Source organism: Stenotrophomonas sp. YJH_SMC_138 (assembly GCF_059369855.1).
In genome coordinates this window covers 112718-168307 of sequence record NZ_JCAFTB010000007.1, presented here as the reverse complement: position 1 = coordinate 168307, position 55590 = coordinate 112718, and the positions used below count along the sequence as shown (strand labels likewise).

Genomic DNA, 55590 nt, shown 5'->3' with positions numbered 1-55590 from the left:
CGGCCTGCCAGGCCACGCCGATGCTGATGGTCACGTGGGCCTGGGCGGCGGGCAGGGCGGCGGCTTCCACGGCGGCGCGCAGGCGCTCGCCCAGGCCCAGGGCGTGGCCGATGTCGGGCGCGGGCAGGGCGGCGATGAACTCCTCGCCGCCGTAGCGGGCCAGCAGATCATCACCGCGTTGCAGGCAGCCGTCGAGGATCGCGGCGACCGCCTGCAGGCGGCGATCACCTTCCGGATGCCCGTAGGTGTCGTTGAGTCGCTTGAAGTGGTCGATATCGATCATCAGCACCGCCAGCCCCACGCCTTGGCGACGGGCGCGGCCGTGCGCGCTGCCGAGCGCTTCATCGAAGTTGCGCCGGTTGCCGAGCCCGGTCAACGGATCGCGCCGGGCCAGCAGCGCCAGCTCGTCGCGCTCACGCTGGATCTGCACCTGGGTGAGCACGCTGCGCAGGGCATGGCCGAGCATGGCACCGATGAACCCCACGGTGGCCAGGGTCGGCTGCAGGCGTGCCACCAGCAGCGCCACCATCATCAGCAGCAACGGCAGCATCAGCGGCACGCCGGCATCGACGATGCGGCGGAGGTTGCGCGGCACAGCCACCGCCGGTGGGCGGTACGTGCTGCCGGCCAGCACTGCCAGCAGCACGAACAGCCCGCTGATCAGCAGGTCGCCCCAGCCACCATCGGGTACCTGCGGCTGCCAGGTATTGATGTAGAGCGCCATCAGGAAGTAGCCCAGCGCGTAGATCGTCAACGTGCGGAAGAAGTCGCGGCGGTCGGCATTGTCCTCGGCCAGGAAGCGGATCAGCGCGAAGCAGAACACCAGGCTGTTCTGCACGTTGCTCAGGGTGTGCAGGCATTGCGTCCACAATGCGGTGTTGAGGTGTGCCATCGCCCGCGTATGCACGAAGTACAGCAACCACAGCAGCGCGATGACCGTCAGGTCCACCGCACGGATACAGCGGTTGCCGCCGCCTGGGCTGGCGGCCACGTAGGTCAGCGGAATCCGGTAGAACACATACAGGATCAGCGACGAGGCGGTCATCTGCGCAGGGCTGAGGCCGGCCACATTGCGATACAGCAGGGCCAGCAGGGCCAGCGAGAACAGGCCGACGGCAGCGCCCAGCGTTCGCCACTTGCAGGCCGCCTGGCTGTCGCGCGCGCGTCGCACGCAGGCCAGAGCGGCCAGAAGGGGGGCGGTGATCAGCATCAGGTAGGAGCCAACCGGGTCCTGCGGGCCGATCAAGGCAATGACGAGCGCGTGCGTGACCATGAAAAACAGTGCCGCACGCAACGTCATGCATTCCCCCGCCCCCAGATCCGGCTGGGATCACGATAGGCAGAAGTAGGTGAGGCTGGCAAGAAAAGTGTGCGCTAGTGCTATTCGCAACCTTGTCGGCTGTCACATTTTCGTTTCAGCGGGGTGACACGACGGCGTTGACGTGGGCGTACGTCCAGACGTCGCGGGGCTGCCCCCGCACGTGGCGATGGGCGCGCAGTATGTCGGCAAGCGTGGGAGGGGCATGCTGGGGCATCCTCGCCAGTGTCGGCGCTCCGGTCCGGGAAATGCAAAAGGCCAGGTCATGGACCTGGCCTTTGATGCAGTGGTGCCGGTGAAAGGACTCGAACCTTCATGGGGTCACCCCCGGCTGATTTTGAGTCAGCTGCGTATACCATTCCGCCACACCGGCAGGCAGCGTGCGAGTGTAACCGAGGTCGGCAGGAGATGCCTAGTAGGAGAGCCTATCAGGGCGGTTCCTGTCGGCATTGGCCCCTTGGTAGCTATACTCCCGACGTGCAATTGCCTCCAGGAGCGGTAGCTGATGACAGTGTTGCAGGACCTGAGGGTGCTGGTGGTCGAGAACGACGAGATGAGTGCGGCCCTGCTGCAGATGCAGCTGGTGCATGCCGGTGCGACTGTGGTCGGGCTTGCCGCGAGTGTGTCCGAGGCCCTGCGGCTGCTGGAGCAGAGCACTCCTGACGTGGCCCTGCTGGATTACCGGCTGGCCCGCAACGAGACCAGTGAGCCAGTGGCTGCAGCGCTTTCGGCGCGTGGCATTCCGTTCGTGCTGGCCACCGGGATGCTGGCCGAGCAGCTGCCTGCGCCGATGCTGGCCGGCCTGTTGCTGGTCAAGCCGTACCTGTCGGCCGATCTGTCGCGGGCGCTGGCGCGTGCGGTGGGACGCTCCAGCGCCAAGGCCTGAGCCGCTCGCCACGCACCGGCAGGGGGAAGCTGCGGGGGCTGAATCCTCACGTCTGCGATGCGCGGCGGCAATCCCTGATCCAGGAGCCCTGCCCACGCGCGGTTTTTCATTCGCGTCCGGCGCTCAGCCCGCTTCCTCGTACACGTAACGGATTTCCTCGCGGTCATCGAGGATGCGGTACTGGCGCGCCAGATCATCCGGTTCGGGGTTGAGCCAGGCGTCCAGGTGTTCCCTGCGGATCGGCACCACGCCGCGGTCATGCCCGGCAGCGGCGACGTCGCTGGGCGGTGTGTCGGTGATCGTGGCAAACGAAAGCAGGCGGCCTTCCGGTCCTTCCCATTCCGCCCAGAGGCAGGCCAGCAGCAGGTCGCGGGGTGGATCGGGGCGGAATTCGAGCACCACGTCCTGCTCCTTTTCGTCGGCACCGAGGCTGCGGCCGGCGATGGCGTGGCGGGGCACGTGCTCGTAGAACGCCTGCACCACCACCACGCCGTGGCGCAGTCCGAACGCACCCCGCCAGTAACCTTCCAGGCTGTCGCGCCGCGCGTTGTAGGTGCCGGGGTACAGCACGTCGTTGCGCGCCGGCTTGTCCGGCAACCGGCACTGGTAGCGCATCGGCTTGATCACGCGCCGGCCGTTCTCGCTGACCATCACCGGCGCGTAGGTGCCGGGGAAAATGCGGTTGTCGCGCGGCAGCAGCTGCACCCGATGCAGGTCGTCCAGCCGGGCCTGCGCGCGCTCGATGCGGTTACCGGCCACGCGCAGGTCATTGTGCGCTTTCTGCGTGGGCCGGGTGGCCAGCGTGGCGTGGGCAATATCGCGTCGTTCGCGCTGCCGGACCAGTTCAGCCTCCAGCGCCTGCTGCTCCTGCGCATGCCATTGCTGGATCTTCGCCACGATGGCCCGGCCCTGTTCGGTACGCGCACCGGCGAACCCGTCATCCATCGCCTTCGGCGTCTTCGGCCGTTTCTTGCCTGGATCGTGTGCGTACAGTTCGGCGAACTCCTCCAGCGACAGGATGGCGCCGAACTCGCGTACCAGCTTGGCGTAGTCAGCGCGGATCAGGGCGGAATAGCACATGGGACTCTGGGGGCCTGGGTCGCAGCGGCTGCGACGTGGATGCGGCAGGATAGCCCGACCCATCTGGAGATGCCGCATGACTGATTCCATCACCTGCCAGTTCCGCGAAGCCGTGCCCACGGTCGAGGACTACTGCCGGTTGCGCGTGCTTGCAGGCCTCAGTGCCAAGGCCCGGGAAGCGGCCGCCCGCGCGCTGCCCAATACGCTGTTCGGCGTGTGTGCCTACCAGGGCACTGAGCTGGTGGCGATGGGCCGTATCGTCGGCGATGGCGGCTGCCACCTGCAGGTCTGTGATATCGCGGTGCTGCCGCGGTTGCAGGGGCAGGGCCTGGGCAAGGAAGTGATGCGGCGCCTGGATGGCTGGATGCAGGCCAACCTGCCGCCATCGGCGTACGTCAGCCTGCTGGCCGATGGCGAGGCGCATCGGTTGTACGCACAGTTTGGTTTCGCGCCCACGGCGCCGGCATCGATCGGGATGTATCGGCGGTTCTGAGCTGTAATCGGGGTGAAGCCATCCACACCATGCGTGGATAGGGCCTTCCCAGGAATCACAGGCAAAGAAAAACCCCGACCGGAGTCGGGGTTTTCAAGAATTGGCGTCCCCACGGGGATTCGAACCCCGGTCGCCACCGTGAAAGGGTGATGTCCTAGGCCTCTAGACGATGGGGACGCACGAAAACTTCAAGTTGTAGATCCTTCGACGGCCTAATGTCGAAGTGGTGGAGCCAAGCGGGATCGAACCGCTGACCTCCTGCATGCCATGCAGGCGCTCTCCCAGCTGAGCTATGGCCCCATGAAACTCCGGATGATCTGCCGGGAGCAGAGTCCGTTTTGAAACTGGCGTCCCCACGGGGATTCGAACCCCGGTCGCCACCGTGAAAGGGTGATGTCCTAGGCCTCTAGACGATGGGGACGCACGAAAAACTTCAAGTTGTAGAACCTTCGACGGCCTAATGTCGAAAGTGGTGGAGCCAAGCGGGATCGAACCGCTGACCTCCTGCATGCCATGCAGGCGCTCTCCCAGCTGAGCTATGGCCCCGTGTTACCGAGCCGCCTATCATACCTGCGTGTTCACGTTTGTGGAAGTTTTTTTTGAACTTTTTTCGTTCCGGTTCGACCATCGCCACGAGGGCAGGGGAACCGCAACGCCACAACCTGAATGCCGGTAGGCGGTGAACAAAAAAGACCCGGTTATCGGCCGGGTCCTCGTTGTTCGTGATGAGTGGCGTCCCCACGGGGATTCGAACCCCGGTCGCCACCGTGAAAGGGTGATGTCCTAGGCCTCTAGACGATGGGGACGCAATTCTCATCAATGTTCTTTAGCGACCTTTCGACGGCCTAATGCCGAAAGATTGGTGGAGCCAAGCGGGATCGAACCGCTGACCTCCTGCATGCCATGCAGGCGCTCTCCCAGCTGAGCTATGGCCCCACGTCGCTGAGGAGCGAAATAATAGCCTTGCCCCCGGGGGTTGGCAAGCATTTGTTGCACTTTTCTTCACGCGCGTTGCTATGCCGCGTCGTCGGTCAGCGCCGCCAGGATCGGGCACTGATCCAGCGTGCCGTGGCCGGGGCAGGCGTCGACCAGCTGAGAAAGCGCGGTGTGCATGCGCTGCAGTTCGGCCATGCGTTGTGCAATGTCCTGCAGTCGGGCCTGCGCCGTGTCGCGCACACTGCCCATGTCCTGTGAGTGGCGGTCACTGAGCGCCAGCAGTTCGGCGATTTCTTCCAGGCTGAAGCCCAGCGTCTTGGCGCGGCGGATGAAGCGCAGCCGGCGCAGGTCCTGCTCACCGAAGATGCGGTAGCCCCCGGCCGAGCGTGCCGCCGTGGGCAGCAACTGCTGGCGTTCGTAGTAGCGCACCGTATCGATCGGCACGCCGGCCTGGCGTGCCAGTTGACCAATGTTCATGGCGGATTCCTGCGGATGCTGCCGCTCATTGTGAAGCCTTGAGTCTGGTCCAGGGTCAAGGTCCCGTCGCTGACGGCGCATTCAGCGCACTTTGCAACTTTCTTCATAGCCCCACCGTCGTGGCAGTTCCTACCCTGCGCCTGAACCGGCCGCTGGACGGCCTGCAACGAACCGAGGAGATGGTCTGTGGAAGGATTCAGGAACGAAGGATTCGTCGAGGTCGCGGTGGTCGAATACCCGGGAGGCGACCCGTCGGCCGCCTCCGTGCTGACCGAGATGGCACATGTCGCCAACCGGCTTGCCCAGCAGCAGCGCCGTCCGTTCAAGCGTGTCCTGGTGACCCGCTGGATCGTGCCGGCCAGCCAGACCGGCGTGCATCGCATTGCCGGCGCGGAGATGCTCGAGGCGGACATCCCCGCCGTGATCGCCGTGCCTGGCCAGATCAGCCAGGGCGTCTGCCTGCGCGCCGATGAGGTGCTGCTGGATTGGCTGCGCGCGCATTACGACGGTGGCAGTCTGCTGGCTGCCGCCAGCGACGGTGTCAGCATGCTGGCACGCGCCGGTCTGCTGGCTGGGCGCACCGTCAGTGGTCCGGACCTCGGGCGCCATCCGGGCCTGCAGGGGCAGTCGGCCAGCTGGGTACCCAGCGAGCGCGCGCTGGTCGATGACGGCGACCTGCTGACGGTGGCCGGTTCCCAGGCCTGGCGCTTCCTCGCCCTGCGCCTGCTGTACCGGCTGCACGGCCAGGGCGTGGCGAGTTCCGTGGCGCAGCAGCTGGGGATCACGGTTCCGGCGGCGATCCAGCAGGATCTCGAGCGTTTCAGTGCCAACTTCGCCCACGGCGATCGCGATGTACTGAAGGCGCAACGCTGGCTGCATACCACCGCTGCGCGCGGCGCCACGCTCGGTGCGATCTGTGAGATTTCCGGGCTGGAGCCGCGCACCCTGCAGCGGCGCTTCCTGAAGGCCACCGGCCTGCGCCCGATCGAGTATTGCCAGCGGTTGCGTATCGCCAAGGCGCAGACGCTGTTGCAGCAGGGGGCGGGCATCGATGAAGTGGCCTGGGGCGTGGGCTATGCCGACCAGAGCGCATTCCGTCGCCTGTTCCTGCGCATTGTTGGAATGACGCCGGCCAACTATCGCCGGCTGGTCAACAACAAGCGGCGCGAGCGGCCGCTGTTGTCATCGGTGGCAGGCAGCCTGCGCGGGCTGCAACCGGCGCCCGGCATGCAGATGCCGCGCAGCGTGGCCTGATGCCTGCAGTCGGCGTCGCGCTTGCAACCTGGGCGCGACGCTTCGACCATGCAGGTAACGGATGATGGGGCAGGTGGGCTGATGTCGAGTGTGGGACCGGTGCCGATGCCGGTGGTGTTGATCCTGATGTGCGTGCTGCTGGCCATGGCGGTAGCACGCCTGTGGCCGCGTCGGAAAGACGGGATGGCAGTGCCTTCCGCGGCCAGCCTGGTTCTGGACATGTTGCTGATCGGCCTGCTGTGCGGACGCATCAGCTTCGTCGCCTTGAACTTCGCGCTTTACCGTGAGGCCCCGTGGAGCATCCTGCAGATCGCCGACGGTGGGTATCACCTTGCAGTCGTGCTGGCTGCGGGCCTGGCGTGGGGCACCTGGCGGCTGCGGCTCTGGCGCGCGTTGCGTGCGCCGGTGCTGGCGGGCGCACTGGTGGGCGTGGTGTCGTGGGTGGTGGGCAGCCACCTGCTGTCAGCCTGGCAGGAGCAGCGGATGCCGCTGCCGGCGGTGCAGGTGGCCGATCTGCAGGGGCGCGTGATCGACCTGCAGCAGTTCCGGGGCAAGCCACTGGTGCTGAATCTCTGGGCCAGCTGGTGTGGGCCCTGCCGGCGCGAGATGCCGGTGCTGGCATCCGCACAGCAGACCCACACCGACGTGCAGTTCGTGTTCCTCAACCAGGGGGAAACCCTGGACGAAGTGAAGGGTTTCATTGCATCCGAACAGCTCCGGCTGGGCAATGTGCTGCTGGACGATACCGCCTCGGCGTCAACCGTGCTGGGTGTGCAGGCCTATCCGTCGACGCTGTTCTTCGACGCCGAAGGTCGCCTGCGTGAACTGCACCTTGGCGAACTGACGGCGGCGGGTCTTGAACACAAACTGCGCCGGCTGCGGTAGCCTGCGCGGGCATCTCATTACGGAGTTCCCATGTTGTCGACTTCCCTGCGCATCGCTCCGGCGGTGCTGTTGCTGCCGGTCATGCTGGCATTGGCCGCCTGCAGCCAGGCCCAGACCCCGCCGGGCAAGACGGCGGCAGCGCCGGCCGCCGGCGCTCCGGCCACCGCGGCCAAGGGTGACCGTCCCGCAGTGCTGAAAGGCATCGAGAAGCACGGCTTCGAAGTCGTTGCCGAGTTTGATGCACCGGGTGGCCTGCGTGGCTTCGCCGGCGTGGTGGGGGGGCAGCAGCCCGCCGCCGCGTACGTGACCGCCGACGGCAAGCATGTGCTGGTGGGCAGCCTGTTCGATGCCGAAGGCAACGATGTGGCCGCCGAGGCGGTGGAGAAGCTGGTCGCTGCACCGATGTCGGCCAAGATGTGGACCAAGCTGGAAGCCAGCGCCTGGGTGCGTGACGGCAAGGCCGATGCACCGCGTGTGGTCTATACCTTCAGCGATGCCAACTGCCCGTACTGCCACAAGTTCTGGGAAGCGGCGCGTCCGTGGGTTGACGCCGGCAAGGTGCAGTTGCGCCACATCATGGTTGGCGTGATCCGCGAGGACAGCCCGGCCAAGGCCGCCGCCATCCTCGCGGCGCGTGATCCGAGCGCGGCGCTGCTGGAGAATGAGCACCAGTTCGACCGTGGCGGCATCAAGGCGCTACCGAGCATCAGCCGCGAGATCGCAGGCAAGCTTGATGCCAACCAGGTCCTGATGATCGAGATGGGCTTCCAGGGCACGCCGGGCATCCTGTTCCAGGATGCACAAGGGCAGGTGCAGCGTCGCGCGGGCCTGCCGCAGGGCGCCGACCTGCAGACGGTGCTGGGTCCGCGCTGATCGCCGCCAACGTCGTGATGTAACCGACAGGCCCGCATGGCAGCATGCGGGCCTGTTGCATTTCGGCGCTCCTGCGGCGGGCGGAGAGGGCAGCAGGGCTGCGCGGCAGCTGTTCGTCGTCACATCTGAATCGTGACTGACATCAAGCATCGCGCCTTGATTCCAATCAAGGTCAAAAACGACAGGCGGATTAGCCTGTTGACGCATGGAATACAGCGTCAACGCGCCATGGATGCCGCGCCAGACATGCCTTGAACCAGGGCGGTCGACACAGCCATTCACGACACTCTCACTCCCCGATTGTTACCCAGACCGCTGCGGTCGCCACCTCTCTGGCAGCGCGGCCTTGATGGGCTCGACACCGGTGCGGGCAGGGCAGTGTCATCGTCCTGTTGCCTGCCGGATGCAGGCTGGCCGGTGTCGTCAACGCAGTATCCGCATTTCCAGCAACGGCGACGCGAGGCCAGGGCACTGTGCGCCTGTATCCGGCCAGCGCGCTGCGAATGTTTGTCCAGGGAGGATGCAATGCGCTTGGCGGTACTGAGTCTGGCCTGTTCGACCGCACTGGCGATCGCGCCAGCGTATGCGCAGCAGCATGGCCAGGAAGATGCGCAGGCGTTGCGGCAGGAAATCGCTGCCATGCGCCAGGCATTGGAAGGCATGCAGCAGCGCCTGGATCGGCTTGAGCAGCGCGAGGGCTCAGCGCCTGCCGCCGTGGCGCAGGCCCCGACCCCGGCAGCAACGGCGGGCGGCAGCGCCAGCATGCTGCACCCGACCCAGGTGCCGGGCGTGGCGCAACCGGTGCTGCCGCAGCGCGAATCGGTGGCCGATCCCTCAACGGCGGCGTCGCGTCCCGACAGTGCAGCCGGTCCGACCGACCCCGATCTGAAAGGCTTCTTCGCCATTCCAGGCACCGATACGGTGATCCGCATCGGCGGCTACGCCAAGCTCGATGCGATTGCCGATTCGCGTGCGGCCGGTGACGAAGATCAGTTCATTCCGTCGTCGATGCCGGTGGGTGGCAGCCATCGCGATGTCTCCAACTTCAACATCCACGCCAAGCAGACCCGCTTCAGCTTCGAGGCGCGGCGCCCGACCACGCACGGCAACCTCCGTTTCTACCTGGAGAACGATTTCTTCGGCAGCAGTGAGGGGTATGAGTTCCGCCTGCGACACGCCTATGGGCAGCTTGGCAACACCTATGCCGGCTATGGCTACTCCAGCTTCATGGACCCGGACAGCCTGCCGGACACACTGGATTTCGCAGGGCCTGGCGGTGCCGGATACCTGCTGGTGGCGGGCATCCACCACAGCTTTGCGATAGGCAAGGGCAACACCCTGACCGTCGCCGCTGAAGACCCGAAGACTGAACTCGCCGGCGCCAGCGATGCTCGCACGGCAGTCAACCGCCTGCCCGATGTGACCGTGGCCGCGCGCCTGGAGCGCGACTGGGGCCACCTGCAGTTGGGCGCGGTGGCACGCAGCCTGGCCTACGACGGCGATGGCGAGCGCGACCGGCGCATGGCCGGTGGCCTGCAGCTGAGCGGCTCGGCGTCAGTGGGCGAGCGCGACCTGCTGCTGTTCGGCGTACTCGGCGGGCGCGGCCTCAGTCGCTACACCGCCGACCTTACCGGCTCCGGACTGGACGCGGTGGTCGGTGCCGATGGCCGCCTCGCCGCGTTGGACCTGCACGGCGGTTTCGTCGGCTACACCCATTACTGGTCCGCGCTGTGGCGCTCCAACCTGATCTTTGGCCAGCTGACCCTGGAGCGCAACGCCGCACTCGCCGCTGATGCATTCCGGCAGAGCCGCTACGGCGTGTTCAACATGATCTGGAGCCCGGCGCCGTCCTGGACGATGGGCATGGAGCTGCTGTACGGCCGGCTGGAACAGCAGGGCGGCGCACGCGGCGACACGGTCCGGGTGCAGGGCAGCCTGCAATACAACTTCATCAAATAGACGCCAGCGGTCGTACGCCAGCGTAACCGTCCCCACGCCCGGTGCTGCCGGGCTCATGCCAGTACCGGAGATCGTCATGGCAGAAGCAAAGAAAATCGGGGTGGTCGGAGCCACCTTCCTCGTCGCCGGCAACATGATGGGCTCAGGCGTGTTCCTGTTGCCGTCCAGCCTGGCCAAGATCGGTACCGCCTCGATCTGGGGCTGGCTGATCACCACCGCCGGTGCGCTGCTGCTGGCCTTCGTGTTCGCCAAGCTGGGCAAGCTCGCACCCAAGGCGGGCGGTCCCTATGCCTACGCGCGCGACTGGTTCGGGCCGTACATGGGCTTCCAGACCAACACCATCTACTGGTTCGCCAACTGGATCGGCAACGTCGCCATTCCGATCGCGGCGGTGGGCTATTTCAGCTATTTCTTCCCGATCCTGTCCGAGCCGCTGGTGCGTTGCATCGCGGTGCTGGTGCTGGTGTGGGCACTGAGCTTTGCCAACGTGATCGGTCCGGCCTTCGTCAGCCGCGTGCAGACGGTCACCACCAGCTTTGCGTTGGTGCCGATCCTGGGCATCGCCATTTTCGGCTGGTTCTTCTTCGATGCCGACATCTTCAAGGGCGCCTACAACGTGTCTGGCGAGTCGAACTTCGGTGCGATCTCGAGCGCTGCGGCACTGACCCTGTGGGCCTTCATCGGCGTCGAGTCTGCATCGGTGACTGCCGGTGTGGTCGAAAATCCGGAGAAGAACGTCGCCCGCGCGACGCTGGCCGGCGTGTTCCTGGCTGCCATCGCCTACATCGCCAGTTCATCGGTGATCATGGGCATGGTGCCGAACGCGGAACTGCAGGTGTCCGACGCACCGTTCGCGCTGGCGGCGGCCAAGGCGGTCGGTGGCTGGGGCGGCGCGCTGGTCAGCCTGTGCGCCTTCATCGGTGCCGCCGGCTCGCTGGGTGGCTGGATCCTGCTGACCGCGCAGAGTGCCAAGGCAGCGTCGGATGACGGCCTGTTCCCGAGCATCTTCAGCAAGACCAACAAGGACGACGTGCCGGTCAAGGGCGTGCTGATCGTGGCGGTGCTGATGACCCTGGCGGTGCTGGTGACCTCCACCTCGGAAACCGCGTCGGCCCAGTTCGACGTGATCACGTCGGCGGCCGTGGTGCTGACCCTGCTGCCCTACATCTACTCGTGCGTGGCGTGCTACTTCGTGGTCGAGCGTTCGCACACCCTGGTCCACACCGGTGCGTTCTGGACGCTGACCAGCCTGACCGTCGTGTACTGCCTGTGGGCGATCTACGGCTCGTCGGGGACCATCGTGCAGTACGCCTTCCTGTTCGTGCTGTTCATCACCGTGTTCTATCCCTTCTTCAGCGAGGAGCGCCGCCAGCAGCGGCAGCGCGCCCGCGAGGCCTCGGCGATCAGCGCCGGCGCCCGGCATTCCTGAGTTCGACAAGGAGAATCAACGTGTACTTCAAGTCCCTGGACTACCCGGTCATTGTCATCGACAACGACTACGAGTCGCCGCGCATCGGTGGCATCCTGATCCGTGCGCTGGTGGAAGAGCTGCGCAGCAACGACCAGCGCGTGCTGTGCGGGCTGAACCTGGATGACGCCCGGGCCGGTGCCCGCACCTACGTGGCGGCCTCGGCGGTGCTGATCTCGATCGATGGCAGCGAAGAGGTGGATGGCGAGTTCCAGCGCCTGACCGCCTTCCTGCGCGAGCAGAGCGCACGCCGTGCCAATCTGCCGGTGTTCCTGTACGGCGAGCGCCGCACCATCGAGAAGGTGCCGAGCAAGCTGCTCAAGTACATCCACGGTTTCATCTTCCTGTTCGAAGACACCAAGAGCTTCATCTCGCGGCAGGTGATGCGCGCGGCCGAAGACTACATGAAGAACCTGCTGCCGCCATTCTTCAAGGCGCTGATCCATCATGCGGCCGAGTCGAACTATTCCTGGCATACGCCGGGCCATGCCGGCGGCGTGGCATTCACCAAGTCGCCGGTCGGCCGCGCATTCCATCAGTTCTATGGCGAGAACACCCTGCGCAGCGATCTGTCGATCTCGGTGCCGGAGCTGGGCTCGCTGCTCGATCACACCGGCCCGATCAAGGATGCCGAGAACGAGGCGGCACGCAACTTCGGTGCCGACCACACCTTCTTCGTCACCAATGGCACCTCCACCGCCAACAAGATCGTCTGGCATGGCACGGTGGCCCGCGGCGACGTGGTGTTCGTTGACCGCAACTGCCACAAGTCGCTGCTGCACGCGCTGATCATGACGGGTGCGGTGCCGGTGTACTTCACGCCCAGCCGCAATGCGCACGGGATCATCGGCCCGATCAGCCTGGACCAGTTCACGCCGGAGTCGCTGCAGCAGCGCATCGCCGCCAATCCGCTGGCCAGCCAGGCCTACAAGGCCGGCTCCAAGCCGCGCATCGCGGTGGTCACCAACTCGACCTATGACGGCCTGTGCTACAACGCCGAGAAGATCGCCGACGAGATCGGCAGCGCAGTTGATTTCCTGCATTTCGACGAAGCCTGGTACGCCTACGCCGCGTTCCACCCGTTCTACGAGAACCACTACGGCATGGCCAAGGGCAAGCCGCGTGAGCAGGATGCGATCATTTTCACCACGCATTCCACCCACAAGCTGCTGGCTGCGTTCTCGCAGGCGTCGATGATCCACGTCCGCAACTCGGCGCAACGCAACCTTGATGCCGAGCGCTTCAATGAGTCGTTCATGATGCACACCTCGACCAGCCCGCACTACGGCGTGATTGCCGCCTGTGACGTGGCCTCGAAGATGATGGAAGGCGATGCCGGGCGCTCGCTGGTGCAGGAAATGCATGACGAGGCAATTGCCTTCCGCCGCGCGATGCTGCACGTCCGCGATGATCTCGATCGCGACGACTGGTGGTTCAGCGTGTGGCAGCCAACCCAGGTCGAGCGCAGCCTGGACAAGGGCGATACGCCGGCACCGCTGGTGGCCAAGCGCGAGGAGTGGTACCTGCGGCCGGACGCGCACTGGCACGGCTTCGAGAACCTGGTTGACGACTATGTGTTGATCGATCCGATCAAGGTGACCCTGCTGACCCCGGGCCTGGCAATGGACGGCAGCATGGGCAGGCTGGGCATCCCGGCGGCGGTGCTGAGCAAGTTCCTGTGGGGCCGCGGCATCACCGTGGAAAAGACCAACCTGTACTCGGTGCTGTTCCTGTTCTCGATGGGCATCACCAAGGGCAAGTGGAGCACCCTGGTCACCGAGCTGATGGCGTTCAAGGAACTGTACGACCGCAATGCGCCGCTGAGCCAGGCACTGCCGACGCTGGCCGCCGATTATCCGAATGCCTACGCCGGCTGGGGCCTGCGTGACCTGTGCGACGCGCTGCATGCGTTCAACCAGGAATTTGCCGTGGCCAAGGTGATGCGCGAGATGTACGTGGACCTGCCGACGCCGGTGATGACCCCGGCCGATGCCTACAACCACCTGGTCAAGGGCGAGATCGAGCGGGTCGACATCGAGCAGATCAGTGGCCGCATCGCGGCGACCATGCTGGTGCCGTACCCGCCGGGCATCCCGACCATCATGCCGGGCGAGCGCTTCGGCGACAGCGACGAGCCGATCATCCAGTCGCTGCGCATCGCCCGCGAGCAGAACGCCCGTTTCCCGGGCTTCGAATCGGACGTGCACGGGCTCATCATCGAGCAGGAGGGTGATGCGGTCTCGTACAAGGTGGAGGTGCTGAAGGCCTGACCCGTAACGGTCGGCTCATCGGCGAACGATGGATACCGCGCGCGAGCAACGCATCCTGACGTTCTCGATCGGTGTCACCCTTGCGGTGAGCGCGGTCGGCTTCGGCGGTGGCCTGCTGGTGGGATCGCAGGCCATCCTGTTCGACGGCGTGTACAGCCTGGTCGACGTCGCCCTGACCCTGGTGTCGTTGTCGGTGCTGCGGCTGGTGGCGCGGGAACAAAGCCCGCGCTTTCAGTACGGCTACTGGCACCTGGAGCCGATGGTCGAAGCGCTGGGTGGTGTGATCCTGTCGCTGGCCTGCGTGTATGCGCTGGCCAACGCGGTGATCGGCCTGACCACGGGCGGGCACGAAGTGAAATTCGGGCCCGCGCTGTGGTGGGCGGCGCTGCTGAGTGCCAGCAACCTGGCGATGGCGGCGTTCGTTGCGCAGCGGGCGCGGCATCTGCGCTCGGCGCTGTTATGGCTGGATGTGCGTGGCTGGCTGCTGGGTGGGTTGATGAGCCTGGCAGTGGTGCTGGCCTTCGTGTTGGCGCTGGTCCTGCACGGTGGTGAGTGGCACCATTGGGTGCCGTACCTGGATTCGATCGTGCTGGCATTGATCAGCCTGGCGATGCTGCCGGTGCCAGCGCGCAGCGCGTGGAAGGCCATGCGCGAAGTGCTGCAGGTGGCGCCGGATGATCTGGACCGGCGCGTGCAGCAGGTGATGCAGGCGTTCGTGGCCGAGCGTGGCTATGCCGGTTTCACCAGCCATGTGGCGAAGATGGGGCGGATGCGCTTCATCGAGATCCATGTATTGGCTGACCCGATCACGCCGCTGGGGTCGGTAGGCGAAGTCGATGCGATGCGCGATGAGATCGCGGTGCGGCTGGATGCGCGGGGCAGTACTTTCTGGTTGACCATCGATTTCACCGCAGACCCGGCGTGGACGTGAGCCGTGAACGGTAGAGCCGAGCCCATGCTCGGCTGCCATTCGCGCTGAGCAGCCGAGCGTGGGCTCGGCTCTACACGTGGGCACGATCGTTGCGCATGGCAGACCGGACTGTTGCAGCGGATCTGTTTGACCTCAACTCTGGTTGAGGTCGCAGACTGCTTCACATTCCCCATGAGGCATGCGGCATGAACCTGCTGACCACCCCGGACCTGGGCCACGGCCTGCTGGAACTGTTCAATCCTGCGGGGCTTTACGACCCCTCGGCCAACGGCTACTCGCACGTGGCGGTGGTGCGCCTTCCCGCCCGGGTGATCCATATCGCCGGGCAGGGCGGTGAGGATGCCGATGGTCATCTCTCCCCCGGCTTCGGGGAACAGGTCGAGCAGGCACTGGACAACCTGCAGATCGCATTGCGTTCGGCGCAGGCCAGCCTGGCCGATGTCGCACGGTTGCGCATCCTGGTGGTCGACCACGACGAGGACCGGCTGGGCATCATCGCCCGGCAGGTACGGCGGCGTTGGCCGAACGGCGCAGCGCCGACCTGCACCCTGATTCCTGTGCCACGGCTGGCGCTGGACGGCATGCTGTTCGAGATCGAGGCGGAGGCCTACGCCGCCTAGCGCAGGTAGTACTCCACCGGCACCACCAGTTCCTGCGGTGCCTTCATTTCCATGGGAATGGGCGGCAGCGGCTGCGCGCGGCGGAACGTCTGCAGTGCGGCGTCGTCGAGCATCGGTTGGCCGCTGGACTGCTCCAGCCGCAGGGCCTGCAGGCGTCCCTCGCGATCGATGCTGGCCCTGACCCAGGCCGTCCCCTGCTGCCGGCGCGAGCGCGCGACGGCGGGGTAGTAGCGATAACGCTCCAGGCGCGCCATCAGGCGGGCTTCCCACTGGTCGCTGGCGGCGCCGGCCTGGAAGTCCGCCGGTGGTGCGTCGGGAGCGGGCGGCGCGGCCGTGATCGATGCCGGTGCGGGACTTGCATCGGTCACGGCCGCAGGCGGGGCGACCGGCAGGGCTTGCCGGCCAGGGCCACCGAGCTCGCTGGCGGCCACCTCGCCCTCGCGCGCGGCGGTGGGCTTTGGCGGAGGGGGCGACTTCGCCGGTTGCGACGCGCGCGCCTGCTGCGCCTGGCTGGGGGTGTCGGCCAGGCGCTCTTCGACCGGCTGGGGAGGCGTAGCTGGTGCCAGCAGGCGCAGGCTGATGCGCACATCCTGCTCAGGCGGCGGCAGCAACGGTGGCGCGGCCATCCAGTGCACCAACAGCAGCAAGGGCAACAGGTGCAGGCCGATGCTGATGGCAATCGCCTGCCAGTGTTGGCCGCGTTCACTCATCGCCCGGCACCCACAGCAGATCGGCGTCGGCCGCATCGACGCCTTCGTCGGGTGACGCAAGCGCGATCACCAGTGCCGGTACCTCCGATGGCAGGTAGCCCGGCACGCCGGTGCCGCGCAGTACATGCCAGCGGCCGGCCACCAGCAGCGCGGGTGCAGGGGCTGCGGTCAGTGCCTGTGCCATGCGGGTGTCGCGGGCCTGTTGCACGGCCAGCATCCCTTCCAGCATCGGTGCGGCGTCTGCGTGCTGGGCCAGCACCACGGCCGACAGGCGTTGCCGGGCGGTGGGCATCGGAAACCGCACCGACGTGTTGGAGGCAAGCAACGCATCGACCTCGGCACGCGACAGGTTGCCGCCGAGCAGGGGGATGCCGGCGGCGGTGGCGTCCTGTACCAGCCCGCCATAGGTGGCCCACGGCCAGCGTGTATCCCAGCCCAGCAGCGCCTGCAGGCGCGCACCATCGGCATGGTTGCCCTTGGCCAGCCAGCGCTGCACCCGCTGCAGGCGCGGTTGGCGTTCACTGGCGATCATCTCCATCACCAGCGCGCCTTGTGGACGCTGCCGTTGCAGCGCGTGCAGCAGCCAGCGCTGGGCGGCGTGGTCACCGGCCAGGTCGTGGCGTTCGCCCAGCAGCAGCCGCGGGGCGTTCGCTGCACGCTTCACGAACGCGGCTTCGTCCAGGCGCTGCCCGCTGGCCAGGTCGATCACCGTGCCGGGCATAGGCTGCGCGCTGGCCGTTGCGGCCAGTGCGAGCAGGCACAGCGGCAGCCAGCGGCGGCTAGAACGCCACATTGACGCCCATCGAGACGGTGCGGCCACGGCCGTTGCCGCGGTCCAGGATCGGGCTGAAGATGCTGTCGATCGAGGCATTGTTGTCATAGGCCTTGTTCTGCAGGTTTTCGATGTTCAGCCACAGCGTGGTGTTGGGCTGGGGCTTGAAGCTGGCGTAGAAGTCGAGCAGTACACCGGTACCGCCGGTCCTGCGGGTCTGGAAGAAGTCGTAGCCTTCTTCGGTGGGCCCGGAGTATTCGGCGCGCAGGCCGGCCTGCACGCGCTGCTGCCACCAGCGGCCGCCGACATCCAACGTCCAGAAGCGGTCGGGCAGGGCGGTGATGTCTTCCAGGTTGACGAATTCGATGGCAGGCGCACTGGTGCGCGAGCGGGTCCAGCTCAGCGTGGCGTGGTAGTGCGCGCTGGCGTAGTGCGCTTCCAGCTCGATACCGCGCATGCGCACCACGCCGGGGTGGTTCATCCAGCGCGTGGTGGTGCTGAAGTCGTCCACGTCCAGCGCATCGGTCCAGGCAGTGAGCTGCTGATCGCTGTCGATCGGTACCACGAAAGGCCCCACCTCCGGCGGGTGCACGATCAGCAGGTACTGCGGCTTGATGTAGTCGCGGATGCGGTTGTCGAAGCGGGTGACGCGCAGCTGCGCCAGGTCACCGTCGGTCAGCAGCGAGGAGGCGCTGAGGTTGGCGCCGAACTGCAGGTTGCGCGAGCGCTCTCGGCGCAGGAACGGGTTGGCACCCACGCCATCGGCATCGCTCATGCCTTCCAGCGGGATCTTCTCGAAGAACATCTCCTGCACGCGCGGCGGGCGGGAAGTACGCGAGGCTTCGGCGAACAGTTGCAGCCAGTCGGTGGCCTGCCACGAGACCGTCAGGCTGGGGCTGAGTGCGCGCTGGGTACGGCGCACGTCGATGCCGCCGCCGTTGATCTCGGCGCACTGGCCAGGCACATCCGAGCACACCGGGACGTGGCCGCGGATGCCATAGCGATCCTGGCGCAGGCCTGCAGTCAGCGCGTAGATGTCGTACTGCAGTTCCAGCGTGCTGAACACGCTGTCCAGCTGGCTGCGGCCCTGGGGGTTGGCGCCGCGCAGGATGGGGGTGTCGGCCACGTAGACGTCCGACTGGTGCTTGATGCCGGTGTTCCAGCGTGCCTGCAGTGCACCGATGTCGAAGCGGCTGGTGTTGTCGAGCGTCCAGCTGCTCAGGCTGCTGTGGGTGCGGCGACCGATGTAGCTGGAATCCTCCACGGGCGGATAGAACAGCCGGGTCTTGTTGCCGGCGAAGGTCGCGCGCAGGTCGATCCACGGCGTGTAGGGCGTGTAGTGGTAGCTGGCGCGCTGGTTGCGTGCGGAAATCTGCCACGGGTAGTTGTGGTAGAAGTCGTTTTCGTAGCGCATGTGGCTCAGGTCCAGCCGATGCTGGTCACTGGGCTGCAGGCGTGCTTTCAACAGCCAGCTGCTGGGCTGCTGGCTGCCGGGGTCGGCATTGTTCTTCTGCCCGCGTGCCGTGGCGTACTCGCCGCTGCGACTGCTGCTGGCAGCGGCCAGCAGGCCGAACTGGCGGTCACCGCCGTCCTCGCTGTGGCGCCATGCGCCGGCGAAGGTGCGGCCGCTGCCATAGCCGTTGTTGCCATGGCGATAGCCCGCACGCAGGCCCCAGTCACGGCCTTCGCCGAGCAGGTCGTCGATGTCCAGCGTGCGGAAATTGGCACTGCCGGCCAGCGTGCCGGCACCATCACCACCGGCGACCGCACCGCGTTGCACGTCCACACCGGCCAGCAGGAACGGGTCGACGTAGGCGAACGGACCACCGGAGCCATGGCCCGCGTTGTTGCGGAAGGTCTGGGTGACACCATCGATCATGGTGTTGACCCGCCCGGCGCCGGTCATGCCGCGGATGTTGACCTGCAGGCCGGGCTGGCTGCGCGAGTGGAAACTGTGGGTGCCGGGCATCGAACGCAGCAGGCTGTTGCCGTCCTGGCGTTCGGCCATCGCCACGCGCTCGCTGCCGACGGCGGGCGCAAAGCCATCGCGGGCCGCCGGGACATACTGGCTGGCGCCTGCACCGGGGGAATGGCCGTGTGCGATATCGCCCTGTACGCGCAGCGGGCCGGTTCGACGGCTGCCATCGGAGGGGGCGGCCGGCGCCGGTTCCAGGGTGGCGCGGCGCGCGTCGATGAAACGGGGGCGCAGGCCGCTACCGGCCAGCAGGCGCGACAGGGCCTGCGCGTCGTCGAACCGTCCGCGTAGTGCCGGCGCCGTCTGGCCGCCTGGCAATGCCGCGCCGATCACCAGATCGACACCGGTCAGCCGGCTGTAGGCATCCAGCGCGCTGGCCAGCGGTTGCGCAGGAAGATCGAAGTGACGGGAGGCGGCCTGCGCGTGTGCGCTGGCAGGTAACAACGGAAGCGGACTGGCGCAGGCCAGTGACAGGGCGAGGACAAGGGGACGGTGAAACAGCATCGGGAGCTCCAGGGGCTGACGCGGCGCGTCGTCATCCTGGGTAGACGCAGTGGCAGGGCCGATGTCAGGGTGCATCGCGATGTTCCCTGCGTGGCGGCAGCCACACCTGCACGCCCGCGCCCAGGCGCAGCACGCGTACATGCAGCTGCGTGGCCAGCTGGTCGCGGCTGCGCGCTGCACCGTCTGCACTGCCGAGCAGGGTGACCGGCTGCTGGCGCAGGTGTGCGCCGATGATCCAGGTGTGGCCGCCATGCCAGCGATCCAGGCCCTGGGTGACCTCGGCCAAGGGCGTGGAGACCCAATGCAGGCGACGCTCGCGCCAGGCCAGGGCACTGTGGCTGGCGGCCAGGCCGATGATCGGTGCCTGTCCATCGAAGCGCAGCTGCTGCCCTTCGATGGCCTGCTCACTGCGGGTGCCGCTGTCCACACGGACGCGATGCTCGGTGACGGTGACCACGCTGTCGTTGTCCTGCACGGCAAGGTCGAAGGCCGTGCCGAGCGCGGTGACCATGCCGTGCGTCGTATGCACCTGGAACGGATGCTGCGCATCGGCGGCTACCTTGAACCAGGCTTGGCCGTGCTGCAGCTGCAGCTGGCGGCGCTGTGCATCGATGCGGACATGGACTTCGCTTCCGGGTGACAGCAGCACGTGCGAGCCGTCCGGCAGTACCTCTTCACGGATCTCGCCTGCCGCCGTGCGCATCACCTGCGCGGCCGGTGGTGCGGCCTGGCGGGTATACAGGCCCAAGGCGCAAAGCAGCAGCACGGCAGTGCCGGCGTCGCGCAGGTGCCGGCGCTGCCGCTTGCGCTGATGCCGCTGCAGGCTGGGCGTGGCATCACCGGCCTGCCAGAGCGCCTGCAGGTGCTGGTACTGCGCGGCGTGGCGGCAATCGGCGTAGTACCACTGGTTGAAGGCACGCTCGTCGCGGCCGCCGTCGTGGCCGTCCAGCCACCAGCGCGCGGCCTCGCGCGCGATCGCCTCCGGGCTCATGCGCCGGGTACCTGCTGCAGCGCCACCAGCGCACGCAGCAGATGGCCGTGCGCGGTCTGCCGGCTGATGCCGAGCCGGCGGCCGATCTCGGCCAGTGCCATCTGCTCCACCCGGGCCAGCAGGAATACCTGGCGCGAGCGCGGTGGCAGCGCGGCGATGATCGCGTCGAGATGGCGCAGCTGTTCGGCGTCCAGCAGGTGCTGCTCCGGCAGCGGTGCAGGGTCGGCGAGGGCGTGCAGTTGGGCGTCATCCAGCGCTTCCTCACGACGGCGCTGGCGTTGCCGGTAGTGATCGGCGATCAGATTGTGGGCGACGCGGTACAGGTAGGCGCGGCCGTTGCTCAGCAGGCCGCTGGCGGCGACCTTGATGACACGCAGCCAGGTTTCCTGGACGACGTCATCGGCGTCGCTGCGTTGCGGGAGTTTACGGCGGACATGGGCGTGCAGCGGCCGGTAATGGGCCGCGCACAGCTGCGCGACATCCGTCGGTTCGACAGGCGTGGACACGGGGCGGGCGACAACTGGGAAAGGGAACAGCCCGCGGCGGCAAGGGCAGCGGCTGCACCTTACAGGAAAAGAGAATCATTTGCATCTATCGATGGGCGTGACACGCCTGCCCGGGACGGGAGATCAGCGCGGGCGATAATCGCAGTGGATCTGCAGGGCTTCGGTGGGGTTGTAATGCAGCTCGAAGCCGCAGCGCTGCAGGCTGCGCTTCACCCGCGCGACCGCTTCGGCATGGCGGGCGACGCGACGATCCTGCCAGCGTGGCGGGGTGAATACGCCCACGGGCAGCAGCCGTAGCCGCTTGCCGTGCAGTACCAGCGAGACATCGATATGACGGCCATCGATGTCGTGGCCGTTGGCGCCGAAGATGGCATCGACCTCATCATGGCGTTGCGGATAGCAGGCCCGGAACAACGCGATACCGAGCCAACGCACGCCACGACGGAAGCTGCCGAGCCGGCTGTGGCCGGGTTCGAAGCCGCGCGTGAGCAGCAGTCGCAGCCCGGCAGGCAGCATTGCCTGCGCATCGAGCAGGCGTTGCAGTACCTCTTCTTCCAGTTGGATATGGGTGGAGGGCCAGCGCGGGGCGACCAGCAGCCCGTGGTGGCTGCCGCGTTGCAGGGTCAGCATGCGTGAAGCTTCGCACGCGGGCGAACAGCCGTGGTAGTGCCGGCCGCTGGCCGGCCAGATTCGGGTGCCGGCCAGCGGCCGGCACTACCGTGACGATCGTCAGATGTCGCGGTACTGGATCTGCGAAGCCAGTACGCGCAGGCCGTCGGCATTGCTGGACAGGATGCGCTCTTCGCCGACACCTTTCTGCCGTTTCAGCTGGAAGCCCTGTTCGGCAGGCAGCTGCGCGGCGATGGTGTCCATGCGTTGCATGGCATCGGGGCCGCTGCAGTCGAAGTGGCCCCAGTAGGCGCCATCGCGGTGGATCTGCAATCGGTAGTTCATTGCGGTGTCTCCGGCAGCTCCTGCAGCCAATGGTCGAACATCGCGGTGGCCGCCGCTGCCAGCGGTGCACCGTAACGGCGTGCCTGGGCGCGAAGATCGTTCGGATCGATGCCGGCCTGCGCCAGCTCCAGGGTGTGGCCGATCAGCCAGCGTTCGAACTGGCGGGAATCCAGTTCCGGGTGGCATTGCAGGGCCAACGCATGGCTGCCCATGGCGAAGGCCTGGTGGCGGCAGGCCGGCGTGCTGGCCAGGCGACGTGCACCGGCCGGGAGTTCGAACGCCTCGCCATGCCAATGCAGTACCGGAATGCCCTGCAGGGCCTGCAGTGGCGAGCGTTGGCCGTCATCGGTGAGCAGCAGCGGCGCAAAGCCGATCTCCTTGCCGCCACTGGCGGCGACGTCGGCACCGAGTGCGCGCGCCATCAGCTGCGCGCCGAGGCAGATGCCCAGCGTGGGCCGTTGCTGCTGCAGCCGACGTTGCAACAACGCGATGCTGTCGTTGAGGAAAGGATAGCGATCAACATCGTTGACGCTGACCGGGCCGCCCAGCACGACCAGCAGGTCGGCGGTTTCGGCGGAGTCGAGCGCGTCGATACCGGCCTGCAGCACCTGCAGCTGCCAGCCCTGTGCCGACAGCAGTGGCTGCAGGGTGCCGAGGTCTTCAAAGGCGACGTGTTGCAGGACGACCGCGTGCTTCATGCGGAGGCTCCATTGCTGGGCCAGTAGAAACTGTCCGGGGTGGCGCGTGCGCCGAAGATGGCCTGCCCGACGCGGACCACGGTGGCACCTTCCTCGATCGCCACTTCGAAGTCTCCGGACATGCCCATCGACAACTGCGAAAGGTCGATGACGGGAGGTGCAGTGCGCTGCAGCTGGTCGCGCAGTTCGCGCAGGCGCACGAAGCAGGCACGCACGCGCTCGACCTCCGGGGTGAAGATGGCCAGCGTCATCAGGCCGCGCACGCGCAGGCGATCGAACGCTGGAAGCTGCTGCACAAAGGCCTCGACGGCAGCGGGTTCCAAGCCGTACTTGCTGGGTTCGGCGGAGGTGTTGACCTGCACGAACACATCCAGCGTGCGGTCTTCCAGCTGCAGGCGCTGCTGCAGTGCTTCGGCCACGCGCAGGCTGTCCAGCGCCTGGAACTCGCTGGCGAAGCGCGCCACGTAGCGCGCCTTGTTGGTCTGCAGATGCCCGATCACCGACCAGTGCACGCCAAGATCGGCCATCGTCTCGGCCTTGCGTTGCGCCTCCTGCACCTTGTTCTCGCCCAGCTCGCGGCAACCGGCGGCCACCGCCATGCGGATGCGGGCGTCATCGACGGTCTTGCTGACCGGCAGCAGGCGCACGCTGGCCGGGTCACGGCCGACGCGGGCGCAAGCATCGGCGATGCGTTGGCGCACCGTGACCAGGTTGGCGGCGATCTGTTCAACGGACTGGGCGACGGGCCAGTCGGCAGCGGCAAGGGGCATGCGGGCACCTCCAATGCAGGGTGGCCAGGGTGGGATACACTGGCACAGGACAAGAGATATTTTGGCATAGGACAAAATGAAAATCACCGGGTACAGCGCCGAGTCGATCTTCGACAGCATCCGCGACGGCATCGGCAAGGGCCGCCTGCCGGCCGGTAGCGTGCTGCCGCCGGTGCGTGAACTGGCCGAGCAGCTGGGCGTGAACCGCAACACCGTGGCTGCTGCCTACAAGCGCCTGGATGCGGCGGGGCTGGCCAGCACGGCGGGCCGCCGCGGCACGGTGGTGCGTGGCCTGCCGCCGCCGCTGGCGCGCGAGGGCAGCACCCCGGGGCTGGCGCTGCAGGACCTAGCCGGTGGCAACCCGGATCCGCGCCTGCTGCCGAACCTGCGCCTGACCCCGGCGGCGCCGCGGCTGTATGGCGTGGGTACGGTCGACACGAGGTTGCAGGCGCTGGCACGCGCCTCGCTGGATGCGGATTGCCCCGAGGGATATGCGCTGGAGCTGACCCATGGCGCCGTCGATGGCATCGAGCGCCTGCTGGCGGCGTGGCTGCTGCCGGGTGATCGCATCGCGGTGGAGGATCCATGCTTCCTCGGCAGCCTCAATGTGCTCAATGCGTCGGGTCATGCGCCGTTGCCGGTGGCGGTGGATGCCCAGGGCATGCAGGTCGAATCGCTGCGGCAGGCGCTGGAGGCTGGTGCACGTGCGGTGCTGCTCACCCCCCGGGCGCACAATCCGACCGGGGCCAGCCTGGATGCGAAGCGGGCGCGGGCGTTGCGGCAGTTGCTGGCGGCGTACCCGCAGGTAGCAGTGCTGATCGACGATCACTATGCGCTGCTCTCGCAGCAGGCCTATCACTCGGTACTGCCGCTTGATGGGCGGCGCTGGGCGCTGCTGCGTTCGTTGTCCAAACCGCTCGGCCCGGACCTGCGGCTGGCCTGGCTGGCCTGCGATGAAGAAACCGCGATGCGGTTGCGGCTGCGATTGGCATCCGGTATCGGCTGGGTCAGTCACCTGCTGCAGGACGCGGCAACCTCGGTGCTGGCGTCGTCAACGCAGCGGGCGAAGATCGCCTCGGCAGGCGAGCGTTACCAGCAGCGCCTGCAGTCGCTGCAGGAACTGCTGCGCGCGCGTGGCGTGCCGACGCCGCTGCCGATGGAGGGATTGAACCTGTGGCTGCCGTTGCCGGGCGACAGCCATCCGCAGGTGCTGGCGCTGGCCGCGCGCGGATGGCATGTGCGCGCTGGCGAGGTGTTCGCGGTGGCGGCGCCGGCACATGGCCTGCGCATCACCTGCGCGGCGCTGGGCGCGGCGCAACTGCGGCCGCTGGCTGACGACCTGGCGGCGGTGTGCGGTCTGTAGCGTCGAGCGATGCTCGACGTTGCTTCGCCTTTGTAGAGCCGAGCCATGCTCGGCTGCTGTTGGTAGAAGCAGTCGAGCATGGCTCGACGCTACAGAAGCAGATCAGGGCGCGGCGTTGGCGCCCGGGCGCACGTAGTAGGACTGGCCGCTGTCATCGACGAACATCAGTTCCGGCTTGCCCTGCCATGAGGTGAGCATGGCGCCGGTGTTGTTCTGGTGCTTGACCATCAGGCTGGCACCACGGTCCGGGTTGGCCACCACCTTGAACACTTCCGTGGTGCCATTGGCATCGTCCAGGGTCAGCACGGCTTCACCGCCGCGATCGCTGGTGCCATAGCCCCCGCGTTCGGAGCCATCCGGGCCGAGCAGGATCAGGCCGGACAGGGCGGTGGCGCGCGGCCCCTGGATACGGCCCCGGCTGAGGGGGTCGGGCACCGGCGCGCCTAGGATCACCCGGGGTTGGCCCGTGCCATCGTGGATGATCAGCCCGCGCGCTTCGATGATGCGCTGTGGCGATTGGCTGCGATGCAGGCTCCAGGCGGTCCAGCCGGAAACCAGCAGGGCGAGTGTGGAGACCACCAGCGTGGTCAGCAGCAGTGCGCGCGGCATCGTGTCGTCCTTCCTTGGATGCAGCGACGATAGCGGATGCGGGCGACCGATGGCCAGTTCATTGTGTGACGCTGTGTATCGTCAATGGAAATCGCGGCTGTGGCTGCGCAACCCCTGCAACAGTTCATCCAGGCAGTGCATGCGCTGCACGATGACATGCTGCACGCCATCGACGCGTTCCAGGCGGCCGTCGATCTGCATCAGCCGGGTATCGACCAGGACCCGGTGCTGGCGATCGGCCAGGTGCCGCCAGACCACGGCATTGACCATGCCGGTCTCGTCTTCAAGGGTGAGGAAGGTAACGCCACTGGCGGTCTGCGGGCGCTGGCGCATGCGGACCAGGCCGGCGATGCGCACGCGACGGCCATGGCCGTGGCCCGCAAGCTGCGCGGCATCCAGGCAGCCGCGGCTGCGCAGCTGCGTGCGCAGGAACGAGATCGGGTGGCGGCCGAGGGTGGTGCCGATGCTGCGGTAATCGGCCTGCATGTCCTCCCAGGCGCTGGGCAGGGGCAGCGGCACGCGTGCTTCAGCGGTGGCGCGGGCCTGGTCGAACAGCGGCAGCCGGTTCTCCACGCCGGAGATATCCCAGCGTGCACGATGGCGATGGCCGCTGAGCCCGCGCAGCGCACCGGCATCGGCCAGCAGGCCCTGCTGGCGGCGATCCAGGGCGGTGCGCTGGCACAGGTCGCCCACATCGTCGAACGGGCGCCGTGCACGTTCGCGCATGATGGCCTGTACAGCCGCTTCATTGCAGCCGTCGACCAGGCGCAGGCCGAGCCGGATCGCGGCCGCGCCCCTGCTGAAATCCAGCGTGCAGTCCCAGTCGCTGTGGCGCACGTCCACGGGAAGCACGCGGATGCCATGCCGGCGCGCGTCCTGCAGCAGCTGGTCAGGACTGTAGAAACCCAGCGGCTGGCTGTTGATCAGGCTGGCAGTGAATGCGGCCGGGTGGTGGCATTTCAGCCAGCAGCTGTTATAGGTCAGCAGGGCGAAGCTGGCGGCGTGGCTTTCCGGGAAACCGTAATCACCGAACCCCTTGATCTGCTCGAACAGGTGCTCACCGTATTCGCGGCTGAAACCGTTTTTCAACATGCCTGCCAGCAGTTTTTCACGATGCGGTTCCAAGCCGCCACGGCGTTTCCAGGCCGCCATCGAACGGCGCAGGGCATCGGCCTGGCCAGGCGTGTAACCGGCTGCTTCGACCGCCAGCTGCATCACCTGTTCCTGGAACAATGGCACGCCCAGCGTGCGTGCGAACACGCGTTCCAGCTGCGGTGGGTAGAGCGGATTGTCCGGGTCGTTCAACGCGTCCGGTCCCTGTTCGCGCAGGATCCGGCGCCGCTCCAGATAGGGGTGCACCATGTCGCCCTGGATCGGGCCCGGGCGCACGATCGCCACCTCGATCACCAGGTCATAGAACGTGCGTGGCTGCATGCGCGGCAGCATCGCCATCTGTGCGCGCGATTCGATCTGGAACACGCCGATGGTGTCGGCGGCGCAGATCATGTCGAAGGTCTTTGCATCCTTGGGCGGGATCGCATCCATGCGTCCTTCATGCAGGCCATGCTGTTTCAGCATGGCCAGGCACTTGCGGATGGCGGTAAGCATGCCCAGCGCCAGGCAGTCGACTTTCATCAGGCCGGTGGCATCCAGATCGTCCTTGTCCCATTGGATGACGGTGCGGTCGGCCATCGCCGCGTTTTCCACCGGCACCAGGGTCGACAGGGGATGTTCGGAAATCACGAAACCGCCGGGGTGCTGCGACAGGTGGCGCGGGAAGTCGATCAGCTCGGCGGTCAGCGCCAGCAGGCGCCGCATCAAGGGCGTGTCCGGATCGAAACCGCGCTCGCGCAGGGTTTCCGGCAATGGGATGTTGCCGCCCCAGTGGTCCATCGCCGCGCCCAGTTCGTTGACCTGGTCCATCGGCAGGCCAAGTGCACGCGCCACGTCGCGGATCGCGCTGCGGCCACGGTAGCTGATTGCCACCGCGGTCAGTGCGGCGCGCTCGCGGCCATAGCGCTTGAACACGTACTGCAGCACTTCCTCGCGGCGCTCGTGCTCGAAATCGATGTCGATATCCGGTGGCTCGTCGCGCTCGGCGGAGATGAAACGCTCGAACAGCAGGTTGCTGCGTGCCGGGTCGATCTCGGTCACGCCCAGCACGAAGCACACCGCGGAGTTGGCCGCCGAGCCGCGGCCCTGGCAGAGGATGTCCTGGCTGCGCGCGAAGCGCACGATGTCCTGCACGGTGAGGAAGTACGAGGCGTAGTTCTTCTGCTTGATCAACGCCAGTTCGTGTTCGATCTGCTCGCGTTGTTTCGGTTCGATGCCGCCTTTCCAGCGCCAGGGGATGCCACGCTCGACCAGCACGCGCAGCCAGCTGTCCGGGTCATGCCCCTCGGGCACCAGCTCGCGTGGGTAGGTGTACTGCAGCTGTTCCAGGGTGAAGTGGCAGCGCTCGGCGATGCGCAGGGTCTCGGCCAGCAATTCGGGCGGATACAGTTGGGCCAGCGCGGTGCGCGGACGCAGATGGCGCTCGCCGTTGGGGAACAGGCGCCAGCCAGCCTCGGCCACGCTGCAGCGGTGGCGGATCGCGGTCAGGGTGTCCTGCAGGGCGCGGCGGCGGCGCACGTGCATGTGCACGTCGCCACTGGCGACCAGCGGCAGGCGGTGGCGTTCGCCGAAGGCCTGCAGCTGCTGCAGGCGGCGTGCGTCGTCGTGTTCGTGGTGCAGCTCCACCGCCAACCACAGCCGATCATTGAAGCCGGCGCGCAGCAGTTCCAGGTCGGTGGCGGCCGGTTGCCGGTCCAGCCACAGGCACAGCAGGCCGTCGGGCAGGCCGAGCAGGTCCTCGCGCAGGCAGCGGTACTCGCCCTTGGCTGCGCGCCGCCGGCAGGTGGTGATCAACTGGCAGAGCCCGGCATAGGCGGCCTGGTCGGTGCACAGCAGGGCCAGCTTCGGCCCGTCCTCGACCTGGAATTCGGCGCCGACGATCAGCGCCACGCCATGCGCCTTCGCCGCCTGCCAGGCGCGCACGATGCCGGCCAGCGAGCATTCGTCGGTGATCGCCAGTGCCCGGTAACCCTGGCCAGCGGCGCGCGCGAACAGTTCTTCGGCGATCGAAGCACCGCGCTGGAAACTGAAGGCCGACAGGCAGTGCAGTTCGGCGTAGCCGGGCAGTTCGCTGTGCATGGCGGCTCAGCCGAACCAGCCGTGCAGCATCCACGGCGCATGCGGATCGTTGCGCTCACGGAAGGCCCAGCCGCGCTGGCCGTGTGCGGTTTCCACCACGTAGTAGTCGCGGCGTGCGTCGGCCTGGTCCCACCAGCCCGATTCGATCCGCTCCGGCCCGGCGACGATGCGCAGGCGCGGGTCACGCAACGGTTGTGGGGTGTCCAGCAACCAGCCGGGGCGCAGTGGCCAGTACGACGGGGGCTTGGCCGGTGGCTGGGTACCACTGGCGCGTTCGGGGCGATGGTCGGCCTGCACCGCCAGCGGCTGCACGGCGTCATCACCCAGCCGCGCACGCAGGCGCTCGCGCAGCTGGTTCCAGGGCATCGCCTGCGCCGGCCGGGTATCGAACAGGTCGCGCGCGGCGGGCACGAATGGTGGCAGCTGCTCGGCCTGCAGGCGCAGTGCGCGGCTGCCGGCCGGCAGGGCGAACGCTTCCATGCGGTTGCGTGCGATCTCGAACAGCAGCGCAGGATCGCGTTCGGGGGCCAGCAGGCCGATGGTCAGCACGCTGGCCGGCAGCAGGTCGTGCTCGAAATGCAGGTCGAAGCGCTGCACGCCGCCATCGCGCGAACACAGGAAGGCGGCCAGGTCCAGCAGCAGGCGGCGCAGCGGGAACAGCAGGGCCTGGCTGGATTCGATCTCGTATTCGAATTCGATGCGCGCATCGAAACGGTCCGGTGGCTGGTAGTAGCGCAGCGGCGCGGTGGGCAGGCCGCGCAGTGCATCCAGCTGCTGCAGTACCTCCGGTGCGAAGCGCCGGGCCAGGCTGTCACGCGGCAGCTCGAGCACCGCACCCAGCGTGCGCAGGCCGGAACGGCCGAGCACGGTCACCGCGTCGCTGGGCAGGCCGCAGCGCGGCAAGGGTAGCTGCGCCAGTGCCGCTGGCAGCTGCTGCGCATCGATGCCGAGGCCGTCGTGGACGTTGGCCAGCACGCGCGCGGCATGCGCCGTGGGCGCGGCCACCAGGCGGTGGCGGAAACCGAGTTCATGCAGTTCGTTGCGCAGGCGCTTTTCGATCGTCAGCCAGTCACCGAACAGGGCACGGCTGGCGCCGATTTCCAGCACCAGTGCATGCGGGAAATCGAGGCTGACCTGCGAGCTGTAGGCGTAGGCCCAGCTGGCCAGCAGCTGCCGGGTGTGCTGTTCCGCGTCAGGGTCGTAGTCGTGCAGGTGCATGTCCTGCACCAGCACCTGCGCGGCCGACAGCAGCATGCCCGGGCGCAGCCCTGCTGCGCGCGCGGCCGGGCTGACCGCACGCAGCACGCGGCGCTGCGCTGGGCCCTGCAGCAGCACCAGTGGCCGCTGGGGGTCCGGCTGCAGGCGCAGCACGCTGTCCAGCGCCAGCTGCGGCAACAACAGGCAGGCCCAGTGCATGGCGCGGCCTCAGTGGGTGATGGCCAGTGGCAACGGCTGCGCGGGTGGCAGGCCGCCACGGCACTTCAGCACCCTTACCTGGCCGTGGTCGAGCTGCAGGCGCAGGCTGGCCGGGGAGGGGTTGCGCGCTGCCTGCGCCTCGCGGAACACGAAGCCCAGGCACTGGCCGCTGTCGGCGGCGACCTGCAGCCGGCGCAGGGCGCGATCGTCGGCCTGGTGCGGCCAGCACAGCACCGCCGCGCAGGCCGCAGAGCGCAGGCATTGTTCGGCCGCCCACAGCGCCTGCTTCGGCGCAGCGTGGATGATCTGCAGCTGGGCCAGATCCAGCCCGGCCGCGGCCCAGGCCGGGGCATGCGGGCGATAGGGTGGGGCGACCAGCACGATCGGGCGGTCGCGCTGGCTCAGCCTGGCCAGCGCCGGCCAGACCAGGGCCAGTTCGCCAACGCCCGGCGCCGCCTGCAGCACCTCGCACAGCCCGCTGGCCGGCCAGCCGCCGCCGGGCAGGCGTGCGTCCAGCGCCGGGTGGCCGCTGGCCAGGTGGTCGCTGGCCGGCCCCTGGCGGGCCGGGCCGCGCCACAACTGGCGGCCGTCCAGCAGCCGGTCGAGGGCGACGACGGCGCCCATCAGCCGGTCCTCCAAGGGAGGCGCCGGGCGGGCTGGAAGCGGCAGGAACGGGCGGAAACGACAGGCATGGAGCGAGTATCGGCGGGCTGGTATCAGGGGCTGAGACCAGACATGCTACTCGCCTTGTGAGTAGAATTACTAATGAAATTGGCGGACCGGGTTTCAGGTTGCTGAAGTGGGAAAGGAGTGCCGAGCCAGGTCGGCACCCACAGGGCCCGGTTACGGGCGGACCGGCAGCGCGACCGGGCGCAGCGGCGCGGCATCGCCGCCGCGGATCTTCAGCGGGCCGCCGATGAAGGCGAACTCGTAGACCTTGTCGCGGGCCAGTTCATCCAGCGCCACCAGTTCGATGATCGGCGCGCCCTGCTGGGCCAGCAGGTAGGTGTGCAGCGGCACGTAGTCGTCGGCCACCTCCGAGGGGAAGGTCTCGAAGCTCAGGTTGTCGGCGCCGACGATCATCGCGCCGCTGTCCTCAACCAGGAAGCGCGCCGCGTCCAGGCCCATGCCCGGCGGGTTGGCCATGTAGGCCTTGGGCTGTTCGAACAGGCGCATGCGGCCGGTACGGATCAGCACCACATCGCCCTGCTGCAGCTTCACCCGCTGGCGTGCCAGCGCATCCTTCAGGTCCTGGCGGGTGACGCGGTAGCTATCCGGCAGCATGTCCACGCCCTTGGCGGCGGCCACGTCGATCAGTACGCCACGCGCGATCAGCGGCGGGAATTTCTCGATGCCGGTGACATTCCAGCCACGATCGCCGAGATGCTTGTCGGCCTCGAAGCCGTTCCAGATCTTTCCGTGGATGCCAAAGTGGTTCAGCGCATCGATGTGGGTGCCGGTGTGGCTGTACATCGAGAACGCGGTGCCGGTGTAGCTGCGGGTGAGGTTCATGCTCTCGCCCACGCCCATCGGGTCGTCCATCACCGTGCCGCGCGGGGTGTGGGTCATCCAGAACTGGTAGTGCGGGTCGCCGGCGTCCTGCCAGCTGGGCATGCCGACGTAGTAGTCGGTGGCCAGGTCATAGGCCTTGCCGCCGCTGACCCGCGACAGGATCGCCGCACGCGAGGCTTCGGTGATCAGGTTGAGCCGGCCGATCTCGTCCTTCGGCCCCCAGGGGCTGGTGCCGACCTGCTGGCCGGAGGGAACGCGTTCGTGCGCGGACACGGTGGTGGACGCCGCGGTGCCGGCCAGCAGCAGGGCCAGCGCGCTGGCCAGGATACGTGGGGTCATGGGGGAATCTCCTTGCAGGGTGGGGGAGGGTGCGGCTCAGGCCGCGACCAGGGGCGCCAGGGCCTGGCGCAGTTGCGGCAGCGGCAGGGTCTGCAGGCGCAGGCCGTTGCCGCCGATCACGGTGGGAATGGAGCGGATGCCGAGGGCAGCGGCGTCGGCACGATCGGCCTGCACGCGCTGGCGTACTGCGTCGCTGCGCATGTGGTCAGCGAAGGCACCACGGGGATGGCCCAGTGATTCGGCGATATCCAGCAGCACTTCGGCGTCGCCGATGTTGCGGTGCTGGTGCAGGTGCGCCCATTGCACCGCGTCGAACATTGCGCCATGGGCATCATTGCCGCCGATCAACCCTGCGGCCTGGCAGGCCAGTGCGCCGAGCCAGCCGGAGGGATATTCGAAGTCCTGTGCGCGCATGCCTTCGATATCGATGCGCGCGCTGTCTTCATGCGCGGCGCAGTCGGTCCAGTGGCGCAGGATGATCGCCTTGGCGCGCTCCATCGAGCCGAACACCTCGACCATCTGCGCGCGCGAGTCCTGCAGCACGAAGCTGCGATGGCGCACCTGGATGCCGAGTTCGGCCGAGACCTGCTGCAGGCGCGGGGCCAGCACGAAGCACCAGCCGCAGACCACGTCGTGGAAGAAGTCGACCACCGGCGCGGCGGTGGCGGGGGAAGGAACGGGAGACATCTGCCTGCCATCGGTGAGAGGGGAGGCGGCAGATTAGGCAGCGCGGCGGGGCCGAAACAGCGCGCCGTGGGCAGCTCAGTTTTCGCTGGCGGTTACGAATCCAGGCCGGCGCAGCGGGGCAGCTCGGCGTGCAGGAAATCGATGAAGGCACGCACCTTGGGTTGCAGGTGGCGCGACGTGGGATAGACCGCATGCACGAAGCGTGGCGGATAGCGGTGGTCGGGCAGCACCTGTTGGAGTTCGCCACGGGCCAGCGCTGGTGCCGCCAGGAACGAGGGCAGGGCGCCGATGCCCATGCCGGCCACCAGCAGGTCGCGCAGCAGCAGGCTGTTGTTGACGGTGACGCGTGCCGGCAGGGTGATGGTCACCTGCCCATCCGGGCCGAGCAGCGGCCAGCTGCCGGGGGAGTCGGACAGGCTGTAGGCCAGCACACTGTGCACCTGCAGATCGTCCACCGACTGCGGTGCTGGACGCTGCCGCAGGTAGGACGGGGCAGCGCACAGCACCTGTTGCAGCGAGGCAAGCCGGCGCGCCACCAGTCGCGAGTCGTCCAGCTCGGCACGCAGCCGCAACGACACATCGAAACCCTCACCGACCGCATCGAGCAGGCGATCTTCCATCACCAGGTCCAGCGACAGCTGTGGATGCTGTTGAAGGAAGCGTGGCAGCAGCGGCGACAGCGTGCTCAGTGCGAACGACTGCGGTGCATTGACACGCAGGCGCCCGGCCACCTCGCCACGCTGTTCGGCGATGCCACGTTCCAATGCGTCCAATTCGTCGAGCAGGCGGCAGCATTCGCGGTAATAGGCGTGGCCGGTCTCGGTCAGGCTCATGCGCCGCGTGGTCCGCTGCAGCAGCACCACGCCCAGGTGCGTTTCCAGCGCGCGCAACTGCTTGCTCAGCCCGGCCGGCGACATGCCCAGGTCTTCGGCAGCGCGGGCCAGCCCGCCGCGTTCGACGATGCGGCGGAAGGCGCGCATCAGGTTGAAGGAATCCATGCCGGTACCGGGCGCGATGAGGGCGCCATTGTAGATCCACGCCATCCGTGGGTGGGGGAAACGCGGTGTCGGCCAAAGGGGGGATATCCACCGAGACGGGGCGGGTTGCGCCGTTTGTTCAAGCGCGCAACCGTCGTGCCGCGCCAGCATGCAGGCCCCTCACGTTCCGGGTTGCCCATGAAACACTGGATCCTCCGCCTGTATGCCCCGTTGTTCCTGCTCGGTTTTGTTGCCGCCGCCGTCGTCTGGGTCGGCCACCTCCATGGCGATCCGCTATGGCTGCTGGCCTTGCTGGCGGTCGCCATCGCGGTTTCGTTCGCTGCCGAACGTGCCTGGCCGTATGACCCCGCGTTCAACCACGACCACGGCGACAGTCTGCGTGACACCCTGCATGCACTGGTCAACGAAAGCCTGAACCTGCTGTCGATCGCTGCGGTGCCGCTGCTGGCAGCGCTCCTTCCGTGGCAGCTGTGGCCGCTGCAGTGGCCGTTCGTTCTGCAGGTACTGCTGGCCATCGTCTGCGCCGACCTTGGCATTACCCTGGTGCACTACGCCAGCCATCGCATCGGCTGGCTGTGGCGGTTGCACGCGGTGCATCACAGCGTCACCCGCATGTACGGCTTCAACGGCTTGATGAAGCATCCGCTGCACCAGGCGGCCGAAGCAGTGGGCGGCGTACTGCCGCTGCTGCTGTTGGGCCTGCCGATGCCGGTGGCTGCGGTGCTGGCCTTCGCCATTGCCATCCAGCTGCTGCTGCAGCACTCCAACGTGGACATGCGCCCGGGCCTGCTGGGCCGGGTGATGGCGTGGGCGCCGCTGCACCGCTTCCACCACATGCGTTACGGCACCGCTGGCGACGTCAACTTCGGCCTGTTCCTGACCGTCTGGGATCACCTGCTGGGGACCGCCTTCGATGCGCCGGGCTATCGGCTGCAGCAGCGCGACCTCGGCATCGGCAGCCAACCGGACTATCCGCGCGATTATCCGGGACAGCTGCTGGCGCCGTTCCGCGAACTGCCGCACGGCGAGGTGCCGGAGCTGCCGGAAGGTCTGCGCAGGCGCGGATGATGGGCCGTGTCAGGCCGCTTGAAGCTGCAGGCCCTGCAGCTGCGCGGCACCGATACCGAACATGCGGCGCAGGCTGCGCGACAGATGGGCCAGATCGGCGAATCCAGCGGCATGCGCACTGTCGGTCAGGGTGTGCCCGCGCAGATGATGCATGAGTGCGCGGCGCAGCCGCTGCCACAGCACCCAGCCGCGCAGGGTCACCGCCAGATCAGACTGGAAACGCCGGTGCAGCTGGCTGGTCGACAGGTGCGCCGCCCCGGCGATATCGGCGGCCGGCACCGGGCCGGGCAGGTGCTGGGCGATACGGGCCAATGCCGCCTGCACGCGGCGGTCCAGCGGTTGCGGGCGGCTCAGCCGTGGCAGCCAGCCGTGCAGTTCCAGCGCGTTGCCCGGCAGTGCGTGCAGGTATTGCTGGATCTGTGCGGGATTGGCATGCGTCGGCTCAAGAAACACCGTGCAGCCTGCTTCTGGCGCTAACAGGATCGCGTGCGGCTGGAATGATGGCAGCCACAGTCGCTGGCCTTGCTGCTGCACGCCATCGACCTCGACCTGCCAGGCTGCGCCGTCGCTGAGCAGCAGTTGATGGGCGTAGTGCGCGTGCGCGGCGCTGTCACCGGCATGACCCTGCAGCACGGCCACGTGAGCATCCAGCAGCAACGTGCCATTCCAGGGCAGGGTGGGGGAGGACATTGAGGGATTGTAGATCCATGCCATGCGTGGATGAATCTCAATCGAAATCGATTATTTCGACAGACGGATTGCACGGCGTCAACGCAACCGGCCCTACCCCGCCAACCCACAGGAAGCCCGCTTTTGCTTCGGCTGTTGCTTCTGAGGTTGCCTACCGCGGGTGCCGGGCGCTGCCCGGCCGTGCGCCCCCTCAGCGCCCGTTCGGATCCGGCCGGTGATGCACGTATTCAACCACGGTGCCATCGGGATGCACCGCGTTGAACGCCGCCCCGGTCGGGACTACCTGCAGCGGGAAGATGATCTCGGCGCCGGCGGCGACCAGTTTGTCGTGATAGGGCCGAACATCATCGACCAGCAGTGTCCCCGTGGTCGAGGTGAACGGGGCCAGTGCCGCCTGGCTGCCTTCGATCAGCAGGAAGGCGCCGACCATCGCCAGGCGCAGCCCGGCTTCCGGGAACGGGAACCCCGCATCGGCTACCACGCCCTGCAACTGCTCGTAGAACGCCACGCTGCGCTCCAGCTCGCCCGGGGCCACGAACACCCGGATCAGCACGCGCGGCGGGCGCTGGCTGGAGGTGTCACAGCGGTCGCGCCAGAGATGATCGAAGTCGCGATGTACGGTCATGGGCTCGATTCGTGGCCAGGGATCTCCATTATCAGCAGCCTCGCGCGGCGCGCTGATGACCGCCAGTGATGGCCTGATAACCATTGGCCGGGTTGCCCCTGTGACTTAGGTCCTGTTGACAGGTGTGAACGCCCTCGCACAATCTTCACAGGATTGGGTCGCCCTGCGCGGCCCGGGCAGGCAGGTTGTCACGCCGGGAGGAGGGTCCCGCGCGCAGACCGGCCCGTCCATCGGCCTGCGGGGCGTTGCCTGGCAACCCCTGCGCGGCATGAACGCTGCACCCTTCGGCGGCACTTTCCCTGGACCGATTGCCTTGGCAACGGAATTACGCCTGCCGATGAAAACGTTTACAAAACCGCTTGCACTGTCTCTGGCCCTGTCTGCCGCACTGGCCGCTCCGGCCTGGGCCGACCCGGCCGCGTTCACTGTGCTGACCCTGGAACAGGCGCCCCACGCCGAGGCGATGCCGGCGCTGGCCGCGCAACTGAAGAGCCTGAAGGTGGACGCGGTGAGCGTGCGCCAGGTGCAGCGCGGCATCGGCCAGGTCGATCCGCTGCAGGTGCTGGCCGATGGCCTGGGCTACGAGTACCGCTTCATTGCCGCCGGCAAGGACGATGGCCAGACCCAGCGCGGCCAGGCTGTTCTGACCCGGCTGCCGATCGCCGCTGAATCCGGCCCCGACCAGCCGGGCCTGAACTACCTGCGCCTGGACGATGGCCGCCACACTGTGGCGGTCTATACCGATGCCGGTGCAGGTGCGGCGCAGCTGCCGGCGCTGGTCACCCGTTCGCGGCTGGGTGCACCGGCGGTGCTGCTCGGCGCGGTGGCCGGTGAATCGGCCAAGGCCGCAGGCTTCGATCCGGCGCGTGTGGCGCTGGAAGCCGATGCCAGCTATTTCAGCGACGGCTTCCAGGCCGCCAGCAGCGCGCCGTTCAAGGTGGAAGGCAGCACGCTGCGTGCCACCCTGCTGACCCTGGCCTATGCCGCCGACAAGCACGGCGACACGCCGTGGATGGACACCACGCTCAACGCCGATGCGCGCGCTGCGCTGCTGCTGAAGGCGATGACCGAGGATGAGAAGTTCCAGATGCTGCACAGCTACTTCGGGCTGGGCAAGGACGGCGGCCCGCTGCCGGAAGGTGCGGTCGGTTCGGCCGGCTTCGTGCCGGGCGTACCGCGGCTGGGCATCCCGTCGCAGCAGTCGGCCGATGCCGGTGTCGGCGTGACCAATCCGGGGGGCATCCGCCCGGGCGACTTCGCCACGGCGATGCCATCGGGCCCGTCCACCGCAGCGAGCTGGAACCGCGAAGTTGCCTTCGCCGGTGGCGCCACGATGGGCCGCGAGGCGTGGCAGCAGCGCTTCAATATCCTGCTGTCGGGCAGCGTCAACCTGCAGCGTGACCCGCGCAACGGCCGCAACTTCGAGTACGCCGGCGAAGACCCGCTGCTGGCCGGCTCGATGGTTGGCGCGCTGATCCAGGGCGTGCAGAGCCAGCACGTGATCTCCTCGATGAAGCACTTCGCGCTGAACGACATGGAGACCCGTCGCAACTTCCACGACGTGCGCATTGGCGAACAGGCCATGCACGAGTCGGACCTGTTGGCCTTCGAGATCGCGCTGGATGCCGGTCGCCCGGGCGTGGCGATGTGCTCGTACAACAAGATCAACGGCACCTACGGCTGCGAGAACGGCTACCTGATGAACCAGGTGCTGAAGCAGGAATGGAAGTTCCCCGGTTTCGTGATGTCCGACTGGGGTGGCGTGCACAGTGGCTCGAAGGCTGCGCTGGCCGGCCTGGACCAGCAGTCGGCCGGTGAGGTGTTCGACGCGGCGGTGTTCTTCGATGAACCGCTGCGCCTGGCCGTGCATGGCGGCGTGGTGCCGCAGGCGCGCCTGAACGACATGGTGGCGCGCATCCTGCGCACGATGTTCCTGCATGGCAACTTCGACAACCCGCCGCAGCACCAGAAGGTGGATGCCGAGGCCGGCTTCGCCGTTGCCCAGCGCACGGTGGAGGAGGGCAGCGTGCTGCTGCGCAATGAGGGCAACCTGTTGCCGCTGGCCGACAGCGTGAAGCGCATCGTCATCATCGGCGGCCATGCCGACAAGGGCGTGATCGGTGGCGGTGGTTCATCGATGGTGGGCGTGACCGCCAAGGGCACCAACGCGGTGCCCGGCGTGATGCCGACCACCTGGCCGGGCCCGGTGATCTTCCATCCGTCCTCGCCGCTGGAATCGCTGCGTGCGGCGCGCCCGGACACGACTATCACGTATGTCGATGGCACCAACGCCGCTGCTGCGGCCAAGGCGGCCGCGCAGGCGGATGTGGCAATCGTGTTTGCCACGCAGTGGGCTGCCGAATCGGTGGACCTGCCGGACATGCAGCTGCCGGACAACCAGGATGCCCTGATCTCGGCAGTGGCCAAGGCCAACCCGAAGACCGTGCTGGTGCTGGAAACCAACGGCCCGGTGCGCACACCGTGGCTGGCGCAGGTGCCGGCGATGCTGCAGGCCTGGTACCCGGGCATCCGCGGTGGCGAAGGCATTGCCGCACTGCTGACCGGCCAGGTCAATCCGTCCGGCCGCCTGCCGGTGACCTGGGTGACGGACGAATCGCAGCTGCCGCGCCCGCACATCGACGGCCTCGGCTTCAAGCCGGCCAAGCCGTTCGGTGATGTGTTCGATTTCGATATCGAAGGCGCCAACGTCGGCTACAAGTGGATGGCGGCCAAGGGCCTGACCCCGACCTTCGCCTTTGGCCATGGCCTGTCCTACACCTCGTTCGCCTATGACAACCTGAAGGTGAGCGTGGAAGGTTCGCGCCTGGTCGCCAGCGTCGACATCCGCAACACCGGCAAGCGCGCCGGTGCCGACGTGGCCCAGCTGTACCTGAAGCTGCCGGCCGGCAGCACCACGCCGATCCGCCTGATCGGCTATGACAAGGTGACCCTGCAGCCGGGCGAACAGCGCCGCATCCGCATCGAAGCCGAGCCGAAGACGCTGGCCCACTACGATGCACAGGCGCGCCAGTGGAAGATCGACGGTGGCACCTACCAGGTGCAGCTGTCGCGCAACGCCGCCGAGCCGCTGCAGACGGTGGACGTGCAGCTGGTGGAGCAGGTGCTGCGCTGAGGCTTGAAGGCACGGCCCGCAAGGGCCGTGCCTGAAAAAGGGGACGGAGGGGATTAAGTCGTTTATGCATAAACGACTTAATCCCCTCCGTCCCCTTTTCATATGGCGAACCACCCGCGCAGGAAATCGATCAGCTGCCGCACCTTCGGCGAGGGCTGCGTGCTGTGCGGGTAGACCGCGTACACGCTCTGCTGCGGGAAGCGGTGCTGGCGCAGCACCGGGCGCAGGCGGTCCTGGGCCAGGTCGTCCTCGATCAGCCAGCGTGGCAGCACAGTGACCCCGGCGCCGGCCACGGCGAAGGCGCGCAGGCTGCTGGCACCATCCACGCGCACCACTGCATTGCCCGGGTTGGTGGCAAACAAGGCATCGCTGCCGTCGGGCGCGACCACCGGCACGTCGGCCAGGCGCGGGTAACCCAGGCGGGGCAGGGTGCCCAGTTGCACGGGGTCGTTGGCCGCATCGGCAGAGGGCAGGCGTGCCAGCAGTGACGGAGCCGCCACCGCGCACAGCGGGTGCCATTCCAGTTCACTGGCATGCAGGCCCGAATCGGGCAGACGGCCGAGACGGATCGCCAGGTCGAAGCGCTCGGGAATCAGGTCTGCCGGCGCGGGAGACGTGGACAGGTGCAGCTGCAGGGCCGGATGCCGCGCACGGAAGGCTTCCAGTGCGGGAATCAGGCGAAGCTGCGCGTACTCTGGGGTGGTGGTCAGGCGCAGCACACCCTGCAGCTGGTGCTGGTCGCGCCGCGCGGCATCGATTGCCGCCTGCGCGGCATCCAGCGCCTGTACGCAGTGCTGCAGGAACTGTTCGCCAGCGTCGGTCAGGGCCAGGTGGCGGGTACTGCGCAGCAGCAGGGTCACGCCCAGCTCCTGCTCCAGCCGCTTCAGGTTGAAGCTGACCACCGCACGACTCAGGCCGAGCCGATCGGCCGCTGCGGTCAGGCTGCCGGCCTCGACCACGGCACGGAAGATATCGAAGCGATCGAGGCTGACCATGGCGATTCATTGTCAAAACAGATTTGACAGTGTTGCAGGTGTTGTCGTGTTTTTCCAACAAAGCCCGGACGGCATGCTGGACGCTTCCTTGCTGGAGCGCCGCCGATGCCGTCCCCCCGCCTGCGCCATGAGGCGATCTTCCTGCTGGTGTTCGCCCTGGATCTGGTCAACATGTTCATCGCCACGGTGGCCTATCCGGCACTGGCAGCGGAACTGCACGCTGATGTCGGTACCCTGGCCTGGGTGGGCACCGCCTACATGCTGGGCCTGAGCGTGGTGATTCCGCTGGCGCCCTGGTTGGCCGCGCGCTGTGGTGAGCGTCGCCTGCTGCTGGTGGCGTTGCTGTTGTTCGCGGTTGCCGCTGTGCTGGCCGGCGCCGCACCGGGTATCGGCTGGCTGCTGGGCTGGCGCCTGCTTCAGGGGCTGGCCGGCGGCCTGCTGATTCCGGTGGCACAGGCGGCAGCGTACCGACAGTGCACGCCGGACCAGCGTGGCGCGCTGACCCGCCGCATCCTGCTGGTGGCGCTGCTGGTGCCCGCACTGGCGCCGGCGCTGGGCGGGTTGCTGGTGCAGTGGTTGTCCTGGCGCGGCGTGCTCTGGGCCAGCCTGCCGTTGGCGGTGGTGGCGATCAGCCTGGTGCTGGCCTGGATGCCGGCCGATGGCGCGCGCAGTGCGCCGCGCCTGCAGGCCTATGCGCTGTCCACCGCGATGCTGGCGCTGGGCGCGCTGCTGCTGGCGTTGACCTGGCTGGGTGAACCCGGCCATCGGGCCGCCGGTGCCGTACTGCTGTTGATCGCAATGCTGTTGGCGGCGGCCCACCTGCGGCATGCACGGCAGCAGGCGCAGCCCCTGCTGCGCTGGTCGCTGCTGTCCCATCGGAGCCTGCGCCTGGCGATGCTGGTCTATCTGGCAGTGCCCGGTGTGTTCATCGGCAGCCAGCTGGTCAGTACCCTGCAGCTGCACCAGGCCGGTTACAGCGCGGCACGCATCGGCGCGTTGATGCTGCCCTGGGCGCTGGCCTCGGCCATTGCGATCACGGCCAGCAAGCGCCTGCTGGCGCGCTTCGGCCCGGCCACGGTACTGCGAACGGGCATGCTCCTGCAGGCCAGCGGCCTGCTGTTGATGGCGCTGCTGCCGCAGCCGGCCTTCGCGTTGGCCGGGCTGCTGTTCGCGCTGATGGGCGCCGGCGGCAGCCTGTGCAGCAGCACCGCGCAGACGCTGGCCTTCCATGGGGTCGAGGGCGAAGCATTGGGCGATGCCAGTGCACTCTGGAACCTCAACCGCCAGCTCAGCTTCTGCCTGGGCACCGCGGCCATCGCGCTGCTGCTGGCATTGGCCATGCAATGGCTGCCGGCCCACGCCACCGGCATGGCGCTGGGTCTGGCCGCGGTACTGACCCTGCTGCCGATGGCGCTGCTGCGCCGGCCGCAGTTGCTCACCCTTTCGCAACCGGAGAACATCTGATGGATACCACCGCAGAACATGAAATCCACCACCTGCACGACAAGCTGCAGGCCTGGTTCCGTGCCGATGTCGGCGCCGATGCGCTGGAGGATCTGATGGCGCACTTCAGCGCGGACTTCAGCATGGTCGGCATCGCGGGTCGCCGATTGGATCGGCAAGCCGTGCAGGCGTTGTTCGCGGGCGGTCACGGGGCGCGCCCCGGGCTGCGGATTTCCATCGACGCCGTGCACGCGGTGGAAGCGCCTTCACCGCTGGCGGTGCTGCGCTATCGCGAAGGGCATTCGCTCGATGGCGGCACGCCTGCATGGCGGGAGTCACTGGCGGTGCTGCGGCAGGAAACCGGGCGCTGGCGCTGGCTGGCCTTGCATGAAGTGCCGGTAGCCTGACCGGTAGTGCCGGCCGCTGGCCGGCAACCGCGTAACGCGCCGCAGGATCATGAAGTTGCCGGCCAGCGGCCGGCACTACCGGTCGCCGGCGAGCGCAGCGGCAACGCAGGCACATGTGCCATCAGTCCTGCCTGCATCCACCGCAGAATGCAAAGCCCGCACACACTTCATGGCTCGGGGCAGGAGTAGGCTTGGAGCTTTCCTGCCGGGAGGGGTTGTCCATGCGTGTGCGTGCCGTCGCTGTAGCCATTGCCCTTTGCCTGTCCAGCGCCGTGCTGGCCGCCGATACCCCGCCGATGACCCCGGACATCAGCGGCAAGCCCTTCGTTGCCCCCGATGTCGGTCGTGACTACGACAAGCGCGTGGTGATGGTGCCGATGCGTGATGGCACCAAGCTGTATACGGTGATCGTGGTGCCCAAGGGTGCCCGCAATGCCCCGATCCTGCTGACCCGCACCCCCTACGACGCTGCTGGCCGTGCCAACCGCAGTGACTCGCCGCGCATGCGCGACCTGCTGCCACAGGGCGACGAGGTGTTCGTCGACGGCGGCTACATCCGCGTGTTCCAGGACATCCGTGGCAAGTACGGCTCCGAAGGCGATTACGTGATGACCCGGCCGCTGCGCGGGCCGTTGAACAACACCAAGGTGGATCACTCAACCGACGCCTGGGACACCATCGACTGGCTGGTGAAGAACGTGCCGGAGAGTAACGGCAAGGTCGGCATGCTCGGCTCGTCGTACGAGGGTTTCACCGTGGTGATGGCGCTGACCGACCCGCACCCGGCACTGAAGGTGGCCGCGCCGCAGAGCCCGATGGTCGATGGCTGGATGGGTGACGACTGGCTCAACTACGGTGCGTTCCGCCAGGTCAACTTCAACTATTTCGCAATGCAGACCGAGAAGCGCGGCAAGGGCACGCCGCTGCCCAGCCTCGGCTATGACGACTACAGCACCTTCCTGCGCCTCGGTTCGGCCGGTGACTACGCGCGTTTCACCGGCGTGGACCAGCTGACCTGGTGGAAGAAGCTGGTCGAGCACCCGGCCTATGATGGCTTCTGGCAGGGCCAGGCGCTGGACGCGGTGATGGCCAAGACACCGTTGAAGGTGCCGACCATGTGGCTGCAGGGCCTGTGGGACCAGGAAGACATGTGGGGTGCCAACCACGCCTACCAGGCGATGGAAGGGCGCGACAGCGGCAACAACCGCAACTATCTGGTGATGGGCCCGTGGCGGCACAGCCAGGTGAACTACGGCGGCAGCGAGCTGGGTGCGCTGAAGTTCGATGGCGATACCGCGCTACAGTTCCGTCGCGATGTGCTCAAGCCGTTCTTCGACCAGTACCTGGTGGATGGCGCGCCGAAGGCCGATACGCCGCCGGTGCTGATCTACAACACCGGCGAAAACCACTGGGACCGCCTGAAGGGTTGGCCGCGCAGCTGCGACAAGGGCTGTGCCGCCAGCAGCAAGCCGCTGTACCTGCGCGCCGGCGGCAAGCTGGCGTTCCAGGCACCGGCGGCGGGCGAGGGGGACTTCGAGGAATACGTGTCCGACCCGGCCAAGCCGGTACCGTTCGTGCCGCGCCCGGTCCGCTTCGGCGACCGCGACATGTGGACCACCTGGCTGGTCAAGGACCAGCGATTCGTTGATGGCCGCCCGGACGTGCTGACCTTCATCACCGAACCGCTGACCGCGCCGCTGCGCATTGGCGGCGCGCCGGTGGTGCACCTGCAGGCTTCGACCAGTGGCACCGACAGCGACTGGGTGGTGAAGCTGATCGACGTGTATCCGGACCAGGAAGCGTCGACGCCGGAGATGGGTGGCTACGAGCTGCCGGTGTCGCTGGCGATCTTCCGTGGCCGTTACCGCGAAAGCTTCAGCGATCCGAAGCCGCTGGCCGCCAACCAGGTGCTGCCGTACCGCTTCGACCTGCCCAACGCCAACCACACCTTCCAGAAGGGCCATCGGGTGATGGTGCAGGTGCAGTCCAGCCTGTTCCCCCTGTATGACCGCAATCCGCAGACCTACGTGCCGAACATCTACCTGGCCAAGCCGGGCGATTACCAGAAGGCCACGCAGCGGGTCTGGCACAGCGCAGCGCAGGCCAGTTACATCGATCTGCCGGTGTATTGAGGTTGATGAGGTACGCCGGGTGCGCGATGCCCGGCGGCGGTAGTGCCGGCCGCTGGCCGGCATCGGCGACGGTGCAGGACCGTGTCGACCCAGGTCGACACCTGCCAGGGCTGAACCATGGCATGTCGAATCAGGCGGCTTTGGTAGTGCCGGCCGCAGGCCGGCATCCGCGACGGCGCGAGAGCATGTCGACCAAGGTCGACACCTACCGGGGCTGAGTCATGGCATGTCGAATCAGGCGGCTTTGGTAGTGCCGGCCGCTGACCGGCTACCGCGACGATGCAGGAGCGTGTCGACCAAGGTCGACACCTGCCAGGGCTGAGCCATGGCATGTCGAATCAGGCGGCTTTGGTAGTGCCGGCCGCTGGCCGGCATCCACGACGGCGCGAGAGCATGTCGACCAAGGTCGACACCTACCGGGGCTGAGCCATGGCATGTCGAATCAGGCGGCTTTGGTAGTGCCGGCCGCTGGCCGGCTACCGCGACGATGCAGGAGCGTGTGGACCAAGGTCGACACCTGCCAGGGCTGAGCCATGGCATGTCGAATCAGGCGGCTTTGGTAGTGCCGGCCGCTGGCCGGTATCCGCGACGGTGCAGGAGCATGTCGACCAAGGTCGACACCTACCGGAGCGGGGATCCTCACCCCACCTTCGAGGGGCCCGTACGCCAGCGGCTGGGGACCAGGCCGAAGCGCTTGCGGAACGCGGCGGCGAAGTTGCTGGGGTGGCGGTAGCCGCTGGCGGCGGCGGCCTGCTCAACCGTCCATCCGTTTTCGCGCAGGCCCTGTTCGGCATGGCGCATGCGCTGTTCATGCAGGTAGTCGAACACCGAACTTCCATACTGCTGGGCAAAATGGCGGCGCAATGAGCTGGGGCTCATGCAGGCCAGCCGGGCCAGCTCGACCAGGCTGTGTGCATGGCTGGGGTCGTCATGCAGGTAACTGCGTACCCGTTCCAGGCGCTCGCGCTGGCCGGCACGCAGCGTGCGCACCGGGTCGGTCTGCAGATCCTCGGCCTGCAGGCCGAGGGCCAGCAGCTGCAATGCCACGCCTTCGCGCCACAGCGCGTCGATGCCGTCCTGCCACGGGCTGTCGAACAACTGGCCCAGCACCGGCAGCATGGCGTGGGGAATGGCCCAGTGGCGGCATTCCAGGTGCGTGCCAAGCGCTTTTTCCAACTGTGGCATCTGGAAAACATCCGCGTCGATGCCACCCGGCACGATCACGCTGACCCCGCGCAGGCGCGTTTCGCCGGGGTGCGCGCCGGTCATCTCGATCTGGTCGCGATGGTGGGCGGTCATCGCGGTGCCGGCACGCAGGGTGAAACTTCCGCGTCGCGGGATACGCACGTCGACCTGACCCTGCAGCATCACGCGGATGGCGAGCCCGGGCCGCTGTTGCGTGGTCGCCACATAGGGGAACCGGTTATGCACGTCGGAGGCGATCAGGCTCATGCCACCGCGCATGAACTGTTCGTTGACTTCGCCGCGGCCGGCCCACTGGTCGTCACGCAGGTGTTCCGGATCAGCGCGGTAATCGAAGCCGTGGCGTTGGCCGAAGCGGCGGTAATCGGCAAAGGTGAAGTATCGGGACATCGCTCGGCACGTACAGGAGGGGGAGGCGCTGGCGCCATGAGCCCATGTGCTGCCCCGCGTAGCGGGCAGCCTGGAAGGCCGGAAAACGCCAGGTTGGAAGGAATGTGTCGAAGAAACTGGAAACGTTTCCCATTGTCGCTGCGAATCATTCGCAGGGGATTTGAATACGGTCAAACCGATTGGTCATTACGGCCAAGTTGAACGGAGTGCCGGACATACGCCAGCGTTTTGCCGCTATATCCGTACTTGATTCCCTACATGAACTTCGGTTGAGGTTTCATTGCTGGAACGATCATCCGCGGACAGGCTGTTGGTCTGCTCGTCACAGCGGCCGGCGTAAGGTGATGGATTGGCGGCCGCGCGCCGCATCGCTACCCCCACCGATGGAGAATGCAGATGATTGATTACCAGCTGACCGGCAAGACCGCGATCGTGACCGGCGGCGTGTCGGGCATCGGCCTGGCCGTGGCACAGACGCTGGCCGCATCCGGTGCCCGTATTTCGGTCTGGGACCTCAAGCAGGATGCGGTGGATGCCACCGTGGCGCAGTTGCGCAGCACCGGCGCACAGGCCATCGGCATCGCGCTGGACGTCACCGACGATGCAGCGGTGGAGGCGGCGGTGCAGCGCACGGTCAAGGAACTTGACGGCCTGCATGTGGCGGTCAACAACGCCGGTATCGGCGGGCCGGCGGCCAGCAGCGGCGACTATCCGATCGAGGGCTGGCAGCGGGTCATCGACGTCAACCTCACCAGTGTGTTCCTGTGCCAGCGTGCGCAGATCCAGGCAATGCGGGCCGCTGGAACCGGCGGCAGCATCATCAACATGGCCTCGATCCTGGGCCAGGTGGGCTATGCCGGTTCCACCGCTTATGCGGCGGCCAAGCACGGCGTGGTCGGGCTGACCCAGACCGCCGCGTGGGAACATGCGGCCGACGGCATCCGTGTCAACGCGGTGGGTCCGGGTTTCATCAGCACGCCGCTGCTGGAGAAGATGGACCCGAAGGTGCGCGCCACGCTGGAAGGACGGCACGCGCTGAAGCGGCTGGGCACGGCCGAGGAAGTGGCGGCATTGGTGGCCTGGTTGGCCAGCGACGACGCCTCGTTTGCGACCGGCGCGTACTATGCCATCGATGGTGGCTACCTGGCGCAGTGATGCGTTGAACGCAGGGTGCGGTGCCGCCGGGTGTCGCCCGGCGCTACCGGGTGAACGGACTGTGGCGTGGCCTTCACCTCTGTGCCACGGGGGCCACGCGACGCTCCGGGAAAACCCCGGAGCTTGACCATGGAACTCACCCAGGATGTCTCGATCCTGCTGCGCGTAGCTGCAGCGATGCTGTTCGGCGGCGTGCTGGGCGTCGAGCGCGAGATGGGCAAGCACGCCGCTGGCCTGCGTACGCACATGCTGATCGCGGGGGCCGCTGCGCTGATCGTCGGCCTCGGCGACTCGGTGGCCGAGCATTTCCAGCAGGAGCGCTACCGCGACCTGCTGCAGGTCGATCCGGTGCGCCTGATCGAAGCGGTGGTGGCCTGTGTCGGCTTCGTTGCCGCTGGCACCATCCTGCGTGGGTCACGCGAGGACCAAGTCAGCGGCCTGACCACGGCCAGCTCGCTGATCATGGCAGCGGCCATCGGGATTGCGGTGGGGATCAGCAAGTACGTGATCGCCATCGGGGTGAGCGTGCTCTGCGTGCTGGTGCTGGCGGTGATGCGGCGGCTGGAGAAACGGATCTCGTAGGGAATCTCGAATTGCCGGCCAGCGGCCGGCACTACCATGCGGACTGAATGGTCGGACCAATATGGCATATAGCCCTATGGTCTAATAGGTTCCTCGCCGGAGTGGCGGTTAAATCCGCTGCAAGTGGTCTGATCGAAATCATTATTGGTACGACCAATAATCGACAGCCATGGCGACCCACCGCCTGCGGTGGAGCACATCCCGCCCCAGTCGAGAGCCTTCATGCAGCCCTGGCAACACCTGTACGACCCCGCCGGCAACCTGTGGTTGTCCAGCCTGATCGCGCTGCTGCCGATCGCGTTCTTCTTCGTTGCCCTTGCGGTGCTGCGCATGAAGGGCTGGCTGGCCGGCACCATCACCGTGGCCATCGCGCTTGGCGTGGCCCTGTTGTTCTACCGCATGCCGTTGAGCCAGGCGCTGGGCGCGGCCGGTTTCGGCTTCGTCTACGGCCTGTGGCCGATCGCCTGGATCATCATCGGCGCGGTGTTCCTCTACAAGGTCTCGGTCAAGACCGGTCAGTTCGACATCATCCGCGCTTCAATCCTGTCGGTGACCGAAGACCAGCGCCTGCAGATGCTGATGGTCGGTTTCGCGTTTGGTGCCTTCCTGGAAGGCGCGGCCGGCTTCGGTGCGCCGGTGGCGATCACGGCGGCGCTGCTGGTCGGGCTGGGCTTCAAGCCGCTGTATGCCGCCGGCCTGTGCCTGATCGTCAACACTGCGCCGGTGGCGTTCGGTGCGATGGGCATTCCGATCATCGTGGCCGGGCAGGTCACCGGCCTGGATGCATTCGAGATCGGCCAGATGGCCGGCCGCCAGCTGCCGTTCCTGACTGTGATCGTGCTGTTCTGGATCATGGCCATCATGGATGGCTGGCGTGGCATCAGGGAAACCTGGCCGGCGGTGCTGGTGGCCGGTGGCTCGTTCGCCATCGCGCAGTACCTCACCTCGAACTTCATCGGCCCGGAGCTGCCGGACATCACCGCCTCGCTGGCGTCGCTGGTGTGCCTGACCCTGTTCCTGCGCCGCTGGAAGCCGGCACGGATCTTCCGCTTCGATACCGAAACCAGCGCCGAGGCGGCCGCGCAGGCACTGGAGGCACCACGCTACAGCGTCGGCCAGATCGCCAAGGCGTGGTCGCCGTTCCTGATCCTCACCGCGATGGTCACGCTGTGGAGCATCAAGCCGTTCAAGTCGCTGTTCGCGGCAGGCGGCCCGTTGGAAGGCTGGGTGCTCAAGCTCCCGGTGCCGGGCCTGGACCAGAGGGTGCAGAAGATGCCGCCGATCGTCGACGCGCCGCTCAGCTATGAGGCGATCTACAAATTCGACTGGTTCTCGGCCACCGGCACCGCGATCTTCCTTGCGGCGGTGATCGCGATCATCGCACTGCGCATGCCGGCCCGCTCGGCGCTGCAGACCTTCGGCGAAACCGTGCGTGAGCTGCGCATGCCGATCTACTCGATCGGCATGGTGCTCGCCTTCGCCTTCATCGCCAACTACTCGGGCCTGTCGGCAACACTGGCGCTGGCACTGGCACACACTGGCGATGCGTTCCCGTTCTTCTCGCCGTTCCTGGGCTGGCTGGGCGTGTTCCTGACCGGTTCGGATACCTCGTCCAATGCGCTGTTCTCGGCGCTGCAGGCCACCACCGCGCAGCAGATCGGCGTATCCGACGTGCTGCTGGTGGCGGCCAACACCACCGGCGGCGTTACCGGCAAGATGATCTCGCCGCAGTCGATCGCCATTGCCTGCGCGGCGGTCGGCCTGGCCGGCAAGGAGTCGGACCTGTTCCGCTTTACCGTCAAGCACAGCCTGATTTTCACCACGATGGTCGGCCTGATCACCCTGGCCCAGGCCTACTGGCTGACCTGGATGATTCCCTGAGCCATGCATGGCTGGCCGACCACCCGCTGTGCGCTTCGGGCCACAATGGCGCCATGAGCACGCAACGTATTTCGGACAGGGTGGCCGCGCAGCTGCGCGGCCTGGTGCAGGAACAGCGGCTGCGGCCGGGCGACCGGTTGCCCGCCGAGCGCACCCTGGCGGTGCAGCTGGGGGTCTCGCGCACCGCGCTGCGCGAGGCGATCGCGCAGCTGGCCAGCCAGGGCCTGCTGACCGCACGCATCGGTGGCGGCACTTACGTGGCCGAACCGGCGGCGCGCGCGCGGCAGGCGCTGGATGAACCGCTGGCGCCGTACCTGCCGCTGTTCCAGGGCGACCCGGAATACCGTTTTGACGTGCTGGAGATCCGCCACGCGCTGGAAGGTGCCACTGCCTGGCATGCGGCGCTGCGAGCCACCGATGAGGACCGTATGCGCATCGCGCAGGCCTTCCAGACCATGATGGACGCGCACGGCAAGGACGACCCCACCGGTGAAGCAGAGGCTGACGCGGCCTTCCACCTGTCCATCGCCGAGGCCTCCCACAACCTGGTGCTGCTGCAGGTGATGCGCGGCCTGTTCGAACTGCTGCAGACCAACATCTCGCAGAGCCGCGAGAAGCTCTACACCTCGGCGAGGACCTTCTCGCCCCTGTCCGACCAGCACCGCGAAATGATGGATGCGGTGCTGGCCGGCGACCCCGAACGCGCGCGCGCCGCCGCGCATGCCCACCTCGAGTTCGTGCACACCACGCTGCGCACGCTCGATGACAACGAAGCCCGGCGTGCGCGGGCCTCGCGCCTGCCTTCCCCACACGGTTGACCCCATGATCATCTCCGCCTCCACCGATTACCGTGCCGCAGCGCAACGCCGGCTGCCGCCGTTCCTGTTCCACTACATCGATGGCGGCGCGTATGCCGAGCACACGCTGAAGCGCAACGTTTCCGACCTGTCCGACATCGCGCTGCGCCAGCGCATCCTGCGCAACATGTCCGACCTGAGCCTGGAAACCGAGCTGTTCGGCGAAACGCTGGCAATGCCGGTGGCGCTGGCGCCGGTCGGCCTGACCGGCATGTATGCCCGCCGCGGTGAAGTGCAGGCGGCGCGCGCGGCCGACAGCCGGGGCATCCCGTTCACCCTGTCCACCGTATCGGTGTGCCCGATCGAGGAAGTGGCACCGGCCATCCAGCGGCCGATGTGGTTCCAGCTGTACGTGCTGCGCGACCGTGGCTTCATGCGCAATGCGCTGGAGCGGGCACAGGCCGCCGGCGTGACCACGCTGGTGTTCACCGTGGACATGCCGGTGCCGGGCGCGCGCTACCGTGATGCACACTCCGGCATGAGCGGCCCGAATGCCTCGCTGCGCCGCATCGGCCAGGCCGTCACCCATCCGCACTGGGCGTGGGACGTCGGCCTGTTCGGCCGTCCGCATGACCTGGGCAACATCTCCACCTACCGCGGCAACCCGACCGGGCTGGAGGATTACATCGGCTGGCTGGGCAGCAACTTCGATCCGTCCATTTCGTGGAAGGACCTGGAGTGGATCCGCGAGTTCTGGAAGGGCCCGATGGTGATCAAGGGCATCCTCGACCCGGATGATGCGCGCGATGCGGTCAGGTTCGGTGCCGATGGCATCGTGGTTTCCAACCACGGTGGTCGCCAGCTGGATGGCGTGCTGTCTACCGCACGTGCATTGCCGGCCATCGCCGATGCGGTGCAGGGCGACCTGAAGATCCTCGCCGATTCGGGCATCCGTACCGGCCTGGACGTGGTGCGCATGCTGGCGCTGGGGGCCGATACCGTGCTGCTGGGGCGCGCCTTCGTCTATGCGCTGGCCGCGCAGGGCGAGGCCGGCGTGGCCAACCTGCTGGACCTGATCGCCAAGGAGATGCGCGTGGCGATGACACTGACCGGCGCGCGCCGCATCGCCGACATCGGGCGCGATTCGCTGGTCAACCTGCCATGAGTGGCCATGACGCCGTGCTGGCGCAGTTGCGCGACGCGGTCGGCAGCCGCCATGTGTTGACCGGCGACAAGGCCACGCGCCGCTTCCGTCGTGGCTACCGCTTCGGCGATGGCCCGGTGCTGGCGGTGGTGCGCCCAGGTACCTTGCTGGAACTGTGGTATGTGCTGCAGGCAGCGGTGCAGGGCGGAGCGGCGATCATCCTGCAGGCGGCCAATACCGGCCTGACCGGTGGCTCGACCCCGGATGGGGACGACTATGGGCGCCCGATCGTGCTGGTCAGCACGCTGCGCCTGACCGGCATCCAGCTGTTGAACGAGGGCCGCCAGGTGCTGTGCCTGCCCGGCGCCACGCTCGACCGCCTGGAGCAGACCCTGGCACCGCTGGGCCGCGAACCGCATTCGGTGATCGGCTCCTCCTGCATCGGCGCCTCGGTGTTGGGCGGCATCTGCAACAACTCCGGCGGCGCGCTGGTGCGCCGTGGCCCGGCCTATACCGAGCTGGCGCTGTATGCGCAGGTCGATGCGCAGGGCCAGTTGCAGCTGGTCAACCACCTCGGCATCGCGCTGGGTGATACGCCCGAGCAGATCCTGCAGCGCCTGCAGGCCGGTGACTATGCCGCTGAGGACGTGGGTGACGGCGATGGCCGCGCCGCGTCTGATCCACGCTACGCCGAGGAAGTGCGCCGGGTCGATGCCGATACGCCGGCACGCTTCAACGCCGACCCCAGCCGCCACTTCGAAGCGGCCGGTTCGGCCGGCAAGCTGGCGGTGTTCGCGGTGCGCCTGGATACCTTCGAAAAGGAGCCCGCTGAGGTCTTCTACATCGGCAGCAACCGCACCGACAGCCTCACTACGATCCGGCGCCAGCTGCTGACCGGCTTCGAGCGCCTGCCGATTGCCGGCGAGTACATCCACCGCGATGCCTATGACATCGGCGAGCGCTACGGCAAGGACAGCTTCCTGTTGATCGACCGCCTCGGCACTTCCCGTGTGCCCGCCGCGTTCGCATTGAAGAGCCGGGTCGATGGATGGTTCGAGCGGCTGGGCCTGCGCGGGGTGACCGACCGGGTGATGCAGGTGCTGACCGGCCTGCTGCCCTCGCACCTGCCCAGGCGCATGGGTGAATTCCGCCAGCGCTACGAGCATCACCTGTTGCTGAAGGTCTCCGCACAGGACGCGGCGGCAACCGAGGCCTGGCTGCGCGGCTTCTTCGCCGATCATGAGGGTGGTTACTTCCACTGCACGGCCGATGAGGGGCGCAAGGCGTTCCTGCATCGCTTCGCGGTGGCCGGCGCGGCGGTGCGCTACCGCGAAGTGCATCGGGACCAGGTGCAGGATATCGTGGCGCTGGACATCGCCCTGCGCCGCGATGATGCCGACTGGTTCGAGCAGTTGCCGGCCGATATCGATGGCCGCCTGCTGCACAAGCTGTATTATGGGCACTTCCTGTGCCATGTGTTCCACCAGGACTACATCGCACGCAAGGGCGAAGACCCGATGGCGATCGAGCACGCGATGTGGGCGCTGCTGGACCAGCGCGGCGCCGAGTATCCGGCCGAGCACAATGTCGGCCACCTGTACCCGGCCAAGCCGGCCCTGGCCGGGTTCTATCGGCAGCTGGACCCGAGCAATACGTTCAATCCGGGCATCGGCCAGACCTCGAAGGAAAAAGGGTGGGGTGGCTGCGACTGCGGATGATGTAGAGCCGAGCCCATGCTCGGCTGCTCTTTCCGACAGACAGCCGTCGAGCATGGCTCAGCCCCACCCGGACAGCGGTTACCATCGGAATCCCGTACGCAGGAGCCGCCCATGCCCACCATCGTTGCCCGCGCGACCCTGTGCGCTGCATTGCTGGCAACACCGCTGCTGGTGCTGGCGCAGTCCGCGATCCTGCCGCAGCAGCGCGACGCCGCCGGCAACGTGATGGAGCCGCTGGGGCAGGTGCTGGAACAGGGAGGGCAGGGCGAAGCACGCATGCAGTACTGCACCCTCGATCGTGCCTGGTGCGTGCGTGTGCAGCCGGTGGCCGAGGACGGCGATCGGCCGACGACGCTGGAAGTCTCTGAACGGGAGGCCGGCGAAAGTGAGCCGCACGTCCACCACGTCAGCATCGACGTGCCGCAGGAAAGCGAGCTTTCGCTGTGGCCGTGGATCGTGCGGCTTGCGCCTGGCGTTGGCAGCGATGAGGCAGTGAGCGACCCGCGGCAGCGCGCCCGCCAGAACGTGCTGGTGGGCGGTATCGTCAAATTCAGCACGATGTACTCAGGCGGTGGTGCCGACGCGTCCACGCTGCAGCTGGCGCGCGTGCGTCACCTGCAGGATGACATCCAGGTGGACGACGACGTGCTGACCCTGCCATGGCTGGGCAACGCGATGATCCGCGCCTGTTTCAGCGAGCAGGACATGAAGCAGCGCGCCGGTGCCTGCCACGACGAGTACGGGTTCTCGGCAAGGCTGGCGCTGGATACCGCCGCCGGGGGCATGCCGGTGCTGCGCTACCAGACGGTGGCGACGCGGTTCCCGGCCGGTGTCTCACGCTTCGAGGATTCGCTGGCCAAGGGGCCGTTGAAGAAGAAGGACCTGCGCACCGAGCAGGACCCGGCGTGCAGCTACACGCGGTTGTTCCGCTTCAGTGATGGGGTGTTCCACCCCGACCAGGCGCTGCCGGACTGCGCGGGGTATACCGAGCCCTGAGCTGTAGAGCCGAGCCTGCGCTCGGCTGTCACGGAAGCGCAGCCGGGCATGGGCTCGGCTCTACAGCGCCTACTCGCAGCGGGTGGCGGTGATGATGTTGTCCTTGTCCACGTACACACGCAGGCGGTCGTGGCGGATGTCCTTGGTGGTGATGGTGTTGGGGCCGATCGGGTTGACCAGGCCGGCACCGCTTTCGCTGGACAGGCGGCGGATGTTGGGCTCATTGGCAGGCTGGCCGATTGCCCAGCCCAGCTGGCTGGCGTCGCAGTGGCCGGTACCCTTGACCTGCGGACCGGGGGTGCTGACGCAGGCCGACAGCAGCAGGGCCGACGCGGGTAGCAACAGGGACAGACGGAAGGCGGACATGCAGCGCTCCTGCGCAGGGAAGATGGGCGGAACGATAGCACCCGGCGCGCGAAAGGCGTCAGCGCCCCGGTCATTGCCGGCACGGCGTAGCCACTGCATAGTGGGAGGGATGACTGGCATCGCGCCAGCGGGCAGGCCGGGCCATTCCGGTGCAGGTGCTGGATACGGTATGACGGCAGACAGTTTCCGCGACAAGCGCAGGGCGATGACGGTACTTGCAGTATCGGTGCTGGCCGTGGCGTGTGCCGCCACTGCCGCCGAGCCAGTGCCGGCCGCAGCCGCGGAAACGCCGGTGTTCGGCGCGTGGCGCAACCTTCAGACCGAGGCCGGCTACGCGCCGGCCCAGCGCAATCTGGCCTTCGCCATGCTGCCGCAGGCGGCGACCCGCGGCGACCGTTTCGCCATCCTCGACCGTGAAGGCAAGCGGGCGGTGTGTTGTCTGCAGGTGGCCAGCCCGTCGCTGGGCGTGGCCGCGCTGCGCGAGCAGTACCACCTGCCGCAGGCCTGGGTGACCGACCTGAGCAATGGCCGCAGCCCGGCGCGTCCTTATCTGCCGCATGTCTATGCGATGCAGCGTGTGGACGAACTGGCAGACTACGGCTTCGCCGATGTGCCCGGGGCCTACAGCGACCTGGGTGGGCTGCTGATCCCCGAGGGCGCCGCCCTGGAGGACGATGGCAGTGCCGTCCTGCTGGGCGACAACCGTTATTCCCTGCATTTCCAGCGCCAGCCGCACGCCGATGATGATGGCGCGCTGGACCGCTACACCCTGCAGGGCGGCGACGGCGAGGCCCCGTTCGTGGTTGAAGTGCCGTTCGGCACCTACTGACTGCAGCACTGCACTGGCTAGAATGCAGCGCGGCGCCGTCTGCCGTGCCTGTTCCGTGAGTTGCTGCCGTGTCCCTGCGCCCTTTGCTGCTGTCGTCCCTGCTGCTGTTGTCCGCCTGCGCCAGCGCGCCACCTCCACCGCCGGCCCATTCCGATGCGCTGTGGCGCTTGATCGAGCGTGACTGCAAGGCGGTGGAAGGACCGCGTGGCAGTTGCCTGCGGGTGGAGACGGCGGCAGGCCGCCGCGACGTGCTGGTCAAGGATGCGCACGGTGACTACCAGTTCCTGCTGATGCCGCTGGACAAGGTCAGTGGCATCGAGAGCCACGGCCTGTACCAGCGTGGGGTGCCCAACTATTTTGCGGCCGCCTGGCAGGCGCGCGGGCATACCGAACAGGCCCTGGGCCGGCCGCTGCCGCGCAGCGTGGCCAGCCTGGCACTGAATTCGCCGCACGGTCGCTCGCAGCACCAGCTGCATATCCATGTCGACTGCCTGCGCGCGGATGTGCTGCAGGCACTGGATGCACATGCCGGTGCGCTGGGTCCGCGCTGGTCACCGTTTGCGGTGCCGCTGCGCGGGCATCAGTACCAG

49 protein-coding genes and 7 tRNA genes (2 of these 56 only partly in view) are annotated in these 55590 nt (G+C 67.4%); 25 read left to right on the top strand and 31 right to left on the bottom strand.

The features are described 5' to 3' along the window. On the bottom strand, window positions 1–1300 hold the 5' portion of the coding sequence (locus AC5P7I_RS15695; RefSeq protein ID WP_197621453.1) for a GGDEF domain-containing protein. The gene continues 140 nt to the left of window position 1, outside the view; the window shows 1300 of its 1440 coding nt (coding positions 1–1300); it begins with the start codon at window positions 1298–1300; its stop codon lies off the left edge, out of view. A gap of 305 nt (window positions 1301–1605) precedes the next feature. Next, window positions 1606–1691: transfer RNA gene (locus AC5P7I_RS15690), tRNA-Leu, on the bottom strand. A gap of 132 nt (window positions 1692–1823) precedes the next feature. Here AC5P7I_RS15690 and AC5P7I_RS15685 point away from each other — a divergent pair. Beyond that, entirely contained in the window at window positions 1824–2204 is a 381-nt protein-coding gene (locus AC5P7I_RS15685) for a response regulator (RefSeq protein ID WP_032957303.1), read from the top strand. A 123-nt stretch (window positions 2205–2327) separates the two neighbouring features. Here the strand turns inward: AC5P7I_RS15685 and AC5P7I_RS15680 are convergent, their stop codons facing one another. Further along, the gene (locus AC5P7I_RS15680; RefSeq protein WP_164110559.1) at window positions 2328–3284 is read right to left on the bottom strand and encodes an SOS response-associated peptidase family protein; all 957 of its coding nucleotides are present in this window, start codon (window positions 3282–3284) and stop codon (window positions 2328–2330) included. Between the two features lie 76 nt (window positions 3285–3360). Here AC5P7I_RS15680 and AC5P7I_RS15675 point away from each other — a divergent pair, with 76 nt between their 5' ends. Further along, window positions 3361–3777, top strand: a complete 417-nt coding sequence (locus tag AC5P7I_RS15675; RefSeq protein ID WP_014647532.1) for a GNAT family N-acetyltransferase — start codon at window positions 3361–3363, stop codon at window positions 3775–3777. Between the two features lie 101 nt (window positions 3778–3878). Here AC5P7I_RS15675 and AC5P7I_RS15670 read toward each other — a convergent pair. From AC5P7I_RS15670 to AC5P7I_RS15640, 7 genes are all read right to left on the bottom strand, one after another. Further along, window positions 3879–3954 (bottom strand) — tRNA-Glu (locus AC5P7I_RS15670). 47 nt (window positions 3955–4001) lie between these two features. Then, a tRNA-Ala gene (locus tag AC5P7I_RS15665) sits at window positions 4002–4077 on the bottom strand. 45 nt (window positions 4078–4122) lie between these two features. Next, window positions 4123–4198: transfer RNA gene (locus AC5P7I_RS15660), tRNA-Glu, on the bottom strand. A gap of 49 nt (window positions 4199–4247) precedes the next feature. Continuing rightward, window positions 4248–4323, bottom strand: a tRNA-Ala gene (locus AC5P7I_RS15655). 184 nt (window positions 4324–4507) lie between these two features. Continuing rightward, window positions 4508–4583, bottom strand: a tRNA-Glu gene (locus tag AC5P7I_RS15650). 54 nt (window positions 4584–4637) lie between these two features. Beyond that, window positions 4638–4713, bottom strand: a tRNA-Ala gene (locus AC5P7I_RS15645). Between the two features lie 78 nt (window positions 4714–4791). Then, window positions 4792–5190, bottom strand: a complete 399-nt coding sequence (locus tag AC5P7I_RS15640) for a heavy metal-responsive transcriptional regulator (protein WP_032957298.1) — start codon at window positions 5188–5190, stop codon at window positions 4792–4794. Between the two features lie 186 nt (window positions 5191–5376). On the opposite strand from AC5P7I_RS15640, the gene AC5P7I_RS15635 reads away from it, so the two are divergent. The 8 genes from AC5P7I_RS15635 to AC5P7I_RS15600 all read left to right on the top strand — a co-directional run bounded on the left by AC5P7I_RS15635 (window position 5377) and on the right by AC5P7I_RS15600 (window position 15450). After that, window positions 5377–6444, top strand: a complete 1068-nt coding sequence (locus AC5P7I_RS15635) for a GlxA family transcriptional regulator (RefSeq protein WP_032957296.1) — start codon at window positions 5377–5379, stop codon at window positions 6442–6444. Between the two features lie 81 nt (window positions 6445–6525). After that, window positions 6526–7329, top strand: a complete 804-nt coding sequence (locus tag AC5P7I_RS15630) for a redoxin family protein (RefSeq protein ID WP_032957295.1) — start codon at window positions 6526–6528, stop codon at window positions 7327–7329. A 30-nt stretch (window positions 7330–7359) separates the two neighbouring features. After that, a complete protein-coding gene (gene dsbG / locus AC5P7I_RS15625) occupies window positions 7360–8202 on the top strand; it encodes a thiol:disulfide interchange protein DsbG (RefSeq protein ID WP_032957294.1) in 843 nt (280 codons plus the stop codon). Window positions 8203–8727: 525 nt separating this feature from the next. Beyond that, entirely contained in the window at window positions 8728–10161 is a 1434-nt protein-coding gene (locus tag AC5P7I_RS15620; protein ID WP_032957291.1) for a DcaP family trimeric outer membrane transporter, read from the top strand. A gap of 76 nt (window positions 10162–10237) precedes the next feature. Further along, window positions 10238–11590 carry an arginine/agmatine antiporter gene (adiC, locus tag AC5P7I_RS15615; RefSeq protein WP_021204506.1) on the top strand — a complete coding sequence of 451 codons (1353 nt, stop codon included), beginning with the start codon at window positions 10238–10240 and terminating at the stop codon, window positions 11588–11590. A gap of 20 nt (window positions 11591–11610) precedes the next feature. After that, on the top strand, window positions 11611–13899 hold the full coding sequence (locus tag AC5P7I_RS15610; RefSeq protein WP_262088239.1) for an Orn/Lys/Arg family decarboxylase: 2289 nt from the start codon (window positions 11611–11613) through the stop codon (window positions 13897–13899). A gap of 28 nt (window positions 13900–13927) precedes the next feature. After that, the gene (locus AC5P7I_RS15605; RefSeq protein WP_032957286.1) at window positions 13928–14830 is read left to right on the top strand and encodes a cation diffusion facilitator family transporter; all 903 of its coding nucleotides are present in this window, start codon (window positions 13928–13930) and stop codon (window positions 14828–14830) included. Window positions 14831–15015: 185 nt separating this feature from the next. Beyond that, entirely contained in the window at window positions 15016–15450 is a 435-nt protein-coding gene (locus tag AC5P7I_RS15600) for a RidA family protein (RefSeq protein ID WP_049406192.1), read from the top strand. Here the strand turns inward: AC5P7I_RS15600 and AC5P7I_RS15595 are convergent. The 9 genes from AC5P7I_RS15595 to AC5P7I_RS15555 form a co-directional block, all read right to left on the bottom strand. Continuing rightward, window positions 15447–16160: an energy transducer TonB family protein gene (locus AC5P7I_RS15595; protein WP_046431238.1), complete on the bottom strand. Its 714-nt coding sequence runs from the start codon at window positions 16158–16160 to the stop codon at window positions 15447–15449. The genes AC5P7I_RS15600 and AC5P7I_RS15595 overlap by 4 nt on opposite strands. Next, the gene (locus tag AC5P7I_RS15590; protein ID WP_262088238.1) at window positions 16153–16953 is read right to left on the bottom strand and encodes a ChaN family lipoprotein; all 801 of its coding nucleotides are present in this window, start codon (window positions 16951–16953) and stop codon (window positions 16153–16155) included. Before AC5P7I_RS15590 ends, AC5P7I_RS15595 begins: the two co-directional genes overlap by 8 nt. After that, the gene (locus AC5P7I_RS15585) at window positions 16940–19411 is read right to left on the bottom strand and encodes a TonB-dependent receptor (protein ID WP_262088237.1); all 2472 of its coding nucleotides are present in this window, start codon (window positions 19409–19411) and stop codon (window positions 16940–16942) included. Before AC5P7I_RS15585 ends, AC5P7I_RS15590 begins: the two co-directional genes overlap by 14 nt. Before the next feature lie 64 nt (window positions 19412–19475). Then, the gene (locus AC5P7I_RS15580; RefSeq protein WP_164110552.1) at window positions 19476–20402 is read right to left on the bottom strand and encodes a FecR domain-containing protein; all 927 of its coding nucleotides are present in this window, start codon (window positions 20400–20402) and stop codon (window positions 19476–19478) included. Next, window positions 20399–20908, bottom strand: a complete 510-nt coding sequence (locus AC5P7I_RS15575) for an RNA polymerase sigma factor (protein ID WP_014647518.1) — start codon at window positions 20906–20908, stop codon at window positions 20399–20401. Before AC5P7I_RS15575 ends, AC5P7I_RS15580 begins: the two co-directional genes overlap by 4 nt. 123 nt (window positions 20909–21031) lie before the next feature. Then, complete coding sequence (locus AC5P7I_RS15570; protein WP_262088236.1) at window positions 21032–21538, bottom strand: hypothetical protein; 507 nt, start codon at window positions 21536–21538, stop codon at window positions 21032–21034. A 99-nt stretch (window positions 21539–21637) separates the two neighbouring features. Then, complete coding sequence (locus AC5P7I_RS15565) at window positions 21638–21862, bottom strand: hypothetical protein (RefSeq protein WP_262088235.1); 225 nt, start codon at window positions 21860–21862, stop codon at window positions 21638–21640. Further along, window positions 21859–22560: a glutamine amidotransferase gene (locus tag AC5P7I_RS15560; protein ID WP_262088234.1), complete on the bottom strand. Its 702-nt coding sequence runs from the start codon at window positions 22558–22560 to the stop codon at window positions 21859–21861. Before AC5P7I_RS15560 ends, AC5P7I_RS15565 begins: the two co-directional genes overlap by 4 nt. After that, window positions 22557–23330, bottom strand: coding sequence for a YggS family pyridoxal phosphate-dependent enzyme (locus AC5P7I_RS15555; protein WP_041863572.1), 774 nt, complete (start codon window positions 23328–23330; stop codon window positions 22557–22559). Before AC5P7I_RS15555 ends, AC5P7I_RS15560 begins: the two co-directional genes overlap by 4 nt. 76 nt (window positions 23331–23406) lie before the next feature. On the opposite strand from AC5P7I_RS15555, the gene ptsJ reads away from it, so the two are divergent. Then, entirely contained in the window at window positions 23407–24693 is a 1287-nt protein-coding gene (gene ptsJ / locus AC5P7I_RS15550) for a MocR-like B6 salvage transcription factor PtsJ (protein WP_032957271.1), read from the top strand. Between the two features lie 102 nt (window positions 24694–24795). On the opposite strand, the gene AC5P7I_RS15545 is transcribed toward ptsJ, so the two are convergent. The 7 genes from AC5P7I_RS15545 to AC5P7I_RS15515 form a co-directional block, all read right to left on the bottom strand. Then, on the bottom strand, window positions 24796–25302 hold the full coding sequence (locus AC5P7I_RS15545; protein ID WP_032957269.1) for a hypothetical protein: 507 nt from the start codon (window positions 25300–25302) through the stop codon (window positions 24796–24798). Between the two features lie 81 nt (window positions 25303–25383). Next, window positions 25384–28494, bottom strand: a complete 3111-nt coding sequence (locus AC5P7I_RS15540; RefSeq protein WP_126412511.1) for an error-prone DNA polymerase — start codon at window positions 28492–28494, stop codon at window positions 25384–25386. Window positions 28495–28500: 6 nt separating this feature from the next. Further along, window positions 28501–29910 carry a Y-family DNA polymerase gene (locus AC5P7I_RS15535; RefSeq protein ID WP_046431214.1) on the bottom strand — a complete coding sequence of 470 codons (1410 nt, stop codon included), beginning with the start codon at window positions 29908–29910 and terminating at the stop codon, window positions 28501–28503. A gap of 9 nt (window positions 29911–29919) precedes the next feature. Then, on the bottom strand, window positions 29920–30534 hold the full coding sequence (gene imuA / locus AC5P7I_RS15530) for a translesion DNA synthesis-associated protein ImuA (RefSeq protein WP_014647509.1): 615 nt from the start codon (window positions 30532–30534) through the stop codon (window positions 29920–29922). Window positions 30535–30753: 219 nt separating this feature from the next. Further along, the gene (locus AC5P7I_RS15525) at window positions 30754–31761 is read right to left on the bottom strand and encodes a cyclase family protein (protein ID WP_049418880.1); all 1008 of its coding nucleotides are present in this window, start codon (window positions 31759–31761) and stop codon (window positions 30754–30756) included. A gap of 36 nt (window positions 31762–31797) precedes the next feature. Beyond that, window positions 31798–32448 carry a DsbA family oxidoreductase gene (locus tag AC5P7I_RS15520; protein WP_014647507.1) on the bottom strand — a complete coding sequence of 217 codons (651 nt, stop codon included), beginning with the start codon at window positions 32446–32448 and terminating at the stop codon, window positions 31798–31800. A 92-nt stretch (window positions 32449–32540) separates the two neighbouring features. Next, window positions 32541–33491: a LysR family transcriptional regulator gene (locus AC5P7I_RS15515; protein WP_014647506.1), complete on the bottom strand. Its 951-nt coding sequence runs from the start codon at window positions 33489–33491 to the stop codon at window positions 32541–32543. 132 nt (window positions 33492–33623) lie between these two features. Between AC5P7I_RS15515 and AC5P7I_RS15510 the strand changes: the two genes are divergently transcribed. After that, window positions 33624–34514, top strand: a complete 891-nt coding sequence (locus AC5P7I_RS15510) for a sterol desaturase family protein (protein WP_032960191.1) — start codon at window positions 33624–33626, stop codon at window positions 34512–34514. Between the two features lie 9 nt (window positions 34515–34523). Here the strand turns inward: AC5P7I_RS15510 and AC5P7I_RS15505 are convergent, their stop codons facing one another. Both AC5P7I_RS15505 and AC5P7I_RS15500 read right to left on the bottom strand, forming a co-directional pair. After that, on the bottom strand, window positions 34524–35228 hold the full coding sequence (locus tag AC5P7I_RS15505; RefSeq protein ID WP_046431199.1) for an AraC family transcriptional regulator: 705 nt from the start codon (window positions 35226–35228) through the stop codon (window positions 34524–34526). Between the two features lie 166 nt (window positions 35229–35394). Next, window positions 35395–35829 (bottom strand): VOC family protein, encoded by a 435-nt coding sequence (locus AC5P7I_RS15500; RefSeq protein ID WP_262088233.1) that lies wholly within the window; start codon window positions 35827–35829, stop codon window positions 35395–35397. A 337-nt stretch (window positions 35830–36166) separates the two neighbouring features. Here AC5P7I_RS15500 and AC5P7I_RS15495 point away from each other — a divergent pair, with 337 nt between their 5' ends. Then, window positions 36167–38962 carry a beta-glucosidase family protein gene (locus tag AC5P7I_RS15495; RefSeq protein WP_262088231.1) on the top strand — a complete coding sequence of 932 codons (2796 nt, stop codon included), beginning with the start codon at window positions 36167–36169 and terminating at the stop codon, window positions 38960–38962. A 98-nt stretch (window positions 38963–39060) separates the two neighbouring features. On the opposite strand, the gene AC5P7I_RS15490 is transcribed toward AC5P7I_RS15495, so the two are convergent. Then, window positions 39061–39957: a LysR family transcriptional regulator gene (locus AC5P7I_RS15490; RefSeq protein ID WP_262088230.1), complete on the bottom strand. Its 897-nt coding sequence runs from the start codon at window positions 39955–39957 to the stop codon at window positions 39061–39063. Window positions 39958–40062: 105 nt separating this feature from the next. On the opposite strand from AC5P7I_RS15490, the gene AC5P7I_RS15485 reads away from it, so the two are divergent. The 3 genes from AC5P7I_RS15485 (at window position 40063) to AC5P7I_RS15475 (ending at window position 43939) form a co-directional block, all read left to right on the top strand. Beyond that, window positions 40063–41421: an MFS transporter gene (locus AC5P7I_RS15485; protein ID WP_262088229.1), complete on the top strand. Its 1359-nt coding sequence runs from the start codon at window positions 40063–40065 to the stop codon at window positions 41419–41421. Then, complete coding sequence (locus AC5P7I_RS15480; RefSeq protein WP_014647499.1) at window positions 41421–41807, top strand: DUF4440 domain-containing protein; 387 nt, start codon at window positions 41421–41423, stop codon at window positions 41805–41807. Before AC5P7I_RS15485 ends, AC5P7I_RS15480 begins: the two co-directional genes overlap by 1 nt. A 221-nt stretch (window positions 41808–42028) precedes the next feature. After that, window positions 42029–43939: a CocE/NonD family hydrolase gene (locus AC5P7I_RS15475; protein WP_262088228.1), complete on the top strand. Its 1911-nt coding sequence runs from the start codon at window positions 42029–42031 to the stop codon at window positions 43937–43939. Between the two features lie 639 nt (window positions 43940–44578). Here the strand turns inward: AC5P7I_RS15475 and AC5P7I_RS15470 are convergent. Next, complete coding sequence (locus AC5P7I_RS15470) at window positions 44579–45532, bottom strand: helix-turn-helix transcriptional regulator (protein WP_262088227.1); 954 nt, start codon at window positions 45530–45532, stop codon at window positions 44579–44581. Window positions 45533–45928: 396 nt separating this feature from the next. Here AC5P7I_RS15470 and AC5P7I_RS15465 point away from each other — a divergent pair, with 396 nt between their 5' ends. The 7 genes from AC5P7I_RS15465 to AC5P7I_RS15435 all read left to right on the top strand — a co-directional run bounded on the left by AC5P7I_RS15465 (window position 45929) and on the right by AC5P7I_RS15435 (window position 53805). After that, window positions 45929–46687 carry an SDR family NAD(P)-dependent oxidoreductase gene (locus AC5P7I_RS15465; RefSeq protein ID WP_014647496.1) on the top strand — a complete coding sequence of 253 codons (759 nt, stop codon included), beginning with the start codon at window positions 45929–45931 and terminating at the stop codon, window positions 46685–46687. 129 nt (window positions 46688–46816) lie between these two features. Further along, window positions 46817–47269, top strand: a complete 453-nt coding sequence (locus AC5P7I_RS15460; protein ID WP_005413774.1) for an MgtC/SapB family protein — start codon at window positions 46817–46819, stop codon at window positions 47267–47269. Between the two features lie 222 nt (window positions 47270–47491). Further along, a complete protein-coding gene (gene lldP / locus AC5P7I_RS15455; RefSeq protein ID WP_197575064.1) occupies window positions 47492–49150 on the top strand; it encodes an L-lactate permease in 1659 nt (552 codons plus the stop codon). Window positions 49151–49203: 53 nt separating this feature from the next. Beyond that, window positions 49204–49968, top strand: a complete 765-nt coding sequence (gene lldR, locus AC5P7I_RS15450) for a transcriptional regulator LldR (RefSeq protein WP_053495068.1) — start codon at window positions 49204–49206, stop codon at window positions 49966–49968. Between the two features lie 4 nt (window positions 49969–49972). After that, on the top strand, window positions 49973–51112 hold the full coding sequence (lldD, locus tag AC5P7I_RS15445) for an FMN-dependent L-lactate dehydrogenase LldD (protein WP_075076509.1): 1140 nt from the start codon (window positions 49973–49975) through the stop codon (window positions 51110–51112). Continuing rightward, a complete protein-coding gene (gene dld / locus AC5P7I_RS15440) occupies window positions 51109–52809 on the top strand; it encodes a D-lactate dehydrogenase (RefSeq protein WP_262088226.1) in 1701 nt (566 codons plus the stop codon). Before lldD ends, dld begins: the two co-directional genes overlap by 4 nt. A 111-nt stretch (window positions 52810–52920) precedes the next feature. Beyond that, the gene (locus AC5P7I_RS15435; RefSeq protein WP_262088225.1) at window positions 52921–53805 is read left to right on the top strand and encodes a hypothetical protein; all 885 of its coding nucleotides are present in this window, start codon (window positions 52921–52923) and stop codon (window positions 53803–53805) included. 69 nt (window positions 53806–53874) lie between these two features. Here AC5P7I_RS15435 and AC5P7I_RS15430 read toward each other — a convergent pair whose 3' ends face one another. Next, window positions 53875–54171 (bottom strand): hypothetical protein, encoded by a 297-nt coding sequence (locus AC5P7I_RS15430; RefSeq protein ID WP_014037553.1) that lies wholly within the window; start codon window positions 54169–54171, stop codon window positions 53875–53877. 169 nt (window positions 54172–54340) lie between these two features. On the opposite strand from AC5P7I_RS15430, the gene AC5P7I_RS15425 reads away from it, so the two are divergent. Together AC5P7I_RS15425 and AC5P7I_RS15420 are read left to right on the top strand one after the other, a co-directional pair. Further along, window positions 54341–55000, top strand: a complete 660-nt coding sequence (locus tag AC5P7I_RS15425; RefSeq protein ID WP_032957698.1) for a hypothetical protein — start codon at window positions 54341–54343, stop codon at window positions 54998–55000. Between the two features lie 68 nt (window positions 55001–55068). Then, window positions 55069–55590, top strand: partial view of a CDP-diacylglycerol diphosphatase gene (locus AC5P7I_RS15420; protein WP_262088224.1) — the 5' portion only. 258 nt of this gene lie beyond the right edge of the window; only the first 522 of its 780 coding nucleotides appear in the window; it begins with the start codon at window positions 55069–55071; the stop codon falls past the right edge of the window.

What these genes read in the sequence shown, in the direction of transcription:
- AC5P7I_RS15630 (WP_032957295.1), top strand. Translation starts at nt 6,526, where the DNA reads ATGTCGAGTGTGGGACCGGTGCCGATGCCGGTGGTGTTGATCCTGATG.
- AC5P7I_RS15555 (WP_041863572.1), bottom strand. Translation starts at nt 23,330, where the DNA reads ATGCCCCTTGCCGCTGCCGACTGGCCCGTCGCCCAGTCCGTTGAACAG.
- AC5P7I_RS15520 (WP_014647507.1), bottom strand. Translation starts at nt 32,448, where the DNA reads ATGTCTCCCGTTCCTTCCCCCGCCACCGCCGCGCCGGTGGTCGACTTC.
- adiC (WP_021204506.1), top strand. Translation starts at nt 10,238, where the DNA reads ATGGCAGAAGCAAAGAAAATCGGGGTGGTCGGAGCCACCTTCCTCGTC.
- AC5P7I_RS15600 (WP_049406192.1), top strand. Translation starts at nt 15,016, where the DNA reads ATGAACCTGCTGACCACCCCGGACCTGGGCCACGGCCTGCTGGAACTG.
- AC5P7I_RS15510 (WP_032960191.1), top strand. Translation starts at nt 33,624, where the DNA reads ATGAAACACTGGATCCTCCGCCTGTATGCCCCGTTGTTCCTGCTCGGT.
- AC5P7I_RS15590 (WP_262088238.1), bottom strand. Translation starts at nt 16,953, where the DNA reads ATGTGGCGTTCTAGCCGCCGCTGGCTGCCGCTGTGCCTGCTCGCACTG.
- AC5P7I_RS15560 (WP_262088234.1), bottom strand. Translation starts at nt 22,560, where the DNA reads ATGAAGCACGCGGTCGTCCTGCAACACGTCGCCTTTGAAGACCTCGGC.
- lldD (WP_075076509.1), top strand. Translation starts at nt 49,973, where the DNA reads ATGATCATCTCCGCCTCCACCGATTACCGTGCCGCAGCGCAACGCCGG.
- AC5P7I_RS15585 (WP_262088237.1), bottom strand. Translation starts at nt 19,411, where the DNA reads ATGCTGTTTCACCGTCCCCTTGTCCTCGCCCTGTCACTGGCCTGCGCC.
- AC5P7I_RS15580 (WP_164110552.1), bottom strand. Translation starts at nt 20,402, where the DNA reads ATGAGCCCGGAGGCGATCGCGCGCGAGGCCGCGCGCTGGTGGCTGGAC.
- AC5P7I_RS15545 (WP_032957269.1), bottom strand. Translation starts at nt 25,302, where the DNA reads ATGCCGCGCGCACTGCTGCTGACCACGCTGGTGGTCTCCACACTCGCC.
- AC5P7I_RS15490 (WP_262088230.1), bottom strand. Translation starts at nt 39,957, where the DNA reads ATGGTCAGCCTCGATCGCTTCGATATCTTCCGTGCCGTGGTCGAGGCC.
- AC5P7I_RS15570 (WP_262088236.1), bottom strand. Translation starts at nt 21,538, where the DNA reads ATGCTGACCCTGCAACGCGGCAGCCACCACGGGCTGCTGGTCGCCCCG.
- ptsJ (WP_032957271.1), top strand. Translation starts at nt 23,407, where the DNA reads ATGAAAATCACCGGGTACAGCGCCGAGTCGATCTTCGACAGCATCCGC.
- lldR (WP_053495068.1), top strand. Translation starts at nt 49,204, where the DNA reads ATGAGCACGCAACGTATTTCGGACAGGGTGGCCGCGCAGCTGCGCGGC.
- AC5P7I_RS15505 (WP_046431199.1), bottom strand. Translation starts at nt 35,228, where the DNA reads ATGGCATGGATCTACAATCCCTCAATGTCCTCCCCCACCCTGCCCTGG.
- AC5P7I_RS15525 (WP_049418880.1), bottom strand. Translation starts at nt 31,761, where the DNA reads ATGACCCCACGTATCCTGGCCAGCGCGCTGGCCCTGCTGCTGGCCGGC.
- AC5P7I_RS15535 (WP_046431214.1), bottom strand. Translation starts at nt 29,910, where the DNA reads ATGCACTGGGCCTGCCTGTTGTTGCCGCAGCTGGCGCTGGACAGCGTG.
- AC5P7I_RS15435 (WP_262088225.1), top strand. Translation starts at nt 52,921, where the DNA reads ATGCCCACCATCGTTGCCCGCGCGACCCTGTGCGCTGCATTGCTGGCA.
- AC5P7I_RS15540 (WP_126412511.1), bottom strand. Translation starts at nt 28,494, where the DNA reads ATGCACAGCGAACTGCCCGGCTACGCCGAACTGCACTGCCTGTCGGCC.
- dld (WP_262088226.1), top strand. Translation starts at nt 51,109, where the DNA reads ATGAGTGGCCATGACGCCGTGCTGGCGCAGTTGCGCGACGCGGTCGGC.
- AC5P7I_RS15465 (WP_014647496.1), top strand. Translation starts at nt 45,929, where the DNA reads ATGATTGATTACCAGCTGACCGGCAAGACCGCGATCGTGACCGGCGGC.
- AC5P7I_RS15485 (WP_262088229.1), top strand. Translation starts at nt 40,063, where the DNA reads ATGCCGTCCCCCCGCCTGCGCCATGAGGCGATCTTCCTGCTGGTGTTC.
- lldP (WP_197575064.1), top strand. Translation starts at nt 47,492, where the DNA reads ATGCAGCCCTGGCAACACCTGTACGACCCCGCCGGCAACCTGTGGTTG.
- AC5P7I_RS15685 (WP_032957303.1), top strand. Translation starts at nt 1,824, where the DNA reads ATGACAGTGTTGCAGGACCTGAGGGTGCTGGTGGTCGAGAACGACGAG.
- AC5P7I_RS15565 (WP_262088235.1), bottom strand. Translation starts at nt 21,862, where the DNA reads ATGAACTACCGATTGCAGATCCACCGCGATGGCGCCTACTGGGGCCAC.
- AC5P7I_RS15595 (WP_046431238.1), bottom strand. Translation starts at nt 16,160, where the DNA reads ATGAGTGAACGCGGCCAACACTGGCAGGCGATTGCCATCAGCATCGGC.
- AC5P7I_RS15460 (WP_005413774.1), top strand. Translation starts at nt 46,817, where the DNA reads ATGGAACTCACCCAGGATGTCTCGATCCTGCTGCGCGTAGCTGCAGCG.
- AC5P7I_RS15495 (WP_262088231.1), top strand. Translation starts at nt 36,167, where the DNA reads ATGAAAACGTTTACAAAACCGCTTGCACTGTCTCTGGCCCTGTCTGCC.
- AC5P7I_RS15605 (WP_032957286.1), top strand. Translation starts at nt 13,928, where the DNA reads ATGGATACCGCGCGCGAGCAACGCATCCTGACGTTCTCGATCGGTGTC.
- AC5P7I_RS15425 (WP_032957698.1), top strand. Translation starts at nt 54,341, where the DNA reads ATGACGGCAGACAGTTTCCGCGACAAGCGCAGGGCGATGACGGTACTT.
- AC5P7I_RS15515 (WP_014647506.1), bottom strand. Translation starts at nt 33,491, where the DNA reads ATGGCGTGGATCTACAATGGCGCCCTCATCGCGCCCGGTACCGGCATG.
- AC5P7I_RS15430 (WP_014037553.1), bottom strand. Translation starts at nt 54,171, where the DNA reads ATGTCCGCCTTCCGTCTGTCCCTGTTGCTACCCGCGTCGGCCCTGCTG.
- AC5P7I_RS15640 (WP_032957298.1), bottom strand. Translation starts at nt 5,190, where the DNA reads ATGAACATTGGTCAACTGGCACGCCAGGCCGGCGTGCCGATCGATACG.
- AC5P7I_RS15680 (WP_164110559.1), bottom strand. Translation starts at nt 3,284, where the DNA reads ATGTGCTATTCCGCCCTGATCCGCGCTGACTACGCCAAGCTGGTACGC.
- AC5P7I_RS15675 (WP_014647532.1), top strand. Translation starts at nt 3,361, where the DNA reads ATGACTGATTCCATCACCTGCCAGTTCCGCGAAGCCGTGCCCACGGTC.
- AC5P7I_RS15620 (WP_032957291.1), top strand. Translation starts at nt 8,728, where the DNA reads ATGCGCTTGGCGGTACTGAGTCTGGCCTGTTCGACCGCACTGGCGATC.
- AC5P7I_RS15480 (WP_014647499.1), top strand. Translation starts at nt 41,421, where the DNA reads ATGGATACCACCGCAGAACATGAAATCCACCACCTGCACGACAAGCTG.
- AC5P7I_RS15475 (WP_262088228.1), top strand. Translation starts at nt 42,029, where the DNA reads ATGCGTGTGCGTGCCGTCGCTGTAGCCATTGCCCTTTGCCTGTCCAGC.
- imuA (WP_014647509.1), bottom strand. Translation starts at nt 30,534, where the DNA reads ATGGGCGCCGTCGTCGCCCTCGACCGGCTGCTGGACGGCCGCCAGTTG.
- dsbG (WP_032957294.1), top strand. Translation starts at nt 7,360, where the DNA reads ATGTTGTCGACTTCCCTGCGCATCGCTCCGGCGGTGCTGTTGCTGCCG.
- AC5P7I_RS15470 (WP_262088227.1), bottom strand. Translation starts at nt 45,532, where the DNA reads ATGTCCCGATACTTCACCTTTGCCGATTACCGCCGCTTCGGCCAACGC.
- AC5P7I_RS15500 (WP_262088233.1), bottom strand. Translation starts at nt 35,829, where the DNA reads ATGACCGTACATCGCGACTTCGATCATCTCTGGCGCGACCGCTGTGAC.